Annotated in this window: 53 protein-coding genes, 1 tRNA gene and 1 pseudogene (2 of these 55 cut by a window edge); 30 read left to right on the top strand and 25 right to left on the bottom strand. The window is 65.2% G+C overall.

All coding sequences use genetic code 11. The features are described from left to right. Positions 1-790: the end of a hypothetical protein gene (locus QE379_RS05560; RefSeq protein WP_306998642.1), read on the top strand. The gene continues 932 nt to the left of window position 1, outside the view; only the last 790 of its 1,722 coding nucleotides appear in the window; the start codon falls outside the window, past its left edge; the stop codon is at positions 788-790. 81 nt (positions 791-871) lie between these two features. Here QE379_RS05560 and QE379_RS05565 read toward each other — a convergent pair whose 3' ends face one another. From QE379_RS05565 to QE379_RS05580, 4 genes are all read right to left on the bottom strand, one after another. After that, complete coding sequence (locus tag QE379_RS05565) at positions 872-3,124, bottom strand: TonB-dependent receptor domain-containing protein (protein ID WP_306998644.1); 2,253 nt, start codon at positions 3,122-3,124, stop codon at positions 872-874. Between the two features lie 168 nt (positions 3,125-3,292). Further along, a complete protein-coding gene (locus tag QE379_RS05570) occupies positions 3,293-4,063 on the bottom strand; it encodes a LytTR family DNA-binding domain-containing protein (protein WP_306998646.1) in 771 nt (256 codons plus the stop codon). A gap of 225 nt (positions 4,064-4,288) precedes the next feature. Further along, the gene (locus tag QE379_RS05575) at positions 4,289-4,753 is read right to left on the bottom strand and encodes a GNAT family N-acetyltransferase (protein ID WP_306998649.1); all 465 of its coding nucleotides are present in this window, start codon (positions 4,751-4,753) and stop codon (positions 4,289-4,291) included. 10 nt (positions 4,754-4,763) lie between these two features. Continuing rightward, the gene (locus QE379_RS05580) at positions 4,764-5,171 is read right to left on the bottom strand and encodes a rhodanese-like domain-containing protein (protein WP_306998651.1); all 408 of its coding nucleotides are present in this window, start codon (positions 5,169-5,171) and stop codon (positions 4,764-4,766) included. Positions 5,172-5,224: 53 nt separating this feature from the next. Between QE379_RS05580 and ftrA the strand changes: the two genes are divergently transcribed. Next, positions 5,225-6,232, top strand: coding sequence for a transcriptional regulator FtrA (gene ftrA / locus QE379_RS05585; RefSeq protein ID WP_306998652.1), 1,008 nt, complete (start codon positions 5,225-5,227; stop codon positions 6,230-6,232). A 188-nt stretch (positions 6,233-6,420) separates the two neighbouring features. On the opposite strand, the gene QE379_RS05590 is transcribed toward ftrA, so the two are convergent. Further along, a complete protein-coding gene (locus tag QE379_RS05590) occupies positions 6,421-7,593 on the bottom strand; it encodes a TetR/AcrR family transcriptional regulator (RefSeq protein WP_306998654.1) in 1,173 nt (390 codons plus the stop codon). A gap of 242 nt (positions 7,594-7,835) precedes the next feature. On the opposite strand from QE379_RS05590, the gene QE379_RS05595 reads away from it, so the two are divergent. From QE379_RS05595 to arsH, 7 genes and pseudogenes are all read left to right on the top strand, one after another. Further along, the gene (locus QE379_RS05595; RefSeq protein ID WP_306998657.1) at positions 7,836-10,475 is read left to right on the top strand and encodes a TonB-dependent receptor; all 2,640 of its coding nucleotides are present in this window, start codon (positions 7,836-7,838) and stop codon (positions 10,473-10,475) included. Positions 10,476-10,497: 22 nt separating this feature from the next. Beyond that, on the top strand, positions 10,498-11,361 hold the full coding sequence (locus QE379_RS05600) for a tyrosine-protein phosphatase (protein ID WP_306998659.1): 864 nt from the start codon (positions 10,498-10,500) through the stop codon (positions 11,359-11,361). Between the two features lie 19 nt (positions 11,362-11,380). After that, positions 11,381-12,844, top strand: a complete 1,464-nt coding sequence (locus QE379_RS05605) for an MFS transporter (RefSeq protein ID WP_306998661.1) — start codon at positions 11,381-11,383, stop codon at positions 12,842-12,844. A gap of 279 nt (positions 12,845-13,123) precedes the next feature. Beyond that, positions 13,124-13,456, top strand: a complete 333-nt coding sequence (locus QE379_RS05610; RefSeq protein ID WP_306998663.1) for a helix-turn-helix transcriptional regulator — start codon at positions 13,124-13,126, stop codon at positions 13,454-13,456. 11 nt (positions 13,457-13,467) lie between these two features. Beyond that, entirely contained in the window at positions 13,468-13,896 is a 429-nt protein-coding gene (gene arsC, locus QE379_RS05615) for an arsenate reductase (glutaredoxin) (protein WP_306998665.1), read from the top strand. Beyond that, positions 13,896-15,182: an arsenic transporter gene (locus QE379_RS05620; protein WP_306998667.1), complete on the top strand. Its 1,287-nt coding sequence runs from the start codon at positions 13,896-13,898 to the stop codon at positions 15,180-15,182. The genes arsC and QE379_RS05620 overlap by 1 nt, the downstream gene beginning before the upstream one ends. Next, positions 15,182-15,928: pseudogene (gene arsH, locus QE379_RS05625) on the top strand (arsenical resistance protein ArsH). The gene QE379_RS05620 and the pseudogene arsH overlap by 1 nt, the downstream one beginning before the upstream one ends. Before the next feature lie 302 nt (positions 15,929-16,230). On the opposite strand, the gene QE379_RS05630 reads toward arsH, so the two are convergent. Further along, a complete protein-coding gene (locus tag QE379_RS05630; protein WP_306998669.1) occupies positions 16,231-16,794 on the bottom strand; it encodes a pyridoxamine 5'-phosphate oxidase family protein in 564 nt (187 codons plus the stop codon). A gap of 69 nt (positions 16,795-16,863) precedes the next feature. On the opposite strand from QE379_RS05630, the gene QE379_RS05635 reads away from it, so the two are divergent. From QE379_RS05635 to QE379_RS19580, 7 genes are all read left to right on the top strand, one after another. Continuing rightward, positions 16,864-17,577: a TetR/AcrR family transcriptional regulator gene (locus QE379_RS05635; protein WP_306998671.1), complete on the top strand. Its 714-nt coding sequence runs from the start codon at positions 16,864-16,866 to the stop codon at positions 17,575-17,577. A 3-nt stretch (positions 17,578-17,580) separates the two neighbouring features. Then, a complete protein-coding gene (locus QE379_RS05640; protein WP_306998673.1) occupies positions 17,581-17,886 on the top strand; it encodes a hypothetical protein in 306 nt (101 codons plus the stop codon). 135 nt (positions 17,887-18,021) lie between these two features. Beyond that, a complete protein-coding gene (locus tag QE379_RS05645; protein ID WP_306998675.1) occupies positions 18,022-19,239 on the top strand; it encodes a TetR/AcrR family transcriptional regulator in 1,218 nt (405 codons plus the stop codon). 227 nt (positions 19,240-19,466) lie between these two features. Further along, positions 19,467-21,716 carry a TonB-dependent receptor gene (locus QE379_RS05650; protein ID WP_306998677.1) on the top strand — a complete coding sequence of 750 codons (2,250 nt, stop codon included), beginning with the start codon at positions 19,467-19,469 and terminating at the stop codon, positions 21,714-21,716. Continuing rightward, entirely contained in the window at positions 21,716-23,356 is a 1,641-nt protein-coding gene (locus QE379_RS05655; RefSeq protein ID WP_306998680.1) for an alkaline phosphatase, read from the top strand. Before QE379_RS05650 ends, QE379_RS05655 begins: the two co-directional genes overlap by 1 nt. Positions 23,357-24,246: 890 nt before the next feature. Next, on the top strand, positions 24,247-24,438 hold the full coding sequence (locus QE379_RS05660; RefSeq protein WP_306998682.1) for a hypothetical protein: 192 nt from the start codon (positions 24,247-24,249) through the stop codon (positions 24,436-24,438). Beyond that, positions 24,413-26,062: a recombinase family protein gene (locus tag QE379_RS19580; RefSeq protein WP_373461842.1), complete on the top strand. Its 1,650-nt coding sequence runs from the start codon at positions 24,413-24,415 to the stop codon at positions 26,060-26,062. Before QE379_RS05660 ends, QE379_RS19580 begins: the two co-directional genes overlap by 26 nt. On the opposite strand, the gene QE379_RS05670 is transcribed toward QE379_RS19580, so the two are convergent. Further along, positions 26,021-26,097 (bottom strand) — tRNA-Arg (locus tag QE379_RS05670). The genes QE379_RS19580 and QE379_RS05670 overlap by 42 nt on opposite strands. Positions 26,098-26,181: 84 nt before the next feature. Between QE379_RS05670 and QE379_RS05675 the strand changes: the two genes are divergently transcribed. Beyond that, positions 26,182-26,916, top strand: a complete 735-nt coding sequence (locus QE379_RS05675) for a queuosine precursor transporter (protein WP_306998686.1) — start codon at positions 26,182-26,184, stop codon at positions 26,914-26,916. Positions 26,917-27,239: 323 nt separating this feature from the next. Here QE379_RS05675 and purQ read toward each other — a convergent pair whose 3' ends face one another. Genes purQ through purC form a run of 3 tightly spaced genes read right to left on the bottom strand, consistent with a single transcriptional unit; the run spans position 27,240 to position 28,917 of the window. Next, positions 27,240-27,908, bottom strand: a complete 669-nt coding sequence (purQ, locus tag QE379_RS05680) for a phosphoribosylformylglycinamidine synthase subunit PurQ (protein WP_306998688.1) — start codon at positions 27,906-27,908, stop codon at positions 27,240-27,242. After that, positions 27,908-28,138, bottom strand: a complete 231-nt coding sequence (purS, locus tag QE379_RS05685) for a phosphoribosylformylglycinamidine synthase subunit PurS (RefSeq protein WP_306998689.1) — start codon at positions 28,136-28,138, stop codon at positions 27,908-27,910. The genes purQ and purS overlap by 1 nt, the downstream gene beginning before the upstream one ends. Beyond that, the gene (gene purC / locus QE379_RS05690) at positions 28,138-28,917 is read right to left on the bottom strand and encodes a phosphoribosylaminoimidazolesuccinocarboxamide synthase (protein WP_306998691.1); all 780 of its coding nucleotides are present in this window, start codon (positions 28,915-28,917) and stop codon (positions 28,138-28,140) included. Before purC ends, purS begins: the two co-directional genes overlap by 1 nt. A 278-nt stretch (positions 28,918-29,195) precedes the next feature. Here purC and QE379_RS05695 point away from each other — a divergent pair, with 278 nt between their 5' ends. From QE379_RS05695 to QE379_RS05705, 3 genes are all read left to right on the top strand, one after another. Beyond that, positions 29,196-29,585 (top strand): hypothetical protein, encoded by a 390-nt coding sequence (locus tag QE379_RS05695; RefSeq protein ID WP_306998693.1) that lies wholly within the window; start codon positions 29,196-29,198, stop codon positions 29,583-29,585. Between the two features lie 213 nt (positions 29,586-29,798). Further along, complete coding sequence (parC, locus tag QE379_RS05700) at positions 29,799-32,051, top strand: DNA topoisomerase IV subunit A (RefSeq protein WP_306998695.1); 2,253 nt, start codon at positions 29,799-29,801, stop codon at positions 32,049-32,051. A gap of 193 nt (positions 32,052-32,244) precedes the next feature. Next, the gene (locus QE379_RS05705) at positions 32,245-33,837 is read left to right on the top strand and encodes a bifunctional diguanylate cyclase/phosphodiesterase (RefSeq protein ID WP_306998697.1); all 1,593 of its coding nucleotides are present in this window, start codon (positions 32,245-32,247) and stop codon (positions 33,835-33,837) included. Here QE379_RS05705 and QE379_RS05710 read toward each other — a convergent pair. The 4 genes from QE379_RS05710 to QE379_RS05725 are packed head-to-tail and all read right to left on the bottom strand — an operon-like array spanning position 33,828 to position 36,705. After that, positions 33,828-34,988, bottom strand: a complete 1,161-nt coding sequence (locus QE379_RS05710; protein ID WP_306998699.1) for a CCA tRNA nucleotidyltransferase — start codon at positions 34,986-34,988, stop codon at positions 33,828-33,830. The genes QE379_RS05705 and QE379_RS05710 overlap by 10 nt on opposite strands. Continuing rightward, a complete protein-coding gene (locus QE379_RS05715) occupies positions 34,976-35,569 on the bottom strand; it encodes a CoA pyrophosphatase (protein ID WP_306998701.1) in 594 nt (197 codons plus the stop codon). Before QE379_RS05715 ends, QE379_RS05710 begins: the two co-directional genes overlap by 13 nt. Continuing rightward, positions 35,566-36,138, bottom strand: coding sequence for a DUF1285 domain-containing protein (locus tag QE379_RS05720; RefSeq protein ID WP_306998703.1), 573 nt, complete (start codon positions 36,136-36,138; stop codon positions 35,566-35,568). The genes QE379_RS05715 and QE379_RS05720 overlap by 4 nt, the downstream gene beginning before the upstream one ends. 12 nt (positions 36,139-36,150) lie before the next feature. Further along, positions 36,151-36,705, bottom strand: a complete 555-nt coding sequence (locus tag QE379_RS05725; protein WP_306998705.1) for a GNAT family N-acetyltransferase — start codon at positions 36,703-36,705, stop codon at positions 36,151-36,153. Between the two features lie 126 nt (positions 36,706-36,831). Between QE379_RS05725 and QE379_RS05730 the strand changes: the two genes are divergently transcribed. Then, entirely contained in the window at positions 36,832-37,200 is a 369-nt protein-coding gene (locus QE379_RS05730) for a dihydroneopterin aldolase (RefSeq protein WP_306998708.1), read from the top strand. A 5-nt stretch (positions 37,201-37,205) separates the two neighbouring features. Continuing rightward, on the top strand, positions 37,206-37,493 hold the full coding sequence (locus QE379_RS05735; protein ID WP_306998710.1) for a Rossmann fold domain-containing protein: 288 nt from the start codon (positions 37,206-37,208) through the stop codon (positions 37,491-37,493). Here QE379_RS05735 and QE379_RS05740 read toward each other — a convergent pair. Then, a complete protein-coding gene (locus QE379_RS05740; RefSeq protein ID WP_306998712.1) occupies positions 37,469-38,245 on the bottom strand; it encodes a hypothetical protein in 777 nt (258 codons plus the stop codon). The two genes, QE379_RS05735 and QE379_RS05740, sit on opposite strands and share 25 nt — an antisense overlap. Positions 38,246-38,577: 332 nt before the next feature. Here QE379_RS05740 and QE379_RS05745 point away from each other — a divergent pair, with 332 nt between their 5' ends. From QE379_RS05745 to QE379_RS05765, 5 genes are all read left to right on the top strand, one after another. Next, on the top strand, positions 38,578-39,258 hold the full coding sequence (locus QE379_RS05745) for an energy transducer TonB (RefSeq protein ID WP_306998715.1): 681 nt from the start codon (positions 38,578-38,580) through the stop codon (positions 39,256-39,258). A 51-nt stretch (positions 39,259-39,309) separates the two neighbouring features. Next, positions 39,310-40,107 carry a MotA/TolQ/ExbB proton channel family protein gene (locus tag QE379_RS05750; RefSeq protein ID WP_306998717.1) on the top strand — a complete coding sequence of 266 codons (798 nt, stop codon included), beginning with the start codon at positions 39,310-39,312 and terminating at the stop codon, positions 40,105-40,107. 98 nt (positions 40,108-40,205) lie between these two features. Continuing rightward, positions 40,206-40,679 carry a biopolymer transporter ExbD gene (locus QE379_RS05755; protein WP_230483027.1) on the top strand — a complete coding sequence of 158 codons (474 nt, stop codon included), beginning with the start codon at positions 40,206-40,208 and terminating at the stop codon, positions 40,677-40,679. Between the two features lie 34 nt (positions 40,680-40,713). Continuing rightward, positions 40,714-41,139, top strand: a complete 426-nt coding sequence (locus tag QE379_RS05760; RefSeq protein WP_267434529.1) for a biopolymer transporter ExbD — start codon at positions 40,714-40,716, stop codon at positions 41,137-41,139. Between the two features lie 517 nt (positions 41,140-41,656). Continuing rightward, the gene (locus QE379_RS05765) at positions 41,657-42,016 is read left to right on the top strand and encodes a M48 family metallopeptidase (RefSeq protein WP_306998721.1); all 360 of its coding nucleotides are present in this window, start codon (positions 41,657-41,659) and stop codon (positions 42,014-42,016) included. Between the two features lie 250 nt (positions 42,017-42,266). Here the strand turns inward: QE379_RS05765 and dcd are convergent, their stop codons facing one another. After that, on the bottom strand, positions 42,267-42,821 hold the full coding sequence (gene dcd, locus QE379_RS05770; protein ID WP_007405039.1) for a dCTP deaminase: 555 nt from the start codon (positions 42,819-42,821) through the stop codon (positions 42,267-42,269). A gap of 120 nt (positions 42,822-42,941) precedes the next feature. On the opposite strand from dcd, the gene QE379_RS05775 reads away from it, so the two are divergent. After that, positions 42,942-43,712: a MerR family transcriptional regulator gene (locus tag QE379_RS05775; RefSeq protein ID WP_306998723.1), complete on the top strand. Its 771-nt coding sequence runs from the start codon at positions 42,942-42,944 to the stop codon at positions 43,710-43,712. 206 nt (positions 43,713-43,918) lie between these two features. Here the strand turns inward: QE379_RS05775 and QE379_RS05780 are convergent, their stop codons facing one another. Genes QE379_RS05780 through QE379_RS05790 form a run of 3 tightly spaced genes read right to left on the bottom strand, consistent with a single transcriptional unit; the run spans position 43,919 to position 45,536 of the window. After that, a complete protein-coding gene (locus QE379_RS05780; protein ID WP_306998725.1) occupies positions 43,919-44,383 on the bottom strand; it encodes a cytidine deaminase in 465 nt (154 codons plus the stop codon). Further along, positions 44,380-45,054, bottom strand: coding sequence for a GH25 family lysozyme (locus QE379_RS05785; RefSeq protein WP_306998727.1), 675 nt, complete (start codon positions 45,052-45,054; stop codon positions 44,380-44,382). The genes QE379_RS05780 and QE379_RS05785 overlap by 4 nt, the downstream gene beginning before the upstream one ends. Next, positions 45,054-45,536 carry a UPF0262 family protein gene (locus tag QE379_RS05790; RefSeq protein WP_175314205.1) on the bottom strand — a complete coding sequence of 161 codons (483 nt, stop codon included), beginning with the start codon at positions 45,534-45,536 and terminating at the stop codon, positions 45,054-45,056. Before QE379_RS05790 ends, QE379_RS05785 begins: the two co-directional genes overlap by 1 nt. 98 nt (positions 45,537-45,634) lie before the next feature. Between QE379_RS05790 and QE379_RS05795 the strand changes: the two genes are divergently transcribed. Continuing rightward, positions 45,635-47,128: a replicative DNA helicase gene (locus QE379_RS05795; RefSeq protein WP_306998730.1), complete on the top strand. Its 1,494-nt coding sequence runs from the start codon at positions 45,635-45,637 to the stop codon at positions 47,126-47,128. A 315-nt stretch (positions 47,129-47,443) separates the two neighbouring features. Here the strand turns inward: QE379_RS05795 and QE379_RS05800 are convergent, their stop codons facing one another. From QE379_RS05800 to cobA, 5 genes are read right to left on the bottom strand one after another with little or no spacing between them, the layout of a single operon-like run. Beyond that, positions 47,444-48,214 (bottom strand): phosphoadenylyl-sulfate reductase, encoded by a 771-nt coding sequence (locus QE379_RS05800; protein WP_306998733.1) that lies wholly within the window; start codon positions 48,212-48,214, stop codon positions 47,444-47,446. After that, on the bottom strand, positions 48,207-48,665 hold the full coding sequence (locus QE379_RS05805; protein WP_267434522.1) for a DUF934 domain-containing protein: 459 nt from the start codon (positions 48,663-48,665) through the stop codon (positions 48,207-48,209). Before QE379_RS05805 ends, QE379_RS05800 begins: the two co-directional genes overlap by 8 nt. Then, positions 48,658-50,283, bottom strand: a complete 1,626-nt coding sequence (locus tag QE379_RS05810) for a nitrite/sulfite reductase (RefSeq protein ID WP_306998736.1) — start codon at positions 50,281-50,283, stop codon at positions 48,658-48,660. Before QE379_RS05810 ends, QE379_RS05805 begins: the two co-directional genes overlap by 8 nt. An 11-nt stretch (positions 50,284-50,294) precedes the next feature. Next, on the bottom strand, positions 50,295-50,591 hold the full coding sequence (locus QE379_RS05815; protein ID WP_306998738.1) for a DUF2849 domain-containing protein: 297 nt from the start codon (positions 50,589-50,591) through the stop codon (positions 50,295-50,297). Further along, positions 50,588-51,379 (bottom strand): uroporphyrinogen-III C-methyltransferase, encoded by a 792-nt coding sequence (gene cobA / locus QE379_RS05820; protein WP_306998740.1) that lies wholly within the window; start codon positions 51,377-51,379, stop codon positions 50,588-50,590. The genes QE379_RS05815 and cobA overlap by 4 nt, the downstream gene beginning before the upstream one ends. A gap of 296 nt (positions 51,380-51,675) precedes the next feature. On the opposite strand from cobA, the gene QE379_RS05825 reads away from it, so the two are divergent. Continuing rightward, positions 51,676-54,576 (top strand): TonB-dependent receptor domain-containing protein, encoded by a 2,901-nt coding sequence (locus QE379_RS05825; protein ID WP_306998743.1) that lies wholly within the window; start codon positions 51,676-51,678, stop codon positions 54,574-54,576. Between the two features lie 40 nt (positions 54,577-54,616). Here QE379_RS05825 and astD read toward each other — a convergent pair whose 3' ends face one another. Continuing rightward, positions 54,617-55,747, bottom strand: the 3' portion of a protein-coding gene (gene astD, locus QE379_RS05830) for a succinylglutamate-semialdehyde dehydrogenase (protein WP_306998745.1). It continues 279 nt past the right edge of the window; 1,131 of the gene's 1,410 nt are visible here — the last part of the coding sequence; the start codon falls outside the window, past its right edge; the stop codon is at positions 54,617-54,619.

The raw sequence follows: 55,747 nt of genomic DNA on the forward strand, positions 1-55,747 counted from the left end.
ACGCAAGGACCATGGATGGTCGCGCCAGAACCGCCCCGCCGCGACATATTGGGGGCTGGATTGGCGTCAGCACGCCTCGGTCGGGCTGGTGGAAATCATGCTCACCGCCCAGGACTGGAACCGCCGCTACAGGCCGAACGGACCGAGGCTCGACGCCATGTCGATGCGCCGCGTGTCCTGGGCGATCGCGACGATCAGCTATGCATGGATGGCGGAGAACAATCCGGCTGCCGCCCTCTGGCTGTCGCGGCAGGCGCAGGGCAAGGACGAAGATCCGCTCGACGCGTTCAGTCCCTTCGCGATGGACGATATCCTCAAGGAAAAGTCGGGCAACACGCTGCGCAAGAGGGCCCTCGCGCTGGTCGCCGACCGGCCGAAGCCCGGCGAACTTGGCTATACGGCGCGCTATCAGGCGCATCTGTGGCTGAACGATCATGGCGACGACATCGCGCATTACCGCCAGTATCAGCAGGACGCGATTATGGGATACCGCGAGGCGAAGGCGGGCATCCTGCCCGAAATCCTGCGGGATACGAGCCGTGTGCCCGAAGGGGTGGTCGCGGTGCTGGGCCGGGCACACGGCGTGTCGCCGACCCACGGTGGCATCGGACATAACAGCCCGCCATCCTCCGACATGACCGAAGACATTGACGCCGCCCGCGGTTCGCAGAACTTCGGCATGATGATCTCGCCCCCGGCGACTGACCAGATGCGCGAAATGCTGTCGAGAAAGCCGAAGGACGCGCCAAAAAAGAAGAGAAAGAAGAAGGCGAAGACCAAGAAGCGATGACCGCGTCCGTGCCATCCGTTTTCAGCGGATGGCACGGACGGCAATCCGTTGGGATCTGATCGGTCGGCACGCGGCCGATCATCACTGTGTTCCGCCGGTCGGCAGTGTCGTGAAGTCGAACTGTTCCGGCTGTCGCCGTGGTGTCGAACCCAGATTGTAGGTCAGGCCGATCAGCACCGAGCGTAATTTCAGATGCTGCCCGGACTGGTCGCGGAACTGCGGCGTGTCATAGGCGGTCCGGATCCTGAAGCTGTTCAGCAGGTCGCGCCCGGTCAGGTTGAGGGAGAAGCGGCTGTCGAGCTTGCGGCGATAGCCGAAGTTGAGCATCCCGCCCACCTCACGCTTGCCCTGCGCGAGCAGCGCGTCGCCGACCCAGAAGCCCGACAGCTGGACGAAATCCGCCTTGGTCGGCTGCCAGTCGAGGCTGAACCGGCCGCTGGCCAGCAATGCCTCGCGATATTCGCCGCCGGGAATGCCGTCCGCGCGGACGGATTGATGGAACAGGTTGATGCCGCCGCTGTAGCGCAGCGTCGGTAGCAACGGGCCGTTCAGCGACAGCTCCATGCCGATGTCGCGTCGCGCGCCCAGGTTCTCGGGTCGGGTGAGCAGCAGCCCGTTGCCGATATCCTGGGCAATATCGGTGAACGACCGGTTCGTGTCGCGGAGGTATAGCGTCGCCTGGTAGAACCCCTGACCTTGGCGTCGCTGCCAGGTCATTTCCGCCGCATTCGTCTCCTGCGGCCGCAATCCGGCATTGCCTGACCGGCGGTTGAGGGAGTCGACGAAAATGACGGCGGAGTTGAGCTGACCTGGCTGCGGTCGCTGGATGCGCCGTGAATAGCTGGCGCGCAGCGTCTCCGTCGGTGATAGCCGGTACTCGACATGAGCGGTCGGAAAGGCACGGAAATAGTGCTGGGATACCGGCGAGCTGCCATTCAGGTCGTCGATGTGGATATTCGTCTGTTCGAGCCGCAGTCCGGCTTGCGCGGACAGGTCCGTGCTCAACGGCCGTTCATAGGTGGAGTAAACGGCATTGACGGTCTGGCTCCCATTGAAGGCGTTGGTCAGCCCGTCGACTACCGCCAGTTGATCCACTGCCGCACCACGCCGAAACTCGAATCGCTGCTCCGGGCGCTGGTCGGTCAGTTCGTACCCAAGGCGCAGCTTTCCGCCACTGGCGATAGGGCGGACATAGGCGCTGGTGAAACCGAGCGTCGCCAAGCCGATGTGCTGGTCGGATCGCTCGAAGAGGTTCGGCCCTGTCGGCAGGTCGTAGCGGGTCGTGACGCGGAACAGGTTATCCGTGTCGTTAGTGTCATAGCGCAGTTCGTTGGTCCATTCATGACCGGCATTGTCGAAGCGGCGGAGCATGCGCAGCGTGCCGCCCCAGTTGGTGACGTCGAACGCTGCCGAACCATCCCGCGCGAAGGCGCCCGTCTGATTGCCTGATGTATCGCGGATGTCGAACACGTCGAGGCCCGTACCGAATGTCCGGATCGACGTGCCGCGCGCCTCAACCGTCAATTGGGTGCGGCTGTCTGGCCGATATTCGGCGGTCAGCCGACCGACCGTGCCCCGCTGGCTCGACGTGATCTCCTGATCGTCGCGGGTCGTCGACCTCACGGCCCCGGTACTGGGGTCCAGCAATTCCCGCACGCGGAACAGGCTGAGCGTGACGGGATCGTAGCGGCTGCTGATGTCGCCGGACAGCGTCCAGCGCCCGCGCTGCCATGATCCGCTGGCCGCTCCCGTCCAGCGGCCACGATCGCCGACTGCGCCGCGGATCGAGCCGGTCGCTGTGGTCCCGGCGCGGGGCGCAGTCGGCTTGGTGATGAGGTTGATAACGCCGCCCGATCCTTCGGGGCTATAGGCGGCGGACGGGTTGGTCATGACTTCGACCCGCGCGTAGCGATCGGCCGGAAGTTGCAGAATCGTCTGGCCGCGCGACGGGCCGGTGAGCAGCCCGGACGGCTGACCATCGACCAGGATGGTCACGCTCGGATCGCCGCGGAGCGATACGTTTCCTTCAGGATCGACGTCGACAGAGGGTACGCCGCGCAGCGCATCCGCCAGCGTGCCATTGGTCGCCTGGAGGTTCTTCGACAGGCTATAGCTGGTCGCGTCGATTGATGTCTGAATGCCATCGCGCGACCCGGTCACCGTGATCGTCGCATCCTTCTCTTTCTGGCCGTCAGGTGTCGTCGTTGCGGGCGGCACCGGGCGAGAAGTGGCCGCAGGCGATACCGTCTGGCCGAAGATCGGTACGGGCAGAGCGACACCCAGCAACGTGGCGACCCGTATGGTGGCCCGGAGTGACGCGGTGTGATGATGCATATGCTTCGGCTTCCCCAAAGTGTCTGGTCGAGCCGGGGGTAAGGTTTCTCAAAGGCTTGCTGCGACAAATGCCGCGAACGAACATGTGCGGCGATGAACGGACAGGCTGTTTCGGGCGAACCGCTGCCTTGATCGGCGAACGGCCATATCCGTTCGCCTAGTAGAAGGTCAGACCACGAAGCTGCGGAGGAGCTGGGCGCCGGATCGGCTCACCTCGATCTGCGGACCGCTGGCGAGATGCGCGATCATCCGTCCGTTGCCGGCCGGTTCCAGTCGTTCGAGATGGTCGAGGTTGATGATGCTCGACCGATGGACGCGGACGAACCGATGCGGGTCGAGCCGCTGCTGAAATTCGCCGAGGCTCATCCGGACGAGATGGCACTTGCCCGCCGACGTCGTCACCTCGCTGTAATCCTGCGCGCCGACGATCGAGACGATGTTCGCCACCTGCACCGGCACGAACTCGTCGTCGGTGCGGATGAGATAGCGTTCCAGCGGGGGCGCTGCCTCGACGAAGGACACCGGCGACGCCTCCCGCCCGCCGCGCACGGCGTAGCAGATGGCAGCGACGAGCGCATAAAGGACCAGCCCCTGGAACGCCTGCCACACCTGCGCGACCGGCGGGAAACTGTAGATGCGGATGCCGCCGTTATGCGTCGCGGCCCCCAGCGCCTGAAGCAGCAGGACGGCCCAATACCATGTGACCGCGAACGACGGCGCCAGGACGATATGCGCGAGATACTGCACGGCCACGCCCTGCGGCATGACATAGGTCTTCAGGACGGCACGCGTCAGCGCCGCCAGCACGGCGAGAGGGGCGACGTTCGACACCGCCATCAGCGCGGCGACGAACGGCGTTACGTTCGGCCAGAAGTTGTAGAAAACCACCCAGTAGAGACAGGTCAACAGCAGCGCACCAACCGTCCAGAGAAGGAGCAAGCTCGGTGGGCGTAGGGGGATCGCCGACAGCCGGGCGAAAGGGGATGGTTGCGGAACCGACATGCCCCGTTGGTACGCGAACTATGGCCGGGTCAGTCAACGGCTCAAATGTTCCACGCGGCGGGTGCTTGAGATTTCTCCTTTGTGGTTCCGCCCCAAGTCCCATGGGAAGGGTCTCGAAACCGACGTCTCAAAACGGATGGTGCTTTGAGAAAGTGATGGCGCTTATCTCACTGACAGGAAGAAGCGCGCTTTGGGCAGGAATAACGCCCCTTCGCGACGATAGAACCGGATTGCGTCGTGGTTCCAATCGGGTGTCTGCCACTGCATTTCTGCTAACTCGCGCTCCACCGCATGGGCGCGCACCGCTTCCAAGAGCCTCGCGCCGACACCAAGGCCTCGGCAGCGATCCTGCACGAACAGGCAGTCGAGGTGGAGGAATGGCCGGCCGGTCCATGTCGAAAAGTCCACCGTCGCGGATGCGTATCCGACCAGCTTGCGGCCCGGGATGGCAATCCAAGCCGACAGTGGTGCCGACGTGCCGTCCAGAGCCGAACGCAAGGCTGCTTCGCTGACGCTGGCCCGCCCGTGCTCATATGAGGCATGGCTGCGGATCAGGGGAAGCATCGCCTCTGCATCCGCTCCGGTGGCAAGCCGGATGCAGAGGCCGTCGTTACCCGCGTCGGTCATGATGGAGGGATCAGGCACTTGGTTGACCGCTTTCCAGCGGGAAACCCTCGTCGATCCATCCGGTCACGCCTCCGGTCATGATCTTCACCGACTTGGCCAGCTTTGCCAGGCGTAGCGCTCCCCGCGCCGCGCCATTGCAATGTGGACCTGCGCAATAGGTGACGAACAGCGTATCGGCCGGCCATGCCGACATTTTGGACGCGATGATCTTGCCATGCGGCAGATTGATCGCGCCAGGCACATGGCCCTTGGCGAACATGTCCGGGCCGCGCACGTCGAGCAGCACGAAACCGGGGTCAGGGCGCGACAGCGCATCATGCACGTCCCAACAATCCGTCTCGAAACGGAAGGTGTCGGCGAAGTGTGCCTCGGCCTCGGGTGCCGGAGCTGCGGGTATATCGATGACGGCGTTGGCCATGAAGTGTCTCCTGTTGATGACGCTTTGTGCCCTTTCCCCGACACCCCTCGCCAGTGGCTGCATTGCCGTTTATCGTAAGGATCATGCCAAAGGTTTCCGCCACGCCCAATCGCCTCGTCGTAGCTCTCGCCTATGAGGGGCTTTGTGCGTTTGAATTAGGCATCACCGCCGAGGTCTTCGGCCTCTCGCGTCCGGAGATGGGGGCCGACTGGTACAGGTTTGCCGCCTGCACCGAACGGCCCGGCCGACTGGCAACGAATGCAGGTCTGGCGGTCGAGGTCGACAAGGGCCTTGATGTGCTGGCCGAGGCGGGGACGATCGTGATCCCTGGCTGGCAATCGGAGGGAGAGGTTCCGTCCGACACCCTCCGCAACGCCTTGCTTGCCGCCCATGCGCGCGGCGCACGCCTGGTCTCGATCTGCTCGGGTGCCTTCCTGCTGGCGGCGACAGGGCTTCTGGACGGTCGTCGCGCAACGACGCACTGGCGTTATGCCGAACGTCTGCAAACGGCCTATCCGACCGTCCTCGTGGATGCCGATACGCTCTATGCCGGCGACGATCGCGTCTTCACCTCGGCCGGATCGGCAGCCGGGATCGACCTGCTGCTCCATCTGGTGCGCCTCGATTTCGGTCCCGACGCAGCGAACAGCGTGGCGCGACGCCTAGTGGTCGCCGCGCATCGCAGCGGTGGGCAGGCGCAGTTCATCGAGCGCCCGGTCCTTGCGCGGTCGGACAGTGCGCTCGGGTTGTTGCTGGACCGGCTTCGCGGCGATCTGGCGAAGCCGTGGACGATCGAACGGATGGCACGCACGGCTACCATGAGCCAGCGCACACTGGCGCGGCGCTTCCGCGAGGAAACGGGGGAAAGCCCGCTGGCGTGGCTGACCACGCAGCGTCTCGCCCTCGCGCGCGATCTTCTCGAGACGACGAACCTGTCGATGGAACACATCGCCGATAGGACAGGCATGGGAACTGCCACCAATCTGCGGCTGCACTTCACGTCGAACGTTGGCATTCCGCCGAACCTCTATCGCAAGCAATTTCGTCGCGTCGAAGCCTGATGCTGAAAGGCCACAACGCCGTCGACAACTTTTCGGTTGAAAACGGCCCGTGAGACGGCCGGGGCGTTCTCGGACTGGATCGAGAAAAGAGAAAGATCGCGAGTTCTCAAAACTGAGCCTCTGAAAGCGCTGCCGGCAGCCGGCGGCCGGCAGTGCGAAACGGTCGCGGGCTGCCGATCCGCAATGTGCTAGCGGACCGACAATCGCGCTAACATCGTGGTTACCCCCTGTTCGAGCGGAGGCATTCCGGCACCCGTCAATCGCGCACGGGTTTGCCCGGAGAACAGCGACGACAAGAGCGCGCCGTCCGCTGCCGAGGGGGGGCGGTCCGGCGGCAGGATCGCCCGCAGATGCCGGATCGACGTCCGCCCGCGCAGATAGCGTAGTTGCGCGGCAAAAGGCAGCAACGCCGGCTCTCGCGACGCCGCCAGCGCAAGTTCGAAAAAGGCGCGCAGGGCCAGATCGTCACTGGGACGTTCGGCCTGATCCGCGATGAGATCCATTGGCGCATCGCCTTCGCCAAGTGGTCGAACGATCTCCCGGTACAACGCCTCGCACGCCGCGCGCAGCAGGTCGGCACTGCTACGGAACCGGTTGGACACGATACCCAGCGTCTGCCCCGCCGTATCCGCGACCGCGCGGTGGGTCAGGCCGGGGACGCCGCGCTGCGCCACGGTGCGCGCGGCGGCGGCGGCGATCTGCTCGGCCGCCGGGTCCCAGTCGGGTATCGCCGGCTGCCCGGCCAGTGCCTCCCGCATCGCCAGCGCCCGCCATGGTGCGGGCGCTCCGGCGCGGCCATCGATCCACCCGGCCCAGGTCGAGCACAGTTCCGCCATTGCCGATCGGTCGATCAGCCGCTGCCAACGCACCAGATGCAGCGACGTCTCGCTATCGAACAACAGCACCACCGACGGTGTCATGTCGCCGACGCCGAACCGGTTACAAATCGGTTGCCAGAAATCGAACAACAATTGCCATCCCGTCTGCGCCGCGCCGTGCCAGATGGACGCGCGCATGGCCTGCAACTGTATCTCGCGCCATGCATAGGCGAGTCCGCGCTGGTCCTCGCACCATGCATCGATCGTCGCGCCGAGCAGATGGGCGAGGCCCCACGCATCGCCCGTGGCCGCCGACAGCGCCTGTGCCTGTGTCGCGAACCATTGTGCGGCGCGCGCCATGACGGTGTCGGCGGCACGCAGCATCAGCCCGTCCATGTCGCCGAAATGATGATAGATGGACGACACCGGTATCGCCGCGTCGCGCGCGACACCCCGCGCGGAAATCCCGCTGCTGCCCGCCCGCTCCCATGCGCGCAGGACCGCGCCGACCAACCGGTCGCGGGTGGGTTCGATGTCCGCCATCGCTACCGATTAACCGGGCGGGTCGCCCGTGTCTTCCAAATACATTCGTTCTACAAAATTTTTTCGGGAGCCGGACGATGAACCAAAATTTCCCTTATGCGAACATCTTAACTCCGGTGAACGGGATGATGTGTAATAGAACTGACATCGCATTGACGGCGATGTGAAATACATTCGTTCTAGCGACAGCCCCAACAGTGAACCTTGGGGGTAACAATATGTCGATTTTCCCGTCAGCCACCGTGTCCAGTATCGCGATCGCCGCCGCGACGATCGCTGCTACGCCAGCATCCGCGCAGCAACTTGCGATGCCCGATGCGCGCGCGCCCGAAGCCGCAGTGCCGGTCGAAGACCCGGCGGAAGGGGACGAGATCGTCGTGACCGGCTCGATCGTCGAGGCGCAGCGTTCGTCGGTGTTGCAGAAGCGCATGGCCGACAATCTGGTCGACATCGCCGCCGCCGATGCGGTCGGCCGTTTCCCCGACCAGAACAGCGCCGCCGCGCTCGCCCGTCTCCCCGCCGTCGCCGTGCAGCGCGACCAGGGGCAGGAACGCTATATCCAGGTGCGCGGCGCGCCCAATCGCTGGACCTCGGTCAGCATCGACAATGTGCCGGTCATCGGCGTTGACGAAGGCGGCACCACCCGCGCGTATCGCTTCGACGCGATCCCGGCGGTGCTGCTCAGCGGCCTTGCGATCAACAAGTCGCTGACCTCGAACCTGCAGGCGGAGGCGATCGTCGCCAATATCGACCTGCGCACCTATTCGCCGATGAGCGAGAAGGGCCTGAACGTCCAGGGCGATCTCGGCTATGGCATCATGGCGCTGGGCGGTGGCGAACAGCGGCAAGGGTCGCTGCGCGCAAGCTGGTCGAACGACGTGTTCGGCGTGGTGCTGGGCGGGTCGCATTATCGCCGCCATCAGGTGACCGACAATCGCGAGGTCGGGCTGTACGACGAACCGACCAGTGCCACCGACACCCAATTCGGCCCGACCGAAATCGACATCCGCAGCTATCGCCTGATCCGCGAGAATAACGGTTTGTTCGCCGGCCTCGAATATCAGCCGGTCGAAGGGCAGCGCTTGTGGGCCAAGGCGATCTACACCGATTTCAACGACGACGAACAGCGCAACCAGTATGAATTGCGGCTCGACCGGGCGGCATCGGGCACGCGCAACCTGACCGGGGGCGATCTGGTGCAAGTGCCGGTGCGCGGCACGTTCAACGACGGCCAGTATCGTACCCGCAACTATATCAACACCATCGGCGGCGAGCTGGACGACGGCCACGGGCTGAAGGCTTCGGTGGCGCTCAACTATACCCGGACCGAGAACACGACCTATCTGCCGCTGGTGCAGGCGAGCACGCCGGCCGCCGCCTCACCCTCGCTGACCTATGATTTCCGCGATCCGCGCTTTCCGATCGTGCAGCTCTATGCGACCAATGCCGGCACGGTGCCGACGCGCGGCGCCGCGCTGTCGGGCTTCGACCAGCGCACGCTCGCCGCGCCGATCGCGATCATCGGCCGGCAGGACAGCTTCACCGACAGCTACACCATCAAGTTCGACGTCTCGCAGGAGATGGACGACGTCACCGTGTCGGGCGGCGGCCTCTATACCGACCGGTCGATCAGCGGCTTCACCTTCGCCACCGCCAATATCATCAACCTCGCCAGCTTCCCCGCCGGATCGGGGCTGGGCTTCGACGTCAACCGCTACGTCACCGACCAGCGCTGGGACACGAACTTCCCGCTCGGCTTCACGCTGAACAATATCGACAACCGGGCGATGCGCCGCGATATCGACACCATCGTCGCGCGGCTGCGGACGCTGGGCGTCTATGATCCGGCGCGCGACGTGCCGGTCAGCAACCGCTATGCACTCGGCGAAAAGCTGCTCGCCGGATACGGCATGGCGAAGTTGACGTTCGACGGCGGGCAGGTCGTCGCCGGCCTGCGCGTCGAGCATTTCGACCTCGACAATCGCGGCACCGCGACGCTGGCCGGCGGACGGTTGCAGCCGCTTTCCGCCGGGCAGCGCTATACCGACCTGTTCCCCAGCCTGAACACCCGCTTCGACCTGACCGACCGACTGGTGTTTCGCATCGCCGGACAGCGCGGCATCGCCCGGCCATCCTTTGGCGAGGTGCGCGTGGGTTCCTCGATCGACGACACCGCCTCGCCCGGCCAGATCGGCGGCGGCAACCCGACGCTGCGCCCCGAATATACCTGGGGCATCGACGCCAGCCTCGAATATTATCTGCCGGGCAGCGGCATATTGTCGGTCGCGGGTTTCCACCGCTGGGTCGACAATGTCCTCTACGGCAATACCCAGCGCGTCGGCAGCAATGCGTTCGATGCCGGTGGTATCGACCGTTCGGGCTATCTGCTGTCCTCGACCTTCAACGGCCAGAGCGGCAAGCTCTACGGCGTCGAACTGAACTATCAGCAGCAATTCACCTTTCTGCCCGGCGCACTCGACGGCTTCGGCTTCCAGGGCAATCTGACGCTGATCGACGGCAGCTTCGACACGGCGGAGCGGCAGGACATCCGCTTCCCCGGCACGTCGAACCGCATCGCCAATGCCTCGCTCTACTACGAGAAGTTCGGCCTGTCGGCGCGGGTCAGCTATCAGCATCGCACCCGCTGGCTCGACACGCTGGGCGGCCTGGGACTCGGCGGCGGCAGCGACGAATATCGCGCCGGCTACGACAATGTCGACGTCGCGATCCGTTATGCGGTGACGCCGAACCTGTCGCTCTACGCCGACCTCAATAACCTCACCGACGCGGTCTACTCTGCCTATCAGGGCAATGAAGGCCGACCGACCGAAGTCGAACAGATCGGTCGCCGTTACATGGGCGGCATCCGCTTCAACTTTTGATCCAGACATCGAAGGATACGACATGCGCCATTTCCTCGCGCTGACGGCGTTGCTTGTCGTCACCGTTCCGCCCGCGACGCTTGCCGTTGCGCATCAGGCCACGCCCGCCGTCCAGCACCAGCGCGTGCTGCCGCTGGAAGGCGGTCAGAATTTCCGCGACCTCGGCGGCTATCGCACCCGTGACGGGCGGCAGGTAAAATGGGGGCTGCTCTATCGCTCGGGGGCAATGAACAACCTGACCGATCGCGATTTCCGGGAACTCGAAGCACGCGGCATCCGCACCGTCTGCGACTTTCGCTCGACCCGCGAACGCAACAGCGCGCCCGTCCGTTGGCCCGGCAATGCCCGGCCGGCGATCTTCGCAGACGATTACAGCATGGACCGCGACTTCGCCGGACTGATGCGCCCGAACCTGACCGTCGAACAGGCAACAGAAGCGATGACCGCCGCCTATACCCAGATGCCGCTGCGCTTCGCCAGCCAGTATCGCCGGATGTTCGGTGAGTTGGTTGCCGGGCGCGTGCCGCTCGCCTTCAACTGCTCGGCGGGCAAGGACCGCACCGGCATCGCCGCGGCGCTGGTGCTGACCGTGCTGGGAGTGCCGCAGGCGACGGTGATGAAGGACTATCTGCTGTCGAACCGCTATTACGACCCGCGCAAGGGTGCCAGCGGCACCGCCGCCGACGATCAGACCGCCGCGTTCATGAGGCGCCTGGCACCCGATGCGTTGAAGGCGCTGATGGGCGTCGATCGCCGCTATCTCGATGCCGCGTTCGCGACGATGCGCGCGCAGCCCGGCGGGTTCGACGGCTATCTGCGCAACCAGCTCGGCCTCGACCCCGCCGCGATCAGGACGTTGCGCACCCGCTTCCTGACCCGCGCCTGACCCGCGTAACACCGCCGTCATGCGGATGGCGCATGGCGGCGGTGTGGAGCAATGCCCGCCCCCCGACGCCGCAGAACCTGGCACCGCGACCCTGCTCGCCTTTTCCGCGCCGATGCTGGTGATCGTCGGCGTAGAACTGGCATGGCGGGTCTATTTGCCCGCGCACCTGTCCGGCACGTTCGGCCTGTCGCTGGCGGCGATCGGCACATTGCTGCTCGCCGCGCGGTTGTTCGACATGGCCGCCGACCCGGTGGTCGCCTGGGCAAGCGACCGCTTCGCCACCCGCTGGGGCCATCGCCGGCCGTGGCTGGTGGCGTCGCTGCCCCCGCTGCTACTGGGAATCGCCGGCCTGTTCTTCGCCGGTCCCTCTGTTGGGATCGCGGCCGTCGTCGTCGCCGGCCTCGCGCTGCATCTCGGCTATACGCTGCTCGCGACGCCGCATGGCGGCTGGGCGCTGGAAATGGCCGGCAGCCCTCGCGGGCGGATGCGGGTGATGACCGCAAGGACATGGGTCGCGCTCGCTGGCGTCGTCATGCTGCTGATCGCGCCGAGCGTGCTGGAACGCGCGCTGGATGCCGACCGGGCGGCGCAGGTCGCGGCGCTGGGCTGGACCATGCTGGTCCTCACCCCGCTCACCATCGTCCTCGCGCTCCGATCCGTCACCGAGCCGCCGCCCGTTCCCTGCACACCCTCGACGCGCCGGACGCCTTGGCGTACCTTTGCCGCGGTGCTCGCGATGCCGACGCTGTGGCCGATCCTGCTGCTCTACCTGCTGGCCGGCCTTGCCGAGGCGGGCAGTGCCGCGATCTTCCTGCTCCTCGTCGATCGCGCGCTCGACCTGCCCGGCTGGGGCAGCAGCCTGTTGCTGGTACAGGCGATCGCCACGCTGGTCGCGCTCCCGCTGTGGGGCCGGATCGGAAAGGCGATCGGCGGCCGGTCGCTGTTGACGCTCTTCTATGGCTGGCAAATGCTGACCCTTCCGGTGGCGCTCGTGCTGCCCGGCGGTTCGATCGTCGCCGCGACGGTGTTCATGCTCGCGCGCGGGGCGATGGGCGGCGTCGACTTCATGGCGCTGCGGGCGATGGTCGCCGACAACGCCGGCACCGCGCGCGAACGCGGCATGCCATCGGGCGCGATCTGCTATTCGGTCAGCAACATGACGCTCCGGCTGGGCATGGGGGTCGGGCCGCTGCTGGTCTTCGCGTCATTGGCGTCGGCCGGCATCACCGATGTCGCCGCACCGATCGACCTGCCGACCGACAGCCAGGCCGCGTTGCGCTTGATATACGTCGCACCGCTGTTCCTGTCGGCGCTGTTCGGCATGATCTTTGCGCTACGACATCGTGGATTCTCCAGCCACACAGTTGGCGAGGGAGGCGTCGAGCGGGAGGAAGGTGATTTGGAGATGTTCGTCACACGCGCTGGCGAAGCCGAGCACATAAATGCCCAGTCGGAGCGAGATGAGCCCGACGAGCGCCGCTAGGAACCGGTTGGCCATGCGGTTGCGCTGGACGCCCACAAGCAGCCCTGCCGTCACCGCGCCGTTGGCGGCCAATATTGTCAGTGTCCAGTTGAGCGTCCCCACCGGTCCAGCGGGCCACCTGTGAGGACCCGGGCCCAGCACCGCAATTCTCGTTGGGATCGACAAACGGGACACCCTGAGCCTTCCCAAAAACCCGCCGCCGGGTGTGTGGCGAGACACCTGATCCAAGAATGAGTGAGCGAGACTAGCGCTACGCTGTATATCCGTTATGCTGGATATATGGAAAAAGATTCGGCTATCGCTGTGTTTGGTGCGCTGGCGCAGGGAACGCGCCTGAATGTGTTCCGTCTGCTAGTTCGCCACGAACCTGCTGGGATGGCGGCCGGCGAAATCGCGCGCCAGCTCGACGTGCCGCAAAACACCATGTCGGCGCACCTCGCCATTCTCGCACGCGCCGGTCTGGTCCGCTCCGAACGCCATAGCCGGTCGATCATCTATCGCGCCGATCTGGACGGCCTGCGCGCGCTGACGCTGTTCCTCGTCAAGGACTGTTGCGCGGGCAACGCGGAGTTGTGCGCGCCGCTCATCGCCGAACTCGCCCCCTGCTGCTGAAAGGACGCCCCGTGGCCGTCGATATCGTCATCTATCACAACCCCGCGTGCGGCACGTCCCGCAACACGCTCGCCATGATCCGCAATGCCGGCATCGAGCCGCATGTGGTGGAGTATCTGAAAACCCCGCCCGCACGCGCACTGCTGGTCGAGCTGATCGACCGCGCCGGCATGACGCCCCGCGAGCTGCTGCGCGAGAAGGGGACGCCCTATGCGGAGCTGAGCCTGGGTGACACGTCGCTGTCCGACGACGCGCTGCTCGATGCGATGATGGCACATCCGATCCTCATCAACCGCCCGCTGGTCGTCTCGCCGCTCGGCGTGAAGCTGTGCCGCCCGTCCGAAGCCGTCCTCGATCTGCTGCCGAGCGGCCAGCTCGCCGCGTTCGCCAAGGAAGACGGCGAACAGGTGGTCGATGCGTCGGGTCAGCGCGTCGTCTGATGCTGCTTGCCGTCCTGATCTTCGTCGCGACGATCGCGCTCGTCATCTGGCAACCCAAAGGCCTCGGCATCGGGTGGAGCGCGATGGGCGGGGCGGTCGTGGCGCTGCTCGCGGGCGTCGTCACCCTGTCCGACGTGCCGGTGGTATGGGGGATCGTCTGGAACGCGACGGCCGCGTTCGTCGCGATCATCGTCATCAGCCTGTTGCTCGATAAAGCCGGGTTCTTCGAGTGGGCGGCGCTGCATGTCGCTCGCTGGGGCGGAGGGCATGGCCGCCGGCTGTTCGTCCTGATCGTGCTGCTCGGCGCAGGCGTGTCAGCGCTGTTCGCCAATGATGGCGCGGCGCTGATCCTGACGCCGATCGTCATCGCCATGCTGCGGGCGCTGGGGTTCAAGGACAAGGCGACGCTGGCGTTCGTCATGGCGGCGGGGTTCATCGCTGACACCGCCAGCCTGCCGCTGGTCGTCTCCAACCTCGTCAACATCGTGTCGGCCGACTTCTTCAAAATCGGGTTCGGCAACTATGCGGCGGTGATGGTGCCGGTCGACCTGATGTCGATCGCCGCCACGCTGGGCGCGCTGCTGCTCTTCTTCCGACGCGACATACCGCAGGAATACGATGTGGCTGCGCTCCGCGCGCCCGATGCCGCGATCCGTGACGCCGCGACCTTCCGCGCCGGATGGATCGTCCTTGCGCTCCTGCTCGCCGGTTTCTTCCTGCTCGAACCGCTCGGCGTGCCGGTCAGCGCCGTCGCCGCTGCCGGCGCGATCCTGCTGCTGGTGATCGCCGGGCAGGGTCATGTGATCGAGACGCGCAAGGTGCTGCGCGGCGCGCCGTGGCAGGTCGTGATCTTCTCGCTCGGCATGTACCTGGTCGTCTATGGCCTGCGGAACGCAGGGTTGACCGACCATCTGGCGGCGCTGCTCGATCGCACCGCGCAAGGCGGGGTGTGGGGTGCGGCGCTGGGAACGGGCGTGATCGCTGCCGTCCTCTCTTCGGTGATGAACAACATGCCGACCGTGCTGGTGGGCGCGCTGTCGATCGACGCCACCCACGCGACCGGGGCTATCAGGGAAGCGATGATCTACGCCAATGTCATCGGCTGCGATCTTGGCCCCAAGCTGACCCCGATCGGCTCGCTCGCGACGCTGCTGTGGCTGCACGTCCTGGGACAGAAGGGCGTCAGGATCGGATGGGGCTATTATTTCCGCGTCGGGGTCACACTGACGGTGCCTGTCCTGCTCATCACGCTGGCGGCGCTCGCGCTGCGGATTGGAATTGCCTGATGCCGCTGCGCGACCTTGCCGATCCCGACCATCTGCCGGCACTCGATCGGCGTTACGCGCTCGATCGCCTGGCCTTCGGGCTGGGCGCTGGTGATCCGCCACCCCGCATCCTCCTGCTCTACGGATCGCTTCGCGAGTGATCCTATTCGCGCTTGTGCGTTGAGGAGGCGGCGCGCCTGCTCCGCTTCTTCGGCTGTGAAACACGCATTTTCGATCCCGCTACGCTGCCGCTCCCGGACCAGCACGCCGGCGACGATCATCCGGCCGTCCACGAACTGCGCGAGCTGTCGATGTGGTCGGAGGGGCAGGTGTGGTGCAGCCCCGAGCGCCACGGCCAGATTACCGGCATCATGAAGCTGCAAATCGACCATCTGCCACTCAACATGGGCGGGATGCGCCCGACGCAGGGCCGCACCCTCGCGGTCATGCAGGTGTCGGCCGGATCGCAGTCTTTCAACAGCGTCAACACGCTGCGCGTGCTTGGCCGCTGGATGCGGATGGTGACGATCCCCAACCAGTCGTCGGTCGCCAAGGCGTTCGCCGAGTTCGATGATGCCGGGCGGATGAAGCCGTCGAGCTATTACGACCGGATCGTGGACATGATGGAAGAGCTGGTGCGCTTCACCGTCCTGCTGCGCCCTCATACTGCACAACTGGTCGATCGCTATTCCGAACGAAAGGAAGCCGGCGTGCCGATCAAAACCGCCACGGACCTATCCAGCATCGCGACCTCGCCGCAATCCTGACGGCTTTCCCGATTGGGAACGGCGAGCGAGACGACCGCGGCATTCCCCATCGGGGTCGCATAGTGGGAAAGCCGCGGTCCACGCTCGCATCGGCAGTCGGACCGGTATGTGTTATCGCAAGGCTATGCACGGTAGCGCCAGATATGTCGTTGAGCTTCGGCCGGAGCCTGAGTTTGCCAACCGCTGGGGGGTGCGCTCTGTCATTGATGGTAGGTGGCTCCCTGTCGTGTACCCCACCGAGAAAGAAGCCAAGGAAGCCCTGAAGGTGATCGGTTGATCCCTATTGGGATCGTAAAGCGGGATCACCATCCGGCATCACTGCCTGCGATCATCGTCATCCGAGGGATGCGTGCGGAGCAATTTCCATATGCCTGCACGACCTCCACGGTGATCGATGCCTGGGCCAACGGCCAGATTGCCCGGACAGTCTCATCGGCACGGCGAATGGTCGCGCGGCCGTTCAGCCGCACCCGACGTTGCCGTTCGAAATCCATGAACAGCATCCCGATGCCCGGATTGACACGCAGATTGCCAAGGCTGTTGTAGAGGCCATTGCCGGGGAAGTCGGGGAACACAACTTCCCGTTCGTTCATGACCTTCAGCGCTGGCAGGGCGGTCCCGTCGGCGCGATATTCCCGCCCCCGAAAGCTGCAATCGCACATACCGTCGGCATCGGCGGTGCCGATGAAGAAGAAGGGCTGCGCCTCGATAAAGCGGGCAAAGGCAGGAGAAAGCACAGGTCGCATCATCCCGGCGAGGCTGCGGGCATCCCATTGATAGCTGCTTGGGAAACTTGCGCGCATCTCCAGCTCGCCGACGTGCCCCAGCCCAGAGGCATCAATGTCAGGGCGTTCAGCGCTCGGCATGGTCGTAATCCTTGATTATGAACGTCCAAACGCATAAACAAACGACCGTTCGTTTTCAATAGAGGGCTTATGACCAAGACCAGCAGGGCCGCGATAGTCGACGCAGCGGTACAGCTCATCCGCGAGCGCGGCTTCGCCGGCATGTCGATGCAGGAACTCGCCGATCGCGTCGGCCTCCTGAAAGGTAGTTTATATAGCCACTTTCCCAGCAAAGCGGCGCTGGTGCCGGAGGTGCTTGCCAAGGTCGAGGCCGAACTGTTGCAACCGGAAGAGGATGGCGACTGGCTGGGCAATTATGAAAGAAACGTTCGTGCGCTTGCCCAGCATCTGATCCAGAACGACAAATGCCTTGGCTTTCAACTCCTCTACGGCCTTGCCGAGAAGGACGGCGAACTGCGTAAGTCGGTCGGCGCATTCTTCAGGAATATCGAGTCCCGCCTCACCGCAAACTTGGCACGTGGGATGGAGCAGGAAACTGCCGAATACCTTGCGCGCGACACTTTGACGTGGATCGAGGGATGCACATTATGGACGGCGCTCGATGGCGACCCGATCCCGATGCGGAGCGCGTTGGAGGCGCTGATTGCCCGCGCCGAAACATATGGGCAGCCGATCGAAGCGCCAACGGTTCGCGACCTACTGGATCGAACGATGGGAGACTGGCGACGCGCCAGCCAAGCGGAACGCCGCCTCGCGGAACGCGTTGTGACCTTGGAAGCCGACTATACCAACATCCAAGCGGCGTTTGCTGGGCATGTGGAAGCCGAGAGCTGCTTTCGATAATTGGTGACCAAAGGCCGTTCTCGACAACGAACGGGTCGCGAGACGGCGCAGGCGTTCTCGAAATCGATCGAAAAAAGAGAACTAAAAGGCATTCTTGAAATCATATCGGCAAGCGTTTTGGGAAAGCTCACGCATCCTTCAACAATGTCGGCGGATAAGATATCAGCATGGGTCGATCACCAAGCGGGGCTTGGTCGGCAGGGCTTGGGACTGCTGCCGGAGCAGATTTTTATTTACGCACCTGACAGGCATGTCGCCGACAGCGGGAACGGGATCGTAGGTGCCCAACGAACCGTGCGCATCTGCTGACTTGGGTCTGAGAGGGCTGTATGCAGGTCCGGTGAGCCCTTCCCCCATCGAAATCCACCGGACACGCCAGCCTTTTGCGGACGACCTCCCGTCGGCGAAACAGGCGCACATAACAGGCCGGGCATAAGCGCTCCGATGGCGAGGCAACTGGATGATCCGCGCGAGCTGTTGATCGATGCAACCATTGCACTGGTTGCCGAGAACGGACTTGCCGCCTTTTCGCTGCGCACGGTAAGCGCGGCGATCGGGCGAAGCACGGGGGTGGTCTTCCATCATTTCGGCGGCAAGGACGGGTTGCTCGCCGCCGCAGCCGAGGTAGCGCTCGGGCGCGATACGGCATTCCACACCGTCATGTTTGAAGACTTCGACGGCATCTGTAGCGATGCGTCGATCACCGCCGATGTCGTGTCACACTATGTCGCGGCGCGCACGGCCAGCGCGGACCCCGTAATCCGCTTCTGGTGGGAACTGACCTTCCATACCGACAGGTGGCCGGGTGCTGGCGCAAGCCGTCTGCGGCACCATGCGATGCAGGTCGATTTCTGGCAGCGAGTGTTAGTACCGCTGGGCGCGCGCACTGATCTTGCCGCGTGCATCACCGATCTCGTGTCGATGGAATCCATCTTTGCGTCGGTCCTGCATCGTGAACCCTCTTACGATCTCCTGATGCGCGAGACGATCCGACAGGTGGTGGGACACCGCGGTCGGACGCCAGACAGTGTCGCGCACCGGCTGTCGTTGTCGGCACCGCCGGCGGCACCGCGCATCTCCATCGGCGAGGGGATGGCAGCGCAACTTGTCGAGAGCGCCGCGCGACAGATATCGTTGTACGGCGTCGGCGCATTAAACCATCGCCGGCTGACGGCGATCGCCGGAGCCTCGTCATCAATGATTGTCTATCATTTCGGCAATACCGAACGCTTTGCCGAACAGGCCATTTGGGCGGCGCTGTTGCAGAAGCTACCATCGACGCTCGATTACGAGGCGGCGGTCGTCGGTGAGCGTCAGGACCCTGCAAAATGGTCCACCGGCTTGCTGCGGATGCTGGGGATCGGCAACGCCGACGCCTTCTATGTCGGCTATGCCCGCATCGTCGGGCAGACCTGCTTGCTCGCGCGAAACAACCCGGCGTTCGTGCCGCTGGTGCGGCATCTGCGGATACTGGAAGGCGCCGGCATCCACCATGCGAGCCGGACGGAATGGCCCGCCTCATTCGAACTGACACGGGCGCAGGCGGCGGCGTTCGCTATCTGGATCAAAGGCTTTGCATTGAGCGAAGCCCCGGTGATCGGCGAGGCGGCTGCCCGCCAGCGCCTGACGGATGTCATCGATATCCTCACGGCAAGCCTGTAGGGTACATCGAACGGGCGTTACGCTGTTTGGATGGATAGAACTGCTGCTGCCCGCCAATGAGCGATCATCAATCGAATCGCCGTCATAAAACTGTTGCGGATCGTCGGTAGTGCCACTGCCAACAACAAAACAACCGTTACGTCCGAGGCTATCAATCGCAACCGCGCGCTGAACGCCCGCGGTTGCGATCGCCAGCTCTCGCGTGCGGTAAAAGGGGCGCTTCGATCATGCAGATACTCTCCTCCCGCCGGTTCCGGCATTCGACCGTCGCGTGCGGTGCGCTGGCCGCGGCGCTTCTGGCCAGTCCGGCTTTCGCCCAGTCGACACCGCCGGCCGCGAGCGCCGACGTCCCGACCGGGGATGATGCGGAGATCGTCGTAACGGCGCAGAAGCGCACGCAGACGCTGCTTCAGGTCCCCTCGGCGGTACTTGCGATCAGCGGCGACCGGTTGCGTGAAACCGGCACCACGAACTTCCTGCAACTGACCCAGCAGACACCCGGCGTCATCGCCTCGAACCAGTTGGTCGGTGGCCGGACCATCCAGACCTTTACCATTCGTGGCATCGGCTATGATGATTTCCGCCCCAATGGCAGTCCCTCGGCCGCCGTGCATTTCGACGGCGTCTATCAGGGATCGTCAGCGCTGATCGGTGGCCAGATGTTCGACGTGGCACGGGTCGAGATCCTGAAGGGGCCGCAGGGAACACTTTATGGCCGCAACACCACCGCCGGCGCGGTCAACGTGATCTCGCAGAAGCCCGGGACCACGTCCGAAGGCTATGCGATGCTTGACTATGCGCGTTTCGGTAGCGTCCGCGCAGAAGGCGCAGTCAACGTACCGGTCAACGATGCCGTCGCGGTTCGCGTTTCGGGCGTCTACGACCGGACCGACGGTTTCCTGACCAATGTCGGGTCAGGCCGGTTCGGCGGCAGCACGCCCAATCCTGCGATCCCGGCCAACGGCAACCCGGCGCGCGACGACCAGGCAGCGGGATCGACCTTCTACGCCGGACGCGCGCTGGTATCGGTGCAAGCCGGTACTGGCACGGCGTTGCTGCTGAACCTGCACGGCTTCGACGAAACGGGCGGTCAGGCGCAAGCCGAGCGGACGCTGGCGACCGGGACCTATGCCGCCAATGCACCCTATACCTTCGACGCCAACGTCGTCCCGCGGCTTTCCAAGCAGAATTACGGCGGGTCGCTGACGCTGACGCAGGATGTGGGCGACACGGTGGAGATGACCGTAGTCGGCGGCTACGAACATTTGAAGCAGCGCTACACCTGGAACGACGGACAGCCGATCCGGCAGTTCGACATTGCCTATCGCGACCGTCTGGAACAGGGATCGGTCGAGGCGCGGTTGCAGAACCGCGTCGGGACCACGTTCGACTGGGTCGTTGGCGGGGCCTATTTCCGCGACGATACCACCCTCGACAGTACGCTTGATAGTTCGGACGTGTTTCGCACCGTGTTCGACGCGGCCTATCGTCAGAAACGCAGCAGTTGGGCAGTGTTCGGCGATGGCACCTATCATCTGAACGATGCGCTCAAACTGGGGATCGGTTTGCGGTACACGCGCGAGAACAGCCGCTTCCTCGGTGCCACCGTGGATGCCAACCCCTATGGAACGTCCGTGGCCGGAGCAGCGCTGCCGGGTATTCCCGTCGCCTTCGACAACCGGTTCGAGGACGGACGCCTGTCGGGCAAAAGCTCGCTCAGCTATTCGCTCAGCCACAATGCCGAGGTCTATGCCTCGTTGGGGCGCGGTTTCAAGGCAGGTGGCTTCGATGGATCGACGATCTTTTCGGCACCCGAGGCCCTGCCGTTCCGGTCCGAGAATGTCTGGGCCTATGAGGGGGGCGTCAAATTCCTGCCTCGCGGCGGGCCGATGCAGATCGAGGCATCTGGCTATTATTACGACTATACCGACCTTCAGGCCAATTCGACCCTGGAGCCTACGCCGGGCGTCTTCACCAACATCCGCACGAATGTAGGCAAGGCCACGGTATATGGCGGTGAATTGTCGATGACGGCGCGTCCGGTGACGGGGCTCGAGCTCCGTCTCGGCGCAGCGTTGCTGCACAGCAAGGTGACGGAAATCCGGTCCGCGAACGCGGCGGAGGCGGCACGCCGCCTGGGAAACCCGCTGCCCAACGCCCCGGCAATGACGCTGAACGGCTCGGTCCGCTACGAGATCCCGCTTGGCGAACGGCTGACGCTGACCCCGCTCGTCACCGGCCGCTTCGTCAGCAAGTATTTCACCGAGCTGGATAACTACCATGCGATCGGCGATTATTTCATCGGCGATGCCCGGATCGAATTGAACGTCGACCGGCGCTGGTCGATCGCGGGCTATGTCCGCAACTTCTCCGACACACTGTACGAAAATGGTGCGGCCGCGGCGTCACGGACCGTGTTCAACGTGTTCCGGGGCGCGCCGCGAACCTACGGCCTGTCACTGGGCGCGCGGTTCTGATGTCGGGCATCGATCGACGCACGGTGCTGGCAGGCGGCATTGCCGGCACCACACTCGCCGCGACCGCGCGCGGTACCACGCCACGGACGACGCCGTTCGCCTATGGCGTGGCGAGCGGCGATCCCGGTGCGGACCGGATGCTTCTGTGGACGCGGGCGCGGCGTACCGGTGGCCGCCCGGTTGACGGTGCGTGGCAGGTCGCGACCGACGCGGCGTTCGGCAGCATCGTCGCACAGGGCGCGTTCCGCGCGACCGACGCGACCGATCACACCGTCAAGGTCGATGTTACCGGGCTGAACCCCGGCACCGATTACTGGTATCGCTTCACCGCCGATGGTGTCGCCTCACCGGTCGGACGGACGCGGACGCTCCCTACCGGATCGCTCGACCGGCTCGATATCGTGCTGGCGTGCTGCGCGATGTACACCCAGGGCGAATTCCACGCCTATCGCGCGATCGCCGAGCGGCCGACGCTCGATCTGGTGCTGTTCGTCGGCGATTACATCTACGAATATGGCACCGGCGGTATTCGCCTCGCCCCCGACATACGTCCGGCCGAACCGTCCGGTGATGCGGTGACGCTCGCCGACTATCGAACCCGCTATGCCCAGTGGCGCCGTGATCCAGCGCTCCAGGCCGCCCATGCGCGGGCGCCGTGGATCTGCATGTGGGATGACCACGAGATCGCCAATGACGACTGGACCGGCGGCGCGCAGCACCATGATCCCGCTCGCCAGGGGCCGTGGGAGGCGCGGAAGGCGGCGGCGGTGCGCGCCTATCTCGAATGGATGCCGATCCGCGATCCGCAAGGGCCGGATCGCCATGCCATCAACCGCGCCTATGCGTTCGGCGACCTGGCGACGCTGGTGCTACCGGAAACCCGACTGGAGGCGCGCGATCGCCCGTTGACGCTGACCGGCGACCTGCACGGCCGCACCCCGTCCGACATCGCTGCATTCCGGCATCTACTGGCCGATCCCGACCGGAGGATGGTTGGGCAAGCGCAGATGGAATGCCTTGGCTTCAGCATCGAAGAAAACGACGCGGCGGGGCGGCCGTGGCTGCTGTTCGGCAGCCCGACAATCATGGCACGTTACGTCTATCCCGATCTGAACGCGATGCTCTCGCCCGACGCACGCGCTGCGCTCGATGCCCGACGTCCGGGCTTTTCCGCAGTGTTCGAGCAGACCGGACTGGGCTTGCCGCTGTTCAACCTTGACTCGTGGGACGGCTATCCCGCCGAACGCGACCGGGTGTACGACCTGTTCGAGCGCGCCAGGGCCGATGTCGTCGTGCTGTCGGGCGACAGTCACATGGCCTGGATCAACGAGCTGCACCGCGGCGACCGGCGGATCGCGGTTGAAGTGTCGGCGTCGACGCTGACCGGCCCGTCAATGGGCCATCTCCTGCATCTCGACGATACCGCGCTCGGAGCGGCCTTTGCCCGTGAGAACGACGACGTCCTGTGGTGCGACCATCTCGCGGTGGGCCTCGTCGCCCTGTCGGTGACGCGCGACGCGATCAAGGCGCAATTCCTGTCAGTCGATGCGCCCCGCGCCAGGAACAGCGGTATGACCGTCGCGAAACGGGTTAGAACGCGGCGAACGGCAGGTCGGCAAAGCGGATGGGAGATGCTTTGACCGAGCAACCTCGATCCCCTTGAAAATGGTTGCCCGATGCTGACCGTCTTTCCCGCTTGAGATGGTGTTTTGGGAAAACCGGTTTGAGCGAGAGTGCTCTACCGCATGGTCTTTTGGTCGTAATCGTCGGAGGCGATTGCTTTCCAGCGTGCGAAAGCCGCATCGCTGAATGCTCGGTTCGAGCACTCCCGACCCACGGCAGATACTTTACTCGGGTCTCTTTTCATCGCGTCAACGACGCCCTGAGCTTCTTCGAGACGTTCCCGCTTTATCTTCGAGAAATACCACGTCTGTAGCACATAAAGTCCCCGCCTAGCGGCCGGAGCGGCTCCGAGCTGATTCGCATTCTTCTCTAAAGTGCGAAGCACGACTGCGCAGTGCAGATCGTCGGAGGCGTTAATCGCCGAAGCACTGGCAGACGTACAGCCCGATAGTATGAGCAGCGTAGCCGCTAAGTGAGCCTTCTTCATGCCTGCTCCGATCGATCTTCCCCTTATGGTAGCCGGCAAACGGTAAATGCTTTGTTGCCCGACAGTCCGCCTGCTTGCGATCGACGTGCTAGCGAGAACGATGGCGGCCTTCCCGATTGGGAACCGATGACAAGAATCCAGCCGAGGGCATCCCTCCGACGAACGCCCTCAATTGGAATTTCTCAAAACCAGTTCCCGATTGCTATTTCCCAAAACCACCGGTCAATGACGGGAAAGCGGGAATGCCATCGACCGGTTAGCGGTGAAGGACGAGGCGTCAAAATCTCGCGCGCTTCTTGTCGACTAGGCACGGTGAACCGCTCACCCAAGCCTATTTTGCAACAATCGCGAGCGCCCCCCGCAACGGCGTCGCGCTGAACCTGCCACGCCCGGCCCATGAGCCGGCGCGCATCACCTCCAATGACCCAGGCGACCTCCGCGTCGCCGGTCGGTGATGCGCGCATTAACGATCCGGGGCTTGTCAGCGCGGCCTTCGACGATTCATGGTCGACCCTCGAACAGGAGGTCGCGCTGATCGACCGGCTGTTCGGCGGCGAGATCGCCGCGCTGTTCGAAAGGCCTGGTCATGGGAAACGACACGTTCGCGGGTAAGCGCGTCTTCGTCTACGCGCGAGTATCGACCACGCGGCAGGAAAAGAACGACCTGTCGCTGCCGGACCAGATCGCCACCGCCGAACGCTGGGTCGAGGATCATGGCGCCCAGGCCGTCCGCGTCTTCTCGGAGGCGGGCAGCGCCACCGATGACCATCGGCGCGCCTTCCGTGAGATGATCGCGCTCGCCGAGTCGGATGAGCGCCCGGTTGACATCATCCTCGCGCATTCGCTGTCGCGGCTATTCCGCAACGCGCTCGACTTCATGCAGTATCGTGAGCGACTGCGCCGCAAGAAGATCCGCATCATCTCGGTGACGCAGAATTTCGGCGACGATCCGACGTCCGACATGGCCGTGTCGATGCTCGCCATCTTCGACGAATATCATTCGGCCGAGAACGCCAAGCATGTTCGCCGCACCATGGTCGCCAATGCCGTCAACGGCTTCTGGAACGGGCAGACGCCGCCGATCGGCTTTCGCACCTGCACCGTGCCACAGGCGCGCGGCAAGGACCGTAAGAAGCTGGAACACGATCCCGAGACGGTCGACATGGTCCGCCACATCTTCAAAACCTATCGCGAAGGCACACCCAACGGCCCCATCGGTGTCACGGGCCTTGCCCATCACCTGAACGAACGCGGCTACCGCATCCGGGGCAAGCGGTTCAGCATCGGCACGCTGCACAACATCCTGACCAACACCGCCTATATCGGCTATGTCATCTTCAACCGCCGGGATTCGCGCACGGGCGAGACGCGGCCGGAAAGCGAGTGGGTGCCGATCCCGGTCCCGCCGATTATCGATGAAGAGACGTTCTACGCGGTCCGCCAGCAGATGGCCGATCGTGACCCACGGATGGGCGAGGCTGCCGCGAAGACCAACACGAACCTGCTGACCAGCCGCGCGGTCTGCGGCTGCGGCGGGGACGGCTGTGGTGCGGGGATGATGACCAGCACCGGCAAGTCCGGTCAGTATCGCTATTACGCCTGTTCGGCGCGGATCAAGCGCGGGCCGGATGCTTGCTCGGGACGCCGCGTTCCGATGGAGCAGCTTGACGATCTGGTCGTCGGCGCGGTGACCCGCCATCTCGTCCAGCCGGAACGGCTGACCGCGCTTCTCCAGACATGGCTGGACCGGTCGGAAACCGCCGTCGCGGAGCGCGCCGCTGAATTGAAGCGGCTGCGAGGCCGGCTGACCCAGCTTGAGGGCGAGAGCGCCCGCGTGATCAAGCTGGTCCGGCTCGAGGTACTCAGCCCGGACGATCCGCAGGTCGCCAGCGAACTCGGCAACATCCGCGCGCAGAAGGCCAGCACCCAGGCGGACATCGCCGTGCTCGAACGGCAGCTTGATGCTGGCGATCGGCGAATCACGCCTGCGATCATCGCCAAATTCGGCGATCTGCTCCGCCGGAAGCTCCACGAGCCAGACGGCAGGACGCGCAAGGAATACATTCACCTTCTCGTCGATCGTGTCGAGGTCGGCGACCGCGAGGTTCGGATAACGGGCCGCAACGCGATGCTGGAACGCGCGATCATGGCTTCCCAGACGCCGGGTGCCGCAGTGCCCAAAGCTGAACAGAAATGGCGCGCCCGGAGGGATTCGAACCCCCGACCGAGGAGGTAGAAGCTCCTTGCTCTATCCAACTGAGCTACGGACGCGCGGATGGCGGGGTTCCTAGCGTGGTTTGCTTGGGTTGGGAATGGCGATAAATACCGATCCGAACGGCGCGAAGGGGCAGGGGTATGAACGTGGAACGGGTGGTCGCGGACCGCGACATGGAACGGGGCGCGTTCCGGTGGTTCGACTTCGTCATGGCGGCGTTCGTCACCATCCTGCTGCTCTCCAACGTCATCGGCGCGGGGAAGGTGGCGGTCATCCATCTGCCGCTCATTGGCGAATGGCCGTTCGGGGCGGGTATCCTGTTCTTTCCGCTTAGCTATGTGATCGGCGACGTGCTGACCGAAGTCTATGGTTATGCGCGAGCCCGGCGGGTGATCTGGGCGGGGACGGCCGCCGTGCTGTTCATGGCGTTCATGAGCTATGTCGTCGTCGCGCTGCCCCCGGCACCGACCTGGACCAACCAGGCGGCCTATGAGGTGATCTTCGGCCAGGTGCCGCGCATCGTGCTGGCCAGCGTCTGCGCCTTCTGGGCGGGGGAGTTCGCCAATGCCTATGTCATGGCGCGGATGAAGGTGTGGACGGGCGGGCGGCACCTCTGGTCGCGGACCATCGGCTCGACGCTGGTGGGGCAGGGGGTGGACAGCCTGATCTTCTATCCGCTGGCCTTCCTTTATGCGGAGGGGTGGACCACGCATCTGGTGGTCGTCGTGCTGTTCACCCAATGGGCGCTGAAGGTCGGTTGGGAGGTGATCCTGACCCCGGTGACCTATCTGATCGTCGGCTGGCTGAAGCGGGCCGAGGGGGTGGATGTGTTTGATGAGGGGACGGACTTTACGCCGTTCCGGGCGCGCGTTTGAGCATGGATTTGGTTCGCGCGAAGCCGCGATGACGCGAAGGTTTTTTATAAGAGATTTGTTCGCGCGGAGGCGCGCAGGACGCAGAGAGGGCGGACGCAGCGGCAGCTTCATGCTTCTGTCAAAAACCTGAGTGGGGCAGGAAGACGTCGCCAAGTACGAGACACCTCCGCGTCCTCCGCGCCTCCGCGCGAACCAATCTTCTTCTTCGCGTCATCGCGGCTTCGCGTGAACTCCAATGAAAAGGGGAAGCGAGCCACCCCACTTCCCCTTTCAAATGTCATCCCGTGGCCTTCGACTTCGCTCAGGCTGAACGGAGGTAAAGGTTACGCTCCCACCATCTCCAGCAGGCCCTCGAACAGGCGTCGGCCATGGTCGCCGCCGTGCGCGGCTTCGATGCGGCGCTCGGGGTGGGGCATCATGCCCAGCACGTTGCGACGCTCGTTCAGCACGCCCGCGATGCCCCTGGCCGAGCCGTTCACGTCCTCGGCATAGCGGAACGCCACGCGGCCTTCGCCTTCCAGCCGGTCCAGCGTTTCGGCATCGGCGAAGTAATTGCCGTCATGATGCGCGACGGGAATGCGGATCGTCTCGCCCTCGGCATAGAGGCGCGTGAAGGCGCTGTCGGTGTTGGCCACCTCCAGGCCCACGTCGCGGCACACGAAGTTGAGCGAGCGGTTGCGCATCAGCGCGCCGGGCAGCAGCCCGGTCTCCGCCAGTACCTGGAAGCCGTTGCACACGCCAAACACCGGCGTGCCGCCATTGGCCGCATCCACCACCGCGCGCATGATCGGCGAGCGGGCCGCGATCGCGCCGCAGCGCAGGTAATCGCCGTAAGAAAAGCCGCCCGGCACGCCGATCAGCCCCAGCCCCTCAGGCAGTTCGCTGTCGCCGTGCCAGACCATGGCCGGCTTGACGCCCGTCACCGCCTCCAGCGCGACGGCGAGGTCGCGGTCGCAGTTCGAGCCCGGAAAGACGATGACTGCGGTCTTCATCAGGCGCGCTCCACCCGGTAATTCTCGATCACGGTGTTGGCGAGCAACTGGCGGCACATCTCGTCGATCTGCGCGTCGGTCGTCTCGTCGGCGACCTCCATCTCGATCAGCTTGCCTGCGCGCACGTCGTCGACGCCCGCAAAGCCCAGGCTGCCCAGCGCGTGCTGGATCGCCTTGCCCTGCGGATCGAGCACGCCGGGCTTCAGGGTGACGAAAATCTTCAGCTTCATTACTTGCCCCGGTTCTTGCGGTGTTCTTCCAGGTCGAGGACGGCGGTGTCGCCCCCCTCGGGCAGCAGGCCCAGACGGCGCGCCACTTCCTGATAGGCTTCCACTTCGCCGCCCAAGTCGCGACGAAAGCGATCCTTGTCCAGCTTTTCGTTGGTGGTCATGTCCCACAGGCGGCAGCCATCGGGGCTGATTTCGTCGGCCAGGATGATCCGGCCGAAGTCATTGTCCCAGATACGGCCGAATTCCAGCTTGAAGTCGACCAGGCGGATGCCGATCGCGGCGAACATGCCCGACAGGAAATCGTTCACGCGGATCGCCAGGTCGGCGATGTCGTGCATCTCTTCCTGGCTGGCCCAGCCGAAGCAGGCGATATGCTCGTCGGTGACCATCGGGTCGCCCAGCGCATCGTCCTTGTAATAATATTCGATGATCGTGCGGGGCAGCTTCACGCCCTCTTCGATGCCCAGTCGCTTGGACAGTGAGCCCGCCGCGACGTTGCGCACCACGACCTCGATCGGCACGATCTCGACCTGGCGGATCAACTGCTCGCGCATGTTCAGGCGGCGGATGAAGTGGGTCGGCACGCCGATATGGTCGAGCATGGTGAAGACATGCTCGGAGATGCGGTTGTTCAGCACGCCCTTGCCGTTGATCGTGCCCTTCTTCTGGGCATTGAACGCGGTGGCGTCGTCCTTGAAATACTGGATCAGCGTGCCGGGCTCGGGGCCCTCGTACAGGATCTTGGCCTTGCCTTCGTAGATTTGGCGGCGGCGAGCCATGCGGCGGTCCCCTGAAATGAGTACAGCCCCGGTGCCCCCATGCTGAGGCCCGAGGCGGGATGGCGCGGCCTATAATGGAAGGGACGGGCGGGCGCAATGGAGCAGGTGGGCCGAGATGGGATGACGTGGCTCGTCATTCTTTTTGAAGACGTTGTCATCATGCAAAATACATCATGAATGAAAAATAGAGAATGGATGAAAAGGCAGTAATATAGCGAGTGGCGAGAAACCGGTATTGCAAGTCAAGGGTTGGGGGTGTGCTTGCAAAGGAGGTTGTCATGAACAAGCTGGTGATCGGTGTTGTTGGTGGTGCCATGATGCTGGCGACGGGTGCCGCCGTCGCGCGGCCGCTGCATTTGGCGCGGCAGTCGCAAATCTGGGAGCAGGCGCGTGTGCCGCTTGCCAATGGCATGGAGGGCATCGCGGTGGTCAAGAGAGGCAACACCGAACGCACGGTTGCCTGTCGCGACACGGCGGAGGTGCTGGCAACCTTCCGCCCCGAAGTCGTCGCCTTCCAGCCCGTGCGCGGTTCGCATGGCAAAAAGGCGACCGCCGAGGAGGTCGCCGGGGTCGAGACCTTCACGCCGGTCGCGTTCCGGAACTGCACGGTCGCGGCGGGCGATCACTTCCAGCAGGATGTGGCCCAGGCGCAGGCGAACCCGTCGTAACCCGACCTGCATCGCCGATAGCGAAGCGGGTGCGGCTGCCGTCGCGCCCGCTTTGTGCTATGATCAGATGCCCCGTGGTTGGGGGAGGCCCGACCGTCAGCAGCGTCACGAGAGGACACCGGCGCTGCCGGGGCAGCACGGCCCATCGCTTCGTTCCCTTTTTGATCCGCCCGATTGCCCCGACCCGAACGGCTTGCTAGAAGCTCATGCTCCATGGCGATCGATCTCCGCGACAATCCTCCCGTCGGCATTCTGGACGCACCCTTCGACAGCGCGCTGTCCGAGCGGTATCTCGTCTATGCGCTGTCCACGATCACCGCGCGCTCGCTGCCCGATGTGCGCGACGGGCTGAAGCCCGTGCACCGGCGGCTGCTCTGGGCGATGCGGCTGCTGAAGCTCGATCCGGCGGCGGGCTATAAGAAGTGCGCGCGTGTCGTCGGCGATGTGATCGGTAAATATCACCCGCATGGCGACCAGTCGGTCTATGACGCGATGGTCCGCCTGGCGCAGGATTTCGCACTGCGTTATCCGCTGGTCGACGGGCAGGGCAACTTCGGCAATATCGACGGCGATAACGCCGCCGCGTACCGTTATACCGAGGCGCGGCTGACCCAGGTCGCGATCGACCTGATGGACGGGCTGGACGAGGACGCCGTCGCCTATCGCCCGACCTATAATGGCGAGGAGCAGGAGCCCGAACTCTTCCCTGGCCTGTTCCCCAATCTGCTGGCGAACGGCGCGAGCGGCATCGCGGTCGGCATGGCGACCAGCATCCCGCCGCACAATGCCGCCGAGTTGCTGGAGGCCGCGATCCTGCTGGTGGACCAGCCGGATGCGGACGACGATGCGATCCTGGCGCTGGTCAAGGGGCCGGACTTCCCCACCGGCGGTCTCGTCGTCGATGCGCCCGCCATCCTGCGCGAAAGCTACACCACCGGCCGGGGCGGCTTCCGCGTCCGCGCCCGTTGGGAGATCGAGCGGGAGAAGGGTGGCGGCTGGCAGATCGTCATCAGCGAAATCCCCTACGGCGTCGCCAAGGGCAAGCTGATCGAGCAGATCGCCACGCTCATCAACGACAAGAAGCTGCCGATCCTGGCGGATGTTCGCGACGAATCGGATGCCCAGGTCCGCATCGTGCTGGAGCCGCGCGCGCGCACCGTCGATCCGCAGGTGCTGATGGACGGGTTGTTCCGCTTCTCCGATCTGGAGACGCGGGTCAGCCTGAACCTCAACGTGCTGGACAAGGACCGCACCCCGCGCGTCATGTCCCTGCGGGAAGCGCTGGCCGCCTGGGTCGAGCATCAGTTCGTCGTGCTGCGCCGTCGCTCCGAACATCGCCTGGGCAAGATCGCGGACCGGATCGAACTGCTCGAAGGCTATCTGGTCGCCTATCTCAACCTCGACCGCGTGATCGAGATCATCCGCACCGAGGATGAGCCCAAGGCGGTGATGATCGAGGAATTCCGCCTGACCGACCGTCAGGCCGAGGCGATCCTCAACATGCGCCTCCGGTCGCTCCGCCGCCTCGAAGAATTCGAGATTCGCGGCGAGCGCGACAAGCTGGACAAGGAACGCGAGCAACTGACTCTGCTCCTCGGCTCCGACCAGCGGCAGCGGACGCGGATGAAGAAGGATTTCGCCAAGATCCGCGACCGCTATGGCCTCGAGACGCCGCTGGGCGCACGCCGCACGCTGATCGAGGAAGCCGCGCCGACCCGCGACATCCCCCTGGAGGCGATGATCGAGCGCGAGCCGATCACCGTCATCCTGTCGCAGCGCGGCTGGATCCGCGCGATGAAGGGGCATGTCGATCTCGCCTCCGCCGACACGGCGAAATTCAAGGAGGGCGACGGCCCCGCCTTCGCCTTTCACGCGCAGACCACCGACAAGCTGTTGCTGGCGGCGGCGAACGGACGGTTCTTCACGCTGGCGGCGGACAAGCTGCCCGGCGGACGCGGTTTCGGCGAGCCGGTGCGCGCGATGATCGACCTGGACGGATCGATCGGCATCGTCGGCTTCCTGCCCGCGGCCCGCGCCGCCAAATTGCTGGTTGCGGCATCGGACGGGCGAGGGTTCGTCGTGCCCGCCGCCGACACCATCGCCGAGACGCGGAAAGGAAAGACGGTGCTGACCCCACGCGCCGGAGCGACGTTGAAGGTCGTGCGACCGGTCGGCCCCGAGCATGACTATGTCGCGGCGATCGGCGACAACCGCAAATTGCTGGTCTTTCCATTGACCGAGTTCGTCGAACTGTCGCGCGGCACCGGCGTCCAGTTGCAACGCTATCGGGACGGCGGTCTGTCGGATGCGACGACCTTCACGTTCAAGGACGGCCTCAGTTGGACCATGGGCGGGGAAAGCGGGCGGACCCGCACGGAAACCGATCTGTCGGCCTGGCGAACGGCGCGCGGTGCGGCGGGACGGATGCCGCCGACCGGCTTCCCCCGCGACAATCGGTTCGATTGACGGGACTCGGTCTGCCGCTATTCTAAAGGCTTAGGACGAAGGCCGCGGATCGGGCGAAGCTTATCTCGCTCATTTTTAGGCGGTTTTAACGTTCGCCCGCTATTCGGAGCAGGAGATGGCTTCGATTGCTTATCCGACGCAACGTCCTTCGGCGCGAAGATTCGCGTCGCTGACGTCATGCGCGATCCGGATCATGGCGATTCCGGCGGCGGAAATCCGACTGTCCCAAGGGCGCCTGACCGTCGCCGCCGTCAACGACGCATTCCGTCGCGCCGGGTTGGACGAAGACCGGACCCAGACGATGCTGATGACCGAGCTGGCGCAGCGGATCGAGGCGTTTCTGGCGTCCGACCAGGGCTCGGTCGAATTCCCGCTGCAACTGGGCGACGCGATCGACTGCCGCTATTTCCAGGCGACGTTGACGCGGCCTGCGGAAGGGGAGACTGGCATTTGCGTCCTGATGCTGGTCGATCACACGGCGCAGCATCATACCGAACGCAGCCTTCGTCGCGAGATGACGACCGACAGCCTGACCGGCCTGCCCAATCGGCAGGGGTTTGGCGACCTGATCGAATCGGTGATGGCGACGGGGCAGCGCCATGCGGTGCTGGTCATCGACCTCAACCGGTTCGGGCGGCTGAACGCCTGTATGGGGTCGCTGGTCGGGGACGAGTTGCTCATCACCGTGGCCCGCCGGGTCAAGGGCGCGCTGCGGTCGCGCGACTCGATCGGCCGGATCGGCGGCAACGAATTCGGCATCCTGATGATGATCGACGGCAGCGAGGACGAGGCGCATGTCCTGGCCGAACGGATCGACCGCGCGATGCGCGCGCCGTTCCGGCTGACCGATTATGAGGTCAATGTCGAGGCATCGGTCGGCATCGCCTTCAACGAGGGGCCGGACGGCGATGCGGAGGAGCTTATCCGCCACGCCCAGTTCGCGGTCAAACACGCCAAGTCGGCGGGTCGCACCGAAATCTATCACCCCCAGGCCTTCACCATCGCGCGCGCCCAGTTCGCGATGGAAACCGCGCTTCGCCGGGCGATCGAGCAGGACGGCCTGCATCTGGCCTACCAACCGATCTGCGACCTTTCGACGGGCAAGACCGTCGCGTTCGAGGCGCTGGCGCGCTGGTGCGACGTGGACGGGCAAAATCACTCGCCCAGCGACTTCATTCCCGTCGCCGAGGAGTCTGGTCTCATCGTGCCGCTGGGTCGCTGGGCGGTGCATGAGGGGTTGCGGCAACTGGCCGAGTGGGACCGGGCGGCGGGTGGGAATTGCGGCGTTCGCCTGTCGGTCAATGTCTCGGCGATCCAGTTGCAACGCGACGATATCCCGGCGCTGATCGAATCGGCGCTGGCGGGTGCGGGGATCTCGGGCGACCGGCTGACGCTGGAGTTGACCGAGAGCGCGATCGTCGGCGATCCCGACCGGGTGACCGCGATCATGAAGGCGATGAAGGCGCTGGGCACCACCATCGCGATGGACGATTTCGGCACCGGCTATTCCAGCCTGGCCTATCTTCAGAAGCTGCCCATCGATGTGCTGAAGATCGATCGCAGCTTCATCAACGGCATGCTGGCCGACCGCGACAAGATCGCCATCGTCCGTGCGATCCTGGGCCTGGCGCAGGCGCTGGGCATGCAGACGACCGCCGAGGGGATCGAGGCGATCGAGCTGGGCCATACGCTGGCGGCGCTGGGATGCACCTATGGCCAGGGATATTTCTATGCCCGCCCGCTCGATCCCGACGCCGCCTGGGCGATGATCGCCGATCAGGCCTGAGCCACCGCCGCGTCGGCCAGTTCGCCGACCCGCGCCGCATCGGGAAAGCCTTCCGCGATCCAGCGGCTTTCGACCTGCCGCAACAGCCGCGCCACCTCCGGCCCCTTGCCGATGCCGCGCGCCACCAGTGCCCCGCCGGTCAGCGGCAGGGTGGGCGGGGTCCAGTCGCGGATCGCGTCGACCGGTTCGCCCGCCAGCAGCAGACGATCCACCGCGCCCGCGACGCCGACGCGATAGGCGAGCGCATGGGGGCCTTCGTCGCCCGGCCCGGCGGTCGCGGCGATCAGGCGCTTGCGGTCGAGGTTGGACAGCTTCAACCGCGCGCCCACCGCCTCGGCGGCCTGTGGGGGAAGAAGCGCGGCGAGGCGGCGGATGGCATCGGGTGCGACCCCCGCCGTCCCCTCGCGTTCCACCAGGACGGCAAGCCGCGCGGCGCCTTCGGCATCGATCTCCGGAATGACCGCGCGAAAGATACCGCGTTCGACCATCAGCGCGATCACCGGCACCGCGCGCGCCGCCACCAGCAGTTTGAGCAGTTCCGCCGCGATCCGCTCGCGCGACAGGGCCATGAGGTCGTTGGCGCGCCGGGTACAGGCCTCCAGCCCGGCCTCGTCCACCGCCTGGCCGAAGCGCGCATGGAAGCGGAAGAAGCGCAGGATGCGAAGATGATCCTCGGCGATGCGCTGCAACGGATCGCCGATGAAGCGCACCCGCCCCGCCTTCAGATCGTCCAGCCCGCCGAAATAGTCGAACAGCTCGCCGCTCGCCGGATCGGCATAGAGCGCGTTCATCGTGAAGTCGCGCCGCGCCGCATCCTCTCGCCAGTCGTCGGTGAAGGCGACGACGGCATGGCGGCCATCGGTCGATACGTCGCGGCGCAGCGTCGTGACCTCGACCGGGCCATCAGGCAGGACGGCGGTGACGGTGCCATGCGCGATTCCGGTCGGCACCGGTTTGAAACCGCTGTCGCGCACCCGCTCGATCACCGTTTCCGGCGAAAGCGGCGTGGCCAGATCGATATCTGCCACCGCATGGCCCAGCAACGAGTCGCGCACCGCCCCGCCGACGAAACGCGCTTCCAGCCGCTGCGCCAGCGCGATCAGCTCCGCGCGTTCCGCCCAGGGCGCGGTCGCGGGGTTCAGGCCGCCCATTGCAGCCGCCGCGACAGGTTGACGATCATCGCGGCGGTCGCGCCCCAGATGCGCCGGTCGTTCCATAATATCTCGTAGAAATACCGGGTCCGCCCGCGCCACGGCGCGCTGACCCGGTGGTGATGGGCAGGATCGAGGAGGAAGGCGAGCGGCACCTCGAACAGGTCGGCCACCTCCGCCTCTGCGGGGTGCAGCGTCAGGTCGGGCGGAATGACGCCCAGCACCGGCGTCACCTCGAACCCCGTGACGGTGCGATAGCGGTCGGCCAGCCCGACTACGGTGACGATGCCGGGGCGCAGGCCGATCTCCTCCTCCGCCTCGCGCAGCGCGGTCGCGACCAGATCGGCATCGCCCGGATCGGCGCGCCCGCCGGGAAAGGCGATCTGCCCGGCATGGTTGCGCAACGTGTCGGTCCGCTGGGTCAGGACGACGCCCGGCTCGGCGCGGTCGGTGACGGGCACCAGCACGGCGGCGGCGGTGGGCGTGGCCGTCATTTCGTGCGGTTCGATTCCGTCGCCGGTCAGCAGGTCGGCGGCGGGAATACGCGCCATCGCCTGGGCCAGCCTTTCGGCCAGCGTCATGCGGCGGCCGCGTCCGCCAGGGGAAAGAAGACAGTGTCGCTCCACACCCCCGGCACCTGGTCGTCACCGACCAGCGCGCGTTCGGCCAATTCGTAATAGACGGGCCGCGCGATCAACGCCTCCAGCCCGTCACGGACGAGGAGATAGGGGCGGGGGCCGTCCTCACCCTGGACGAAGCGTATCGGATGCGCGGGACCGGCGGCGACCAGATCGCCAGTATTGAGCTGGAACACCAGCCGACCGTCCCGGCCTTCGCCCTCGGCCTTCATCGTCACCGCCACGAAGGGGGCGTCCTCGACCGCGATGTCCAGCTTTTCGACCGGGGTGACCAGGACGTGGCGGCCATCGGGTTCGCGCCGCAGGATGGTGGAGAACAGCCGGACCATGGCGGGGCGGGTGATCGGGCTGCCCTGGTGAAACCAGGTGCCGTCGCGCGCGATCCGCATCTCGCTGTCGCCGCAATGGCTGGGATTCCATTGGGATACGGGTGGCAGTTTCTGCGCCTCCATCGCCTGGACGATTTCGGCGAGGCTGAGCGAGGACAGGTCGGGGGGCGGTGCCATCGGCATGATCCGCCCGAGTTAGGGACGGACGGGGCTCAGGTAAAGGCCGGTGGCTTGTTCCCGTGCCGGATCGGGGCCCAGCATCCCGGCGACGGCGGGTACATCCGCCCCGCGCGCCAGCAGGCGATGCCGCTCGACCGGCCCCGGCAAGCGCCATCCCCCGGTCCGCTCGGCGGTGAAGCCGAAGAAGCGGCCATAATATTCCGGATCCCCGATCAGCATCAGCGCACGGTCGAGCCCCAGCGAAGCGGCGGCGTCCAGCATATGGTTCAGCAAATGGCGACCGATGCCGTCGCGCTGGCGATCGGGCGCGACCGCGACCGGGCCCACCATGATCAGCGGGTGCACGCCCCCCGCATCGTCGGTCAGCGCGACCGGCCAGCACTGGATCGAACCGATCAGCGCGCCGTCCCCGACCATCGCGAAGCACAAGTCCCGGATCGGCACGACGCTGCCCCGCACCTTATAGGCGGTGCGCGCCTGTCGCCCCGGCGGAAAGGCGCGGTCGAGCAGCGCCTCGACCTCGGCGGGATCGACCGCGTCGAGCGGAACAAGGACGGGCGTGACGGTCAAGGAGCGGCGGTCCGGTGGCGGGAAGGGGACGCGCGCCCTTAGCGCGACGGCGGGGCGATGCAAGCTTTCCCTGATGCTTTCCCCCGGATGCTTCCCATCCGCGCACGCTCTGCTAGAGGCGCTGGCATGGAAGACCGTCTTCAACTCGAAGTCCACGACCTCGAAGTGCAGGTGCTGACCGGCATCTATTCCGAGGAAACCCATTTGCCGCAGCCGCTGCGCATCTCGCTGACCGTCGATCTCGACTGTCCGGTGCGGTACACGCCCGACAGCCCGCTGACCGAGTCCAAAAATTATCTCGACCTCAAACATGCCGCGATCGCGCTGCCCCAAGGCGTGCATTTCACGCTGATCGAGGGGGTTGCCGACCATATCTGCGATACGCTCTTCCTTCAGGACAAGCGGGTGCGCCGGGTGCAGGTCAAGATCGTCAAGCTGGCCATCGCCGAGGAAGGCGAGGCGATCGGCATCACCCTGGTCCGCCACCGGCGCTGACCGGCATGGCGGCCCGACGAGTCGATCTGCCCCCTGAGGCGGATGTGTCGGTCGCGGTTGCCGCCCATCCGGGTGTCGATCTGGTGCTGGTGCTGACGCCAGGCCGCGATCCCGTCGCGCAGGCCATGGTCGAGGCGGCGATCGCGCCGCTCGCCATCGATGCCGCCCCCGGCGCGCGGATCAATGCGGTCGTGCCGTCGCCGGGCGCTTCGGATGCGGCGGTCGCGGCGGCGGTCGCCTATCTCGCCGCCGCCCTTTCCGTCACGGGTCAGTTGCTGGCGGTCGGCACCTGACGCTCGCGCCCGCAGGGGCCGAGCTTTTGCAGCACGAAGCGATAATCGTCGCGCGCCGCCTCGGCATCCTCGGGCGACAGCGATGCGGTGCTGTGGTCGGGCAGCGATTCCGGCAAGGCGCAGGCGAGGCGATACCAGAGCAGCGTGTCTCGCGCGGGCGGCGCGGCGGACTCGTCGACGATCTCGCTCAACGCCACGGCATAGCGGCGCTCCTCACCCGGACGGCGCAGCACCGACAGCGAGACGGGGCGGTTGTTGGCGGTGGTCAGGAAGATCTGCGTCTCGCCTTCGCCCGGCAGGCTGCCCGCGACATAGAAAGCGTTGCCGACGCCGGTGATGACCGGCGGTGCGTCCGGGGACAGGGCGTCGCGCGCGATGGTGCGGCTGCGCTGCTCGATATCGGGCGCCCAGGGCAATTGCGCGTCAGGGGCAACGAGCTGGAGCTGATCGGCGGCATTGGGCACGCGACGCGCATAGATCAGGACGCGCATCTTCTTCAGCTTGGGCGTCCGACCCCGCGCATCGGTGGCGGCATCGAAGAGATAGCCGACCCGCGCGGGCAATCCGCCAGCCCCGCGGATCAGCGTGCCGACATCGGCCTCGACGTAGAAACGCTGATGTCCGGGCGCGACGCCCACGGCCTCGGCCCCCTTGATCGCGGTTGCCGATCGGATCGTCACGTCCGCGATCACCGGGGCAGAAAGCACCAGATCGGCCAGGTCGGCATAGCCGGGTCCTGTTTGCGCTACCATCGAATCACCGGGGCGTATCGGCGGCCGGGTGGTGATTTGGGCGGAAAGGGGGGTGACGAAAGTGGGAATCGCCAGGGTCAAGACGCAAGCGCGAACGGCGTGGGACAGCGGATTCATCGCTTTGGGCTACTCCTTCGTGCATTAACGGTACAGAAATAATTTCGTCACGTGCCGGTTGTACGTTTATTACGTCCGACAAACTGATTGCGCCGCGCCAGCCGTCACGATAGGGTTCGAGGCTCTGCCGTATGCCGTAAGAGCATGGCAGGAGTTTCCCACGTCCCCACGCTACGGCGAGGCGAAACTGGCAGACTGAGGAGTTTCGTTGCTGAATGGCCTATACTGACCAGAAGATGTCCGGGGGCAAGGTGGTCGCGATCGTTATCGTCGTGCTCATCCATGCTGCCCTGGGATACGCCTTCGTCACGGGGCTGGCTTACCAGTACGTGAAGAAGGCCACCGAAAAGCTCGACACGTTCAACGTGGAAGAGCCGCCGCCCCCCCCACCGCCGGAAGATCCGCCGCCCCCGCCGCCGGAGCAGCCTAATGTGCCGCCGCCGCCGACCACGGTGGTGACTCCGCCGCCGATCGTGCAGCTGCCGGTGCCCGCACCCGCCGTCACGACGACGTCGGTCATTCCGCTCAGCCAGCCCACGGCTCCGCCGGCCCCGCCTGCGCCGCCGTCTCCTCCTGCTCCGCCGGCGCCGCCCGCGGTGTCGAAGGCGGCCGGTCTGCGCGGTAACCCGGGCCAGTATTTCGGTCCCGACGCCTATCCGCCCTCGGCCCAGCGCGAAGGCGCGGAAGGTCGCGTGTCGGCCAAGCTGTCGATCGGCACCGACGGGCGCGTCACCGACTGTTCGATCCTGTCGAGCAGCGGCAACCGGGCCCTGGACGATGCGACGTGTCGCATTTCGAAGGCGCGTGTCCGCTTTACCCCGGCGCAGGACGCCGGCGGCAATCCGGTCGCCTCGTCCTATACGCTTAACATCCGTTGGCAGCTGCCACAGGAATAACGGCTAAAAGCCGATCAAACCCAACGCTTTAGTCAGAGGACCTAACCAACCATGCTCACCACCATCCTCGCCGCGGGCGGCGCAGCGGCCGGTGCCGAAAATCCCTACGGTCTCGGCCAGGCCCTGAAGGAAGGCGGCCTCATCTCGCAGTCGGTGTTCACCATCCTCTGCTTGATGTCGATCGTCTCCTTCTACATCCTGTTCTCGAAGCTGTTCGAGCAGCAGAAGATCATCAACCAGGCGAAGCGCGTCCGTCAGGGCTTCTGGTCGTCGAACTCGCTGCGCGAGGGTTCGGCCAAGCTCGAGAAGAACTCGGCCTACAAGCAGATCGTCGACGACGGTCTGGCCGCGCAGGACCAGCACTCGAAGCTGACCGACCCGGTCGAGGCGCATGACTGGCTGCACGGTTCGCTGGCGCGTTCGGAAGCCGCAATCAACTCGAAGCTGGGCGGCGGTCTCGCCTTCCTCGCGACCGTCGGCGCGACCGCGCCGTTCATCGGTCTGTTCGGTACCGTTATCGGCATCTACCGCGCGCTCATCAAGATCGGCTCGTCGGGCCAGGCGTCGATCGATGCCGTCGCCGGTCCGGTCGGTGAAGCGCTCATCATGACCGCTCTGGGTCTCGTCGTCGCCGTTCCGGCCGTGCTCGCCTACAACTGGCTGCAGCGCCGCAACAAGGGCATCGCGGAGGACCTGTCGTCCTTCTCGAACGACGTGCTGGGCTTCCTGGCCTCGAACGGTGCGGTTCGTCCCGCCACCGTCGGTGCCGCTGCCAAGCCGGCCGCCGTCAAGGCGACCCCGGCGACCACGACCGCCGGCCAGGCCGGTGGCGTTCAGACCCGCGCCTGAGCCTGAGGGGGCGGGGACCGATCCTTCGGGACACGGCCCCGCCACCCCCCGCCACCCGTCAGGGCGGCGCAAGAATGCATGGATAGGATAGCTCTCTCATGGCGATGAGCGTTGGCGGTGACTCCGCCGAGAAACCGATGTCGGAGATCAACACGACGCCCCTCGTGGACGTCATGCTGGTGCTCCTCATCATCTTCCTGATCGCGGTTCCGGTCGTGATTCAGACCGTTCCGCTGAAGCTGCCGAACGTCCGCTTCGATCCGACGACGACGAAGCCGGAGAACGTGTCGCTCTCGGTCACCAGCGAGAACGGACAGTGCAAGGTCTATTGGGGCCTTAGCCCGGTGACCTCGGATGAACTGCGCACCCGCGCGGTCGAGAAGCTGAAGGCCGAGGTCGAGCGTCTGGGTGCCAACATCACCCCGGACTCGCTGCCCGAGGCGCATATCCGGGGCGACGTGAACACGCCGTACCGGTGCATCGGCGGCACCATCTACACGATGCAGCAGGCCGGTTTCGCCCGTGTCGGCTTCATCTCCGAGCCGCCCCCCGGCGGCAACCCGCGCGTCTGATCGACGCGGCGGACACGATAGGAGTTAGCACGCCATGGCAATGAGCGCCGGATCCGATGATGGCGAGCCGATGATGGACATGAACACGACGCCGTTGATCGACGTCATGCTCGTGCTCCTCATCATGTTCATCATCACCATCCCGATCCAGACTCACGCGGTGAAGGTCGACCTTCCGGTCAACTCTCCGAGAAACCAGCCGCAGGTGAACAGCGAGAAGAACAAGGTCGGCATCGACGCCGCCGGCACGGTCACCTGGAACGGTGCGCCGGTCGACGAGGTCACGCTGCGCCAGTTTCTGGATCAGACCGCTGCCATGAATCCCGAGCCGGAATTGCACTTCCAGCCCGCCCCGGACGCCAAATACGCCAAGGTCGACGAGACCCTGGCGGTTATCAAGCGCTCGGCGGTCAGCAAGCTCGGCTTCATCGGCAACGAGCAGTATCGCAACGACTTCTGATCCTCGGCGATCAGTGTCGGACGGAATGGGGCGGTCTCTGCGGAGGCCGCCCTCTTTCGTTGTGAGCGGGGATGAGACGATTCCCCTGGCCTTCGACTTCGCTCAGGCTGAACGGATGATGGAGGTTGGAGGCGCTTTCTGATCCCGGTTCGAATGACGGAAAGTTGGGGAGGAACAGGACCGCTAACGCCGTTTAGCCTGAGCGAAGTCGAAGGCCACCCCCCGCCCGTGCTCAATTTCGATCTTCGCAACAACGAGAGTGCACCCGGATATAGCTGGGCCGATCACCTGCTGGAGTGGCATTTCTCGAGCGATCCTCAGCTAATGCCGCCCCGTCCGAACCGTCCTGCGGATCGGTCGATCGATATGCCTCTCCTACTCTCCCGGTCGGACTGCCAACGCCCAAGCTTTTCCACCGCGCGCCATCCGTTCCGAAACAGCGCATCTTTCACCGCTTGCGGACGTTTCACAAAAATGACAACGTAACGTCATAAAAGTGAAACATAGGAGAATTGAGATGCGCGGAGTCGTTTCGGTTTTGCTTGTGACGGCGGCGGGCATGGCGGCCCCGGCCATGGCCCAGGATTCCTGGCCGCAGCGCACGGGGTTTCACGAGATTGCCGCCGGGAATTTCCTGGCCGCCGAGCGGACCTTGCTCCAGGAGCGTCGCGCCAGCCCGGACAGCCCGGAACTGATGCTCAACCTCGCCGCCGTCTATGCCAAGACGGGTCGCGCCGCCGAAGCGCGCGCTCTGTATGATTCGGTGTTGCAGGAAAAGCCGATCGCGATGGACATGCCCTCGGGTGCGATTCTGTCGTCGCACACCGTGGCCCGCACTGGCCTGCGCCATTTGCCGCAGACGATCGCGGCGCGCTAAAGCCGAAAGGAAGGTCCAGGCGCGTCGCGTCTGGACTTGCCGACAGGTCGCGTGGCTTTCGCCGGAGCGACGTCCGCCCATCGTCGCCGGTCGCTGAACTTTCCCCCGCTTCTTCCCCTACGGAGGGAAGCAACGTTTCGGCCCGATAGAAGCGGTCCTTATCGAGAGGGGCAGGCCCCTCCATCAGGCGTTGGGCGTGCCACTTTCATTCCCAAGGGCGGAATGGGTGGAATGTCGGTCCGCCCTCACGTCACAGGCGCGGCAGGGTGACCCCGCGCTGACCCATATATTTGCCCGCCCGGTCGGCATAGCTGGTTTCGCAGGGTTCGTTACCCTTCAGGAAGAGGAACTGGCACGCGCCCTCATTGGCGTAGATCTTGGCGGGCAGGGGGGTGGTGTTGGAGAATTCCAGCGTCACATGCCCCTCCCAACCGGGTTCCAGCGGCGTGACGTTCACGATGATCCCGCATCGCGCATAGGTCGATTTGCCGAGGCAGATGACCAGTACGTCGCGCGGCACCCGGAAATATTCGACGGTGCGGGCCAGCGCGAAGCTGTTGGGCGGGATGATACAGACATCGGTCTTGCGATCCACGAAGCTGTTCGACGCGAAGTCCTTCGGATCGACCACCGCGCTGTCGACATTGGTGAAAATCTTGAACTCGTCCGCCACCCGCGCGTCATAGCCATAGGAGGACAGGCCATAGCTGATGCAGCCGTCACGACGCTGGTTCTCGACAAAGGGTTCGATCATCCCTTGGGTCTGCGCGGCTTCGCGAATCCAGCGGTCGGACAGGATCGACATCTTCATTCCCCTTAAGCTTGGCCGCTCATCGCCGGATCGTGGGGACAGGGCAAGCGGCAACCGTAAAAAGGGGCTTGCGGTTGACGCAGCGTCAAGCGGTACGATCGCCCCATGACGACCATGCTCGACATCGCCGAGATCGCCCGCGCAACCGGGCTCAGCAGCCGGGCGCTGCGCTTTTACGAGGCGCGGGGGCTGATCCGGCCGCTGCGGAGCGAGGGCGGGCGGCGGATCTTCGGCGCGGGCGAGCTGGAGCGGCTGCACGCCATCGTCGCGCTCAAGCGGGCGGGCTTCACGCTGGCGACGATCGGGCGGATGCTCGACCGGCCGAGCGCCGCGCTCGGGCCGATGATTGCGGCCCAGGCCAAGGTCGTCCAGGCGGAGCGCGCGACGCTTGCGGAAACCGCCGCGCTGCTCCGATCCATTCAGTCCCGCATCGATGCCGGCGAGCGCATCGACGTCGCGACGCTTTGCTCGCTGATTCGAAAAGGGAATGCCATGACGACGACACAATGGAAATCGGTGGTCGACCGCCATTTCACCGAAGAGGAACAGGCGCATTGGGCCGAGCGGATGGACAGGCTGGCGCCGGATTTCGACCAGAATGCCTATCAGGCGCAATGGGCCGATCTGGGCCAGCGGATCGCGGCGGCGCTGCCGATGGATCCGGATTCGGAGGCGGCGCGGGGGTTCGTCCGCGAATGGCAGGCTCTGCTCGCACCCTTCTATGCGGTGGCGTCGCCGGAGATGCGGGCGGGGGCTGTCCGGCTGCACCAGAATCGAGCGGAATGGGACGGTCAGGCCGATCCCGGCTTTTCGTCCGAGGTCTGGCAGTTCATCCAGGCGGCGGGCGCGGCGATGAAGGCGCGGAGCGAGGCGCCGGGGGCGTGATATTGTTCACGCGAAGCCGCGAAGACGCGATGATCTTTGAAGAAGATTGATGTTCGCGCGGAGGCGCGGAGGACGCGGAGGCGTCGTCCCTTGCGGCAAGAGATGGCCGGTCATCGTGAACCGTTCGGGGACTTCATGACCCAAAACCTCTCTGCGTCCTCCGCGCCTCTGCGCGAACAAAATCTTCGCGCCTTCGGGCGAGAAAATCAGCCGATCCCCAAATCCGCCGGGCCGAACGCATCCGGCAGCAACTCCGACAGGCGGTAGGTCCGCACCGCATCGCCCTCCGCAGAGCCGCAATGGACGGGCAGGTCGCGACCGCCCATCTGGGCCGCTTCGTTGATGACTTGGCGGCAGCGGCCGCAGGGGCTGACCGGGGTGTTGCCGGTCGGTACACCGTTCGCGTCCATCGCGCCGCCGATCACTCCGATCGCAACGATCTCGCGCAGACGCCCGGCGGCGGAGGCGGTGGCGATCGCGACCGTCTCCGCGCAGAGCGACAGGCCGTAGCTCGCATTCTCGAAATTCGCGCCGGTGATGATCGAGCCATCCTCCATCAACAGCGCAGCGCCGACCGCGAAACGGCTGTACGGCGCATGGGCGTTGCGCGCGGCGACGCGGGCGGCGGCAATCAGCGAATTGGGCAGGGCATTCGGATCGGTGGCATTCATGGCGTGACGACGTCCCAATTGACGGGGCCTTCCACCCCCTCGACCCGGCGGAAATCGCTGGCGCGCCACATGCGCCAGGGGCGGGCGGCATAGTCGGGTTTCAGCATGTTGCCGACCGCCCAGACCGGGCGGGGCAGGGCGGCGGTAATGGCGTAATCCGACTCGAACGCCTTGGAGACGCGGAGCATCACGGGCTTGGCCGTATGCGTCTCCACCATCGTCACGAAGCGCGTCAGGTCGGCGACCAGCGTCGCGCGGTCGGGCCGGGCGGTGCAATCGTCATGATAGGACAGGTCGATCGCGGCCGGAAGCGCATCGCCCGCGCGTGGCACGAAGATGTTGAACGCATCCGCCTGCGCCGTGGCGGGCTGGCACAGCGAATAGATATGGATCGCCCCGCGCCGCATCCCCGCCTCTGGCAGAGCGGTCCAATTGCCCTCGAACGCGGGATCGCGACGGTCCGCGCCCGATGTCGCGACGATATAGGCGAAGTCCGCGCCGTTCGCGCGCAGGATGCGCCATTCGACGGCGGGCGGATTCTCGGGCAGGTCGATGCCCTGCAACGGATAATGCTCGGTCGCGGGCCGCCAATGCGTCGCCCAGTGCCGCCCGCCCGCCGTGATCGCGCCGAGGGCCAGCAGCCCCGCGCCGATTTTCCAGAGAATCGCCATCAGTTGCGGATATGCAGGACGCAGAGCAGTGTGAAGAGGCGACGTGCGGTGTCGAAGTCGACCTCGATCTTGCCGGTCAGCCGCTCCTTCAGCATTTGCGCCGCGTCGTTATGGATGCCGCGCCGGGCCATATCGATGGTTTCGATCTGTTGCGGGGTGGCGGCGCGGATCGCCTGGTAATAGCTGTCGCAGATCGCGAAATAGTCCTTGATCGGCCTGCGGAAGCGGCCCAGTGCCAGCACCAAAGTCTCGATATGCGTCCCGTCTTCGCGGTACATATGGATGCCGAGGCGTCCTTCCTCAGACTCCAGCTTGATGCGATAGGGGCCGGCATAGCCGTCCGCCTGCGGGCGTTGGGGCGCGAAATAATTCTCCTCGATCAGGTCGAAGATCGCGATCCGCCGCTCCTGCTCGACATCGGCGGAGCGCCAGCCCAGGCTGCGCTCGTCCAGGTCGATAGAGATGATCCGGGGATCGGCCATGGCGAACGGGATAGTCGCGAAGCGCGTGCGCCGCAAATCCCCCGCTGATCGACGCAATGCGTTTTCATCCGGGGCCACTCCGCGCTAACGCTGGAGCAATGGCCACCCTCGCATTCCCGAACCCCGCCGCCGCCGCCGAGCCGCAGCAGCTTCCCCGCAATATCGAGGCGGAGGCCGCGCTGCTGGGCGCGATGATGATCGACAACCGGCTGGCCGACGATCTGGTCGACCGGCTGGACCCGGACCATTTCTTCGAGCCCGTCCATGGTCGCGTGTTCGCCGCGATCAAGAATCTGCGCGCCACCGACATGCTGGCGACCCCGGTCACGCTGCGCCCGATGTTCGAGGCGGACGAGGGGATGAAGGCGTTGGGCGGGCCGTCCTATCTGGCGCAACTGACCGGATCGGGTGCGGGGTTGATCGGTGCGCGGCAGTTCGCGACGCAGATCTATGACCTCGCCATGCTGCGCGCGCTGGTGACGGTGGGGCGAACCCTGGTCGACCGGGCGATGGACACCTCCGAAGAGGTCAATCCGCGCGCGCAGATCGAACTGGCCGAGAATGAGTTGTTCAAGGTCGCGGCCGACGGCGGCTCCGAAAATGCGGTGAAGAGTTTCGCTCAGGCCACCACCATGGCCGTCAAGAATGCCGAGCGGGCGCTCAACTCGGGCGGCCATGTGTCGGGCATCACCACGGGTCTGGACTCGGTCAATGCCAAGATCGGCGGTATGCACCGGTCCGACCTGATGATCCTGGCGGGCCGTCCGGGCATGGGCAAGACCTCGCTGGCGACCAATATCGCGTTCAACGCCGCGCGCCGCTGGATGCGCGACATGCAGGACGGCATCCCGCCCTCCGAGTCGGTGGGCGCGAAGGTCGCGTTCTTCAGCCTCGAAATGTCGGCCGACCAGTTGGCGACGCGTATCCTGGCCGAGCAGTCGGGGATCAGTTCCGAAGCGCTGCGGATGGGCAAGATCAGCCGCAACGAGTTCGCGCAACTCGCTGCGGCGGCGGCGGAACTGGAGCAATTGCCGCTGTTCATCGACGACACCGGCGGCCTGTCCATCTCGGCGCTGCACACCCGCGTTCGGCGATTGCAGCGGCGGCACAACAACGAGATCGGTCTGGTCGTGGTCGACTATCTCCAGTTGCTAACCGGATCCGGCAAGTCGTCGGAGGGCAACCGCGTGCAGGAAATCTCGGAGATTTCGCGCGGGTTGAAGACCTTGGCCAAGGATATGAACGTGCCGGTGCTGGCGCTGTCGCAGTTGAGCCGTGCGGTCGAGCAGCGCGAGGACAAGCGCCCGATGCTGTCCGACCTTCGCGAATCGGGCTCGATCGAGCAGGACGCCGACATGGTCTGGTTCGTGTTCCGCGAAGACTATTACATGATGCAGCGCGAGCCCAAGCGCCCGATGGAAGGCGATGACGGCAAGGTCTTCGAGGACCACGCCAAATGGGCGACCGAGGTGGAGCGGGTTTACGGCCTGGCCGAACTCATCGTGGCGAAGCAGCGTCACGGCGCGACCGGCAAGGTGGTGATGAAGTTCGACCCGACGATCACGCGGTTTACCGACTTCGCGGGCTATTGAGCGGCGGCGGGATTATTCCCGCCCCCCCGTTCAGCCTGAGCGTAGTCGAAGGCCATGGGATGACGTCCGCCAAGGTGTGAGCGTTGGAGCGTGCACTTCGACTTCGCTCAGTGCGAACAGGGGGAGGCGTTTCCTTCGCTACTCAGACGACCCCGGCGAAGGCCGGGGCCCAGATGCCACCCAGTTGAACCAGATGCCACCCAGTTGAAGACGCGCGAGATGATGCGTGGGTGGCCTCCCGCTGCTCGCTCAACCCTTTCGCGCGCTACGAGGCGCACTGCAACTGGGCCCCGGCCTTCGCCGGCGTCGTGAAACTCAGACGGGGCGGACGGATTCCACCGGGCGGTGTATCCCGCATTCCACCTTATCGAACCCCCGCCAGCGACCCGAGCGTGGGTCTTCGCCCGGCTTCACCTGGCTGGTGCAGGGCGCGCAGCCGATCGACAGATAGCCCTCCGCCTCCAGCGGGTGGCGCGGCAGATCATGCGCCGCGAAATAGGCATCCAACGCCGCCTTGTCCCAATCCGCCAGCGGGTTGAGCTTCAACCGCCCATCCTCGACCTCGAAGCGGGGCAGGGCGCGGCGGGTGCCCGCCTGGAAGCCCTTGCGGCCCGAAATCCACGCCTCGAAGGGGGCGAGGCCGCGCGTCAGCGGTTCCACCTTGCGCAGATCGCAGCAGCCGTCCGGGTCATAGCCGTGGCGGATGCCGTCCGGGTCCTTGGCCGCCAGCAGCGCCGGGTCGGGCCGGATCACCCGCACGTCGAGCAGCCCCAACCGCGCCACCAGCGTGTCGCGATAGGCCAGCGTTTCGGGAAACATCTTGAGCGTGTCGGTGAAGACCACCGGCGTCGCCGGATCGGCGCTAGCCACCATATGCAGCAGCACGGCGGATTCGGTGCCGAAGGACGACACCGCCGCGATTTGCCCACGGAGTTCGCCGGTCAGCAGGGTGCGTAGCAACTCCGGTGCGGAGACCCCTGCGAACCGCGCCCCGTAAGCGGCGGCGTCCTCCACCGTATAGGCGGGCCGCACATCGATTCGATCCGGGATTCGATCGGGGATCCGGTCGAGCGCACGCTCAGCCATGGCGGAGTTTCCACACCGGCACGCGAGCATCCGCCGCCTTCTGATAGGGTTGCGGATAGAGGGCCAGCAGCTTGGTCAGCGTCGCCGCATCGACCGGCTTTTCCGGCGCGAAACTGTCGAAGCCGCAGCGGCGCATGTGCGGGATCTGGTCGACCAGCACGTCGCCCGCCGCACGCAACTCGCCCTCGAACCCCGCTTCACGCAGGATGCGCGCCGCCGAGTAACCGCGCCCGTCGCGGAACGTCGGGAAGCTGATCTCGACCAAGGCGATCTGCCCCAGATGCGGCAGCAGCGCACGGGCGTCGTCGCCCGCTTCCAGCCGGACGGCGGTGGCGTTGGTCTGGCCCAGGAATGCGTCCAGCGTCACCGCCGGTTCGTCATGCACGACATCGTCGCGGAAACGCAGCAGCGTCTCGCCCGCATTGGTGTTCACGGTGATCGGATCAACCATAGATCGCCTCCTTGAACGGCTGCATTCCGACGCGACGATAGGTGTCGAGGAAACGCTCGCCGCGCTCACGTAGCGCGACATAGCGGTCGGTCACGCGCTCGATCGCGTCGACCACGCCGTCCTCGTCGAAGCCGGGGCCGGTGATCTTGCCGAGCGACACGTCCTCCGCCCCCGATCCGCCGAGCAGAAGCTGGTAATTTTCGGTGCCCTTCTTATCGACGCCCAATATGCCGATATGCCCGGCATGATGGTGGCCGCAGGCGTTGATGCAGCCCGAAATCTTGAGCTTCAACTCGCCCAGTTCACGCTGCCGCCCGGCGAAGCGCTCGCCGATCTTCTGCGCCAGCGGGATGGAGCGAGCATTGGCCAGGCTGCAATAATCCAGGCCGGGGCAGGCGATGATGTCCGAGATCAGGTCGAGATTGGCCTCCGCCAGCCCCGCCTCGCGAAGCGCGGTCCAGATGGCATGGAGGTCGGCCTTGCGGACATGCGGCAGGACGATATTCTGGGCATGGGTGACGCGCAGTTCGTCATGGCCGTAACGCTCGGCCAGGTCGGCCATCAGGTCGATCTGGTCGGCAGAGGCGTCGCCGGGGATGCCGCCGATCGGCTTCAGGCTGATCGTGACGATGGCATGGCCGCGCTGCTTGTGCGCCGCCACATTCTGGTCGAGCCAGACCGCGAAATCGGGATCGGAGCGATCCACCGTATCGGGCGCATCGGCGTCGAAGTCGGGCCCCTTGAACATGGCGGTGATCCGCGCCAGTTCGGCCAGCGGCGGGTCTAGCCCCAAGTCGCGGATCGCGGCGAACTCCGCCTCCACCTGCTCGCGATACGCCTCGACGCCGATCTCGTGCAGCAGAATCTTGATCCGCGCCTTGTAGATATTATCGCGGCGGCCATAGCGGTTATAGACCCGCAGGCACGCCTCCAGATAGCTCATCAGATGGTCAGCGGTGATGAAGTCCTTCACCTCATGCGCGATCATGGGCGTGCGGCCCATCCCGCCCCCGACGAAGATCTTCGCGCCGAGCACGCCGTCCCGCTCCAGCAACTGGATGCCGATATCGTGCAAGCGCATCGCCGCGCGGTCCTCGTCCGCCGCGATCACCGCGATCTTGAACTTGCGCGGCAGGTAAGTGAATTCGGGGTGGAAGGTCGACCATTGCCGGATCAACTCGGCCCAGGGACGCGGGTCGGCGACCTCATCGGCGGCGGCGCCGGCGAACTGGTCCGACGAGATGTTGCGGATGCAATTGCCCGAGGTCTGGATGGCGTGCATCTGCACCGTGGCCAGTTCGGCGAGGATGTCGGGCGCGTCGGCCAGCTTGATCCAGTTATACTGGATGTTCTGCCGCGTGGTGAAATGGCCATAGCCCCGGTCGTACTTACGCGCGATATGGCCCAGCATCCGCATCTGGCGGCCGTCCAGCGTGCCATAAGGCACCGCGATGCGCAGCATATAGGCGTGAAGCTGCAAGTAGAGGCCGTTCATCAGCCGAAGCGGCTTGAACTGATCCTCGGTCAGCGCACCCGACAGGCGGCGCTCCACCTGGTCGCGAAATTCCTCGACACGGGCATCGACGATGCTCTGGTCATATTCGTCGTAAACGTACATCGCTTGCTCTCTCAGATCACCCAGGCGCCGGCGTCCGCATCGGCGGGCTTGAGCGTCAGGTCGGGGCGCACCGTGGGGCCGAGCGCGCGGATGCGGTCCTTGATATGGGCAGGGCGGGGGCCTTGTTGGGTGGCCTCGGCATCGATCAGATAGGGGACGTTGACCCGGCGCGCGCCTTCCTCGGCCCGCAGGATCGCCTCGCCCGCCGAACCGACATCGACCGCGTCCTCGATATGGCGCGACCATTCCTGCCCGGTCCACCAGACGACATCGCCGGTCGCCAGGTCATTGCCCGTCAACAGCTTCATGCGCTCATCCCTTCCGCCACGCGGGCCCAACGCGCCAGCTTGTCCTCGGCATCCGACAATTCGACGACCTCGCCGACGACGATGATCGCCGGACTCTGCACCGCTTCGCGCTCGACCATCGGGCCGAGATCGGCGAGCAGGGTGCGGATCGCGCGGTGCCCTTCCAGCGTACCGCGCTCCAGCACCGCGACCGGCATATCGGGCGCGACGCCGTCCGCCATCAGCTTGTCGGCGATGCCGCTCGCGGTCGCCACGCCCATATAGATGACCAGCGTGCGCCCTTGCCCCGCCAGCCCCGACCAGTCCTGATCGGTCAGCCCCTTGCACTGCCCCGCGACGAAGGACACCGCCGAGCTGTGATCGCGATGGGTGAGCGGCAGCATCGCCTCCGCCGCGCAGCCGAGCGCGGCCGAGACGCCGGGGATCACCTCGACGCGGAGCCCGGCGGCGCGGACCGCCTCCACCTCTTCGCCGCCGCGCCCGAAGATGAACGGGTCGCCGCCCTTCAGCCGCACGACGATCGCGCCGGTCTTCACATGCGCGACGATCAGCGCGTTGATCGCGTCCTGCGACAAAGTGTGCCGCGCGCGCCGCTTGGCGACCGAGATACGCTGGGCCTCTGGTGGGGCCAGATCGAGGACGCGCGGATCGATCAGGCCGTCATGCACGACGACATCGGCCTGTTTGAGTGCCTCGACCGCGCGAACGGTCAGCAGGCCCGGATCACCGGGCCCGGCACCGACAAGGATCACGCGGCCACGCGCGGCTGGGTCGAGAAGGCTAGCCATGCTCCGACAGATGACCCCCCGCCGCCCGCTCCACAACCGAGCGATGCTTGGGGAGGCGGTAGATCAACTTGGGACAGTCCATGCTGCGGCGCATATGGTATAACATATTTGCCTATTGCTCTGAGTTATGGTTGAATGGATTCGCAAAGATCAAAGCGGGGAAGAGTCGAATGGGGGAATTTCGTTACGCGAAGCGCTTGTTAGGGGCATCGTTGATTGCGCTGGCCTGGTCCGGCGTTGCATCGGCGCAAGTGGTTGGCAGCGCGGGCGATCCTGTCGTTCAGGATGATGCACCTTTGACCGGGGTTGCCGCCTCCACCGACAAGATCGACGCCAAGCAGGAAAAGGCGGATCCGTCGGACGTCATCGTCACGGGCACCCGAATTGTCCGTCCGAACATGACCAGCAACGCGCCGATCACGACGATCGATGCCACCTATCTGAAGGAACGGGGCCTTGCCCGAGTCGAGGACGCGCTGGCGCAATTGCCGCAGGTCACGCCGATGCTGGGGCTTCAGGGCCAGCGCTGGGACTCCGGCGCGGCGCCGGTCGGCCTGCGAAACCTGGGGGCGGGCCGTACGCTGACGCTGCTGAACGGGCAGCGGATGGACAATGACGTCAACATCATCCCCGGCGCGCTGATCGAGCGGATCGACATCATGACCGGCGGCGCCTCGGCGGTCTATGGCTCGGACGCGATCGCGGGCGTGGTCAACTTCATCCTGAAGCGCAAGTTCGACGGCATCGCCTTCGACGGCGAGGTCAGCGGCTTCAACCATAACAACAATAACCCGCTGCTGGCCAAGGCCGCGCAGAATGCGGGCTATACCTATCCGCGCGGCACCTATTTGGGCGGTGGCAATTATTTCGCGTCGCTGGCGGCGGGCAAGAACCTGTTCGACGGCAAGGTGAACATCAGCGGCTTCGCGACCTACAAGAAGGCGGACCCGATCCAGTTCCGCAATATCGATACCGTCAATTGCCCGCTTCTGATGTTCGATCCCAATAATCGGGACGCGGGCAATACGAGATGGACGTGCGACGGCACCACCTACAACCCGTATAATTACTTCAATATCAACGACCAGGACCGGACCAATGCGCGCGACGGCTCGCGCGGCTTCCGTCCCTACGACACGGCGGACGAGGTGCGCATCCAGCGGGTCGATTCGATCCAGCGGCGCAGCGAAACGGTCAATAGCGGCGGCTTCCTGACGGCGGAACTGCCGCTGGGGATGCGGCTGAACGGCAGCTTCCTCTACAGCCGTATCGTGGAGACGGGGGCCAATTCGGTCGATGGCGGGCTGTGGACGCCCGCCGCGCCGGTCAATTGCGACAATCCGTTCCTTAGCGCGTCGCAGGCCCAGGAAATCTGCGGTGCGGCGGCGGGCAGCACCGCGCTCAGCAATCCCATCGCGCTGTCGCTGTTCCGCCCCGGCATGATCCAGAATTTCCGTAACACGACCAGCGACTGGCGCGGCTCGCTCAACCTGTCGGGGATGATCGTCGACAAGATCCGGTTCGAACTCAGCTATCAGCAGACCCGCAACATCATGAACGGGTCGGCCGATCATCTCTATGTGCCCGATCAAGAGGCTCGCCTGGCGCGCGGGCTTCAGGTCCGCAACGTCAATGGCGTGCCGACCTGCCTGTCCAAGATCAACGGCACCGACCCGAACTGCCAGCCGATCGACGCCTTTTCGTCCAACACCTCGATCAGCGACGCGGTCTATAATTGGGTGACCGGACCGGGTAGCCGCCGCCAGCAGAACGATTTGCAGGTCATCAATGCGATCGTGTCGGGCACGCTGGAGGATTACGGGATCAAGAGCCCGTTCGCCACCAACGGCATCGGCTTCGCGATCACCGGCGAATATCGCAAATATCGCAACCAGTCTCAGGGCTTCGGCTCATGGTCGAACTTCACGACCTTTGACGGGCGGACCAGCGTGAAGGAACTGGGCGGCGAAATCGACATTCCGCTGATCGAGGACAAGCCCTTCGCCAAGGAACTCAGCATCAATGGCGGCTATCGGATTTCCGACTACGACGTCTATCAGAACCTGATCCATAGCTGGAAGGCGGAGGCGAGCTGGGCACCGGTGGACGGCCTGCGGTTCCGGGGCAGCTATAACCGCGCGGTGCGGGTGGGCGTGCTCCAGCGCCTGGAGGGCGAGAACCGCTATCCCAATTCCATGATGCTCGATCTGTGCGCGCCGCCGCGTGCCTCCACCGACGGCAAGGGCGCGACGCGTTACACCTTCGATCAATGCTCGATCGGCATGACGCGCGCGCAATATGACGCGCTGTCCAGCTATACCGGATGCGACACGAATGGTTTCTGTCCGACGACCCTCGTCAACGGCGGCAATTCCGATCTCCAGCCCGAACGGTCGCGCAGCAAGACGTTGGGCGTGGTGTTCCAGCCGCGCTTCGTCCCCGGTCTGACCGCGTCGGTCGACTGGTACGACATCAACATCCAGGGTGCGTTCGAGTGGACCCGTATCGGGATGGCGTTCGACCAATGCTATCGCAACAAGGTCGAATTCTTCTGTCAATTCTACAAGCGCGATCCGCAGACGGGGCAGTTGCTGATCGCCGACGCCCGCTATAACAATTCGGGCTATACGGCGACGCGGGGCATCGATTTCAGCACCAACTATGCGCTGGACCCCAAGCGTCTGGGCCTTGCCGACAATATCGGCACCTTCGGCCTGAATTTCAACGGAACGCTGACCACCAAGTATGAACGGCAGTTCGCGCCGGGCAATACGCCCTGGTCGTGCCTGGGCTATTTCGGTTTCGCCTGCGGCGATCCGATGCCGCGCTGGCGGCATGTGGCGGGCGTGAATTGGCAGCTTCCCTGGATCAAGGGCGGACTGGGCTTCACCTGGCGCTATATCGGTCCGACCAGCAATTCGAAGCTGTCGACCAACACCGTGCTGGCGGCATCGCCGGGCCAGACCTATCCGCTGGTGCAGCGTATTCCGGGCTACAGCTATTTCGACTTCAACACCAATATCACGTTGGTGAAGGGGATCGATGTACGGTTCAACGTGCAGAACCTGTTCGACAAGGATCCGCCCCTGATCGGGTCCGATACCAATTACGCAACGGGCGCCTATTTCAACACCTTCCCGACCTATTACACGGTCCGGGGACGGACATTGCGGGTCGGCATTTCCGCCCGCTTCTGAACGACGGGATGGCTCGGAACCTCGGTTCCGGGCCATTTCCCTATCCGCGCAACCCGATCGGGATCGTCGCGGCGGCCTGCTCCGTCTCGGCGCTGGCGACCGGATAGGCGCAGTAATCGGCGGCGTAATAGGCGCTGGGGCGGTGATTGCCCGACCAGCCGATGCCGCCGAAGGGCGCGCTCGACGCCGCGCCGTTGGTCGGGCGGTTCCAGTTGACGATCCCGGCACGGATGTCCGTCCAGAACGCGTCATACCGCTCGCGCGAGGGCGAGATCAGCGAGGCCGACAGTCCGTAGCGGGTGGCGTTGGCCTGCGCGATTGCATCCGCGAAGTCGGATGCGCGGGAGACTTGCAGGACCGGGCCGAACAATTCGTCGTCGGGTCGCTCGGCCAGCGCGCTCACGTCGAGGATCGCAGGCGTCAGCAAGGGGCGTTCCGGGTTCAGGCGTTCGAGCGGACGGATGACCCGCGCGCCCATGCCGACGAGTTTGTTGAAAGCCGTACCAAGCAGTCCCGCCGCGTCATTGTCGATCACCGGCCCCATGAAGGGGGCTGGTTCATCATGCGGCGCGCCGATGATGATCCGGTCGGTCAGCCGGGTCAGCGCGGCGATCAGCGGATCGTACAGCCGATCCTCCACGATCAGCCGCCGCCCTGCCGTGCAGCGTTGCCCCGCGCTGGTATAGGCGGACTGGACGATCAACGCGGCGGCGGCGTCGAGGTCGGGATCGTCCCAGACGATGATCGGATTGTTGCCGCCCATCTCCAGCGCGAGGATTTTCTCCGGCCGCTCGGCAAACTGGCGGTTGAGCGCCAGTCCGGTGCGCGCCGAGCCGGTGAAGAGCAGTCCGTTGATATCGTCATGCCCGGCCAGTGCGCGGCCTTGATCCGGCCCGCCGATCAACAGCCGGACCGCCCCCTCCGGCACCCCCGCCGCATGATAGCATTCGACCAGAAAGGCACCCGTCGCGGGCGTCTTCTCGGATGGCTTGAACACCACCGCATTGCCCGCCAGCAGTGCGGGGACGATATGGCCGTTGGGCAGATGCGCCGGGAAATTATAGGGCCCCAGCACCGCCAGCACGCCGTGCGGCCGATGACGCAACGCCATGCGGCCGCCACCCGGCTGTTCGCTCGCCCGCTCGCCCGCACGTTCGGATTGCGCGGTGAT

Origin of the sequence: Sphingomonas sp. SORGH_AS_0879 (assembly GCF_030819175.1) — a bacterium.
Taxonomy (GTDB): Bacteria; Pseudomonadota; Alphaproteobacteria; order Sphingomonadales; family Sphingomonadaceae; genus Sphingomonas.

What these genes read in the sequence shown, in the direction of transcription:
- QE379_RS05565 (WP_306998644.1), bottom strand. Translation starts at nt 3,124, where the DNA reads ATGCATCATCACACCGCGTCACTCCGGGCCACCATACGGGTCGCCACG.
- QE379_RS05575 (WP_306998649.1), bottom strand. Translation starts at nt 4,753, where the DNA reads ATGACCGACGCGGGTAACGACGGCCTCTGCATCCGGCTTGCCACCGGA.
- QE379_RS05580 (WP_306998651.1), bottom strand. Translation starts at nt 5,171, where the DNA reads ATGGCCAACGCCGTCATCGATATACCCGCAGCTCCGGCACCCGAGGCC.
- QE379_RS05590 (WP_306998654.1), bottom strand. Translation starts at nt 7,593, where the DNA reads ATGGCGGACATCGAACCCACCCGCGACCGGTTGGTCGGCGCGGTCCTG.
- QE379_RS05600 (WP_306998659.1), top strand. Translation starts at nt 10,498, where the DNA reads ATGCGCCATTTCCTCGCGCTGACGGCGTTGCTTGTCGTCACCGTTCCG.
- QE379_RS05605 (WP_306998661.1), top strand. Translation starts at nt 11,381, where the DNA reads ATGCGGATGGCGCATGGCGGCGGTGTGGAGCAATGCCCGCCCCCCGAC.
- QE379_RS05610 (WP_306998663.1), top strand. Translation starts at nt 13,124, where the DNA reads ATGGAAAAAGATTCGGCTATCGCTGTGTTTGGTGCGCTGGCGCAGGGA.
- QE379_RS05620 (WP_306998667.1), top strand. Translation starts at nt 13,896, where the DNA reads ATGCTGCTTGCCGTCCTGATCTTCGTCGCGACGATCGCGCTCGTCATC.
- QE379_RS05630 (WP_306998669.1), bottom strand. Translation starts at nt 16,794, where the DNA reads ATGCCGAGCGCTGAACGCCCTGACATTGATGCCTCTGGGCTGGGGCAC.
- QE379_RS05635 (WP_306998671.1), top strand. Translation starts at nt 16,864, where the DNA reads ATGACCAAGACCAGCAGGGCCGCGATAGTCGACGCAGCGGTACAGCTC.
- QE379_RS05645 (WP_306998675.1), top strand. Translation starts at nt 18,022, where the DNA reads ATGGCGAGGCAACTGGATGATCCGCGCGAGCTGTTGATCGATGCAACC.
- QE379_RS05650 (WP_306998677.1), top strand. Translation starts at nt 19,467, where the DNA reads ATGCAGATACTCTCCTCCCGCCGGTTCCGGCATTCGACCGTCGCGTGC.
- QE379_RS05655 (WP_306998680.1), top strand. Translation starts at nt 21,716, where the DNA reads ATGTCGGGCATCGATCGACGCACGGTGCTGGCAGGCGGCATTGCCGGC.
- QE379_RS05660 (WP_306998682.1), top strand. Translation starts at nt 24,247, where the DNA reads ATGACCCAGGCGACCTCCGCGTCGCCGGTCGGTGATGCGCGCATTAAC.
- QE379_RS19580 (WP_373461842.1), top strand. Translation starts at nt 24,413, where the DNA reads ATGGGAAACGACACGTTCGCGGGTAAGCGCGTCTTCGTCTACGCGCGA.
- QE379_RS05675 (WP_306998686.1), top strand. Translation starts at nt 26,182, where the DNA reads ATGAACGTGGAACGGGTGGTCGCGGACCGCGACATGGAACGGGGCGCG.
- purQ (WP_306998688.1), bottom strand. Translation starts at nt 27,908, where the DNA reads ATGAAGACCGCAGTCATCGTCTTTCCGGGCTCGAACTGCGACCGCGAC.
- purS (WP_306998689.1), bottom strand. Translation starts at nt 28,138, where the DNA reads ATGAAGCTGAAGATTTTCGTCACCCTGAAGCCCGGCGTGCTCGATCCG.
- purC (WP_306998691.1), bottom strand. Translation starts at nt 28,917, where the DNA reads ATGGCTCGCCGCCGCCAAATCTACGAAGGCAAGGCCAAGATCCTGTAC.
- QE379_RS05695 (WP_306998693.1), top strand. Translation starts at nt 29,196, where the DNA reads ATGAACAAGCTGGTGATCGGTGTTGTTGGTGGTGCCATGATGCTGGCG.
- parC (WP_306998695.1), top strand. Translation starts at nt 29,799, where the DNA reads ATGGCGATCGATCTCCGCGACAATCCTCCCGTCGGCATTCTGGACGCA.
- QE379_RS05705 (WP_306998697.1), top strand. Translation starts at nt 32,245, where the DNA reads ATGGCGATTCCGGCGGCGGAAATCCGACTGTCCCAAGGGCGCCTGACC.
- QE379_RS05710 (WP_306998699.1), bottom strand. Translation starts at nt 34,988, where the DNA reads ATGGGCGGCCTGAACCCCGCGACCGCGCCCTGGGCGGAACGCGCGGAG.
- QE379_RS05715 (WP_306998701.1), bottom strand. Translation starts at nt 35,569, where the DNA reads ATGACGCTGGCCGAAAGGCTGGCCCAGGCGATGGCGCGTATTCCCGCC.
- QE379_RS05720 (WP_306998703.1), bottom strand. Translation starts at nt 36,138, where the DNA reads ATGCCGATGGCACCGCCCCCCGACCTGTCCTCGCTCAGCCTCGCCGAA.
- QE379_RS05730 (WP_306998708.1), top strand. Translation starts at nt 36,832, where the DNA reads ATGGAAGACCGTCTTCAACTCGAAGTCCACGACCTCGAAGTGCAGGTG.
- QE379_RS05735 (WP_306998710.1), top strand. Translation starts at nt 37,206, where the DNA reads ATGGCGGCCCGACGAGTCGATCTGCCCCCTGAGGCGGATGTGTCGGTC.
- QE379_RS05740 (WP_306998712.1), bottom strand. Translation starts at nt 38,245, where the DNA reads ATGGTAGCGCAAACAGGACCCGGCTATGCCGACCTGGCCGATCTGGTG.
- QE379_RS05745 (WP_306998715.1), top strand. Translation starts at nt 38,578, where the DNA reads ATGGCCTATACTGACCAGAAGATGTCCGGGGGCAAGGTGGTCGCGATC.
- QE379_RS05750 (WP_306998717.1), top strand. Translation starts at nt 39,310, where the DNA reads ATGCTCACCACCATCCTCGCCGCGGGCGGCGCAGCGGCCGGTGCCGAA.
- QE379_RS05755 (WP_230483027.1), top strand. Translation starts at nt 40,206, where the DNA reads ATGGCGATGAGCGTTGGCGGTGACTCCGCCGAGAAACCGATGTCGGAG.
- QE379_RS05760 (WP_267434529.1), top strand. Translation starts at nt 40,714, where the DNA reads ATGGCAATGAGCGCCGGATCCGATGATGGCGAGCCGATGATGGACATG.
- QE379_RS05765 (WP_306998721.1), top strand. Translation starts at nt 41,657, where the DNA reads ATGCGCGGAGTCGTTTCGGTTTTGCTTGTGACGGCGGCGGGCATGGCG.
- dcd (WP_007405039.1), bottom strand. Translation starts at nt 42,821, where the DNA reads ATGTCGATCCTGTCCGACCGCTGGATTCGCGAAGCCGCGCAGACCCAA.
- QE379_RS05775 (WP_306998723.1), top strand. Translation starts at nt 42,942, where the DNA reads ATGCTCGACATCGCCGAGATCGCCCGCGCAACCGGGCTCAGCAGCCGG.
- QE379_RS05780 (WP_306998725.1), bottom strand. Translation starts at nt 44,383, where the DNA reads ATGAATGCCACCGATCCGAATGCCCTGCCCAATTCGCTGATTGCCGCC.
- QE379_RS05785 (WP_306998727.1), bottom strand. Translation starts at nt 45,054, where the DNA reads ATGGCGATTCTCTGGAAAATCGGCGCGGGGCTGCTGGCCCTCGGCGCG.
- QE379_RS05790 (WP_175314205.1), bottom strand. Translation starts at nt 45,536, where the DNA reads ATGGCCGATCCCCGGATCATCTCTATCGACCTGGACGAGCGCAGCCTG.
- QE379_RS05795 (WP_306998730.1), top strand. Translation starts at nt 45,635, where the DNA reads ATGGCCACCCTCGCATTCCCGAACCCCGCCGCCGCCGCCGAGCCGCAG.
- QE379_RS05800 (WP_306998733.1), bottom strand. Translation starts at nt 48,214, where the DNA reads ATGGCTGAGCGTGCGCTCGACCGGATCCCCGATCGAATCCCGGATCGA.
- QE379_RS05805 (WP_267434522.1), bottom strand. Translation starts at nt 48,665, where the DNA reads ATGGTTGATCCGATCACCGTGAACACCAATGCGGGCGAGACGCTGCTG.
- QE379_RS05810 (WP_306998736.1), bottom strand. Translation starts at nt 50,283, where the DNA reads ATGTACGTTTACGACGAATATGACCAGAGCATCGTCGATGCCCGTGTC.
- QE379_RS05815 (WP_306998738.1), bottom strand. Translation starts at nt 50,591, where the DNA reads ATGAAGCTGTTGACGGGCAATGACCTGGCGACCGGCGATGTCGTCTGG.
- cobA (WP_306998740.1), bottom strand. Translation starts at nt 51,379, where the DNA reads ATGGCTAGCCTTCTCGACCCAGCCGCGCGTGGCCGCGTGATCCTTGTC.